Raw genomic sequence first — 56,514 nt, 5'->3', positions numbered from 1 at the left:
CGGGCCCGGCCGTGACCGCCACGGCGTCGACCTGTTGCAGCGTCACGCCCGCCTCGTCCAGGGCCTCTTCGACGCAGGTGTCCAGCCGTTCGGCATGGGCACGGGCGGCGATTTCCGGAACGACGCCGCCAAACTCCGCGTGCAACTCGTTCTGGCCCTTCACGACAGAGGCCAGCACCTCGCGCCCGCGCAGCAATGCGGCGGCGCTGTCGTCACAGCTGCTTTCCAGTCCAAGGATCAGGGGAGAGGTCATCCGGCGTTCCCGTTGCGCTTTACGGCGTCTGCAAGTACCACCCGGAAAGGCGCCCCACAATCCCGGAGGCCCATGTCCGAAGCTCTGCCCGTTCTCCTGTTGACCCGGCCACGGGCCGCGTCAGAGCGTTTTGCCGCGCGGCTGCGGCAGGACGGCCTGCAATTCCGGGCTGTCATCTCTCCGTTATTCACCGTCGAGGTCACCGGGCCGCTGCCCGACGTGACGCAGGCGCAGGGGCTGATCTTTACCTCTGCCAACGGCGTCATGGCCTGGGAGGCACTGGGCGGGCGCACCGATCTGCCGGCGCTTGCGGTGGGTCCGGCGACAGCCCGGGCCGCCCAAGCGGCGGGGATGCAGGCACAGGACGGCGGTGGTTCGGCAGAGGATCTGATCCGTTTCATCATCGCACAGCGGCCGCCGGGGCCCCTTGTGCACCTGCATGGGGCGCATGTGCGTGGAAACATCGCCAAGCGGTTGAGCGCGGCAGGCATTCCCTGCCGGGGTGCCGCAATCTATGATCAACCGCCTTGCCCCTTGAATGCAGAGGCCCGTGCCGCACTTGATGGGCAGGTTCCGGTGGTTGCCCCCGTGTTCTCGCCCCGGACGGGCGAATTGCTGGCCAAGGAATGCGCAAAGGCGCCGCTTCTTGTCGCGGCGATGAGTCAAGCTGTGGTCAACGCGCTCATGCCGCTGCATAAAAGGAACCTGAAAGTGGCTGAGCGGCCCGAGTCGGAGGCAATGAGGGAGGTTGTCTCGGACTTTCTGAACCGGGCGCTGGCCGGAGACTATTGACCCGGTCCATCTGCCTGGACCGACGTGTATTCGAGGGGAAACAATAAAGTGGCGAAGTCTAAGAAGGATACCCCGACCGACAAGGGTAGCGCCGATGACACCCTGCCCGAAGCGGACACCCTGACATCCGGCGCCGACGACGCGGCGGAGGACAGTCTTGCCGCCGATGCCGGCGAGGATCGCCTGGCCGGGACGGACCTGCCCGAAGACGCGGGAGACGACAGCCCGGCAGCGGAGGGTGACACGCTGTCCGCCGATGGATTGGAAACCGGCGACCCCGCTGACACCGACCCGGATGCCGAACCTGCCCCATCCGAAGAGACCGTCCCGCACGAGGGCGGCGACGTGGCTGCCGGCGCCTCGGACGATACACTTGCCGATACTGCCGCGCCGTTCGAGGACACGCTGGAGGCCGCCGCGCCAGTTGCAGACCCGCAGGTGGTCCGCGAAACCGTGGTCGAGCGCAAGGGCGGCTTTTTCCCCATGCTGCTGGGCGGCGTTGTCGCCGCCGGGCTGGGCTACGCCGCGGGCGCCTATCCCGACCTGCCCTTCATCGGGTCGCAATCCGCCGAGGAAGACCCCTTTGTCACCCAGACACTTGCGGCGCTGCGCGACCAGGATGAGCGGATCGAGGCGCTGAGCAAGCGTGCCGATGCCACGGATGACGCCGTTGCGGGCGTCGACCTTGGCCCGCTGGGCATCAGCGTGACTGCGCTGGAAACCGACCTGGGCGCGCTGAAGACCGAGCTGACAGAAACGCAGGACCAGTTGACCGGGCTGGGCACATTGATCACCGATCTGGATCGCCGCCTGACCACGTTGGAGAAACAGCCGCTCAAGGATGCCGTCTCGCCCGAGACGGTGGCCGCCTATGAGCGCGAACTCGAAGCGCTCAAGGCTCAGGTCACGGCACAACAGGCCGACCTGCTGGCCGCGCAGAAGGAACAGCAGGCGGCGATGGATGCCGCGCGCAAGGAGGTCGAGGCGATGGCCGCCCGTGCCCGTGCCTCGGAAGAAAGCGCCGAGGCCCGTGCGAGACTGGCCGCCAGCCGCGCCGCGCTGGCCGATCTGACGACCCGTGCCCGCGACGGCCAGCCCTATGCCGAACCGCTGGCGGTTCTGACGGGCAACGGCGTGGATGTGCCCGGCCCGCTGGTCGAAGGCGCCGAAGAGGGTCTGCCCACGGCCTCTGCCCTGATTTCGTCCTTCCCCGATGCTGCCCGCGATGCGCTGGCGGCGGCGCGGGCAAGCGGAGCGGATGGCGACGAGGCAGGCAGTGTCGCCGGGTTCTTCCGCTCGCAACTGGGTGCGCGCTCGGTCACGCCGCGTGAAGGGGATGACCCCGACGCGGTGCTGTCGCGGGCCGAAGCCGCGCTGCGCGGCGGCGATCTGGACACCACGCTTCGCGAAATCGATAGCCTGCCCGAGACGGCACGCGCTGAAATGTCAGACTGGGTGGCCCAGGCCACGCTGCGGCGCGATGCTCTCGCCGCCGCGGCCGATCTCTCCCAGCAACTGAACCAGGAATAAGGGTCGGCATCATGCTTTGGTCACTCATCAAGATCGTTGTCTTCGTCGCGCTGGTCGGCGCGCTGACCTATGGCGCGGGCTACTTGCTCGAAAGCCAGGGCGGGGTGCAGGTCACCGTTGCCGGGATGGAATACACGCTGGGCCCGCTGCAATCGGTCATAGCCGCCGTCGTCCTGGTCTTTGTCGTCTGGTTGTTCTTCAAGCTGGCAGGCCTGATCATCGCCACGCTGAAATTCATCAACGGCGATGACACGGCGCTCAGCCGCTATTTCGACCGCAATCGCGAGCGCAAGGGATACGAGGCGCTGTCCGAGGGGTTGATGGCGCTGTCCTCTGGCGAGGGGCGTCTTGCCATTGCCAAGGCGAACAAGGCCGAGAAATACCTGCACAAGCCGGAATTGACCGATCTCATCACCGCGCAGGCGGCAGAGATGGTGGGTGACAACCGCAAGGCCGAAGAAGTCTACAAGCGCCTGTTGAAAAACGACACCACGCGCTTTGTCGGCATCCGCGGAATCATGAAGCAGAAACTTGCCTCGGGTGACACCGATACGGCGCTGCAACTGGCCGAGCGCGCCTTCGCGATCAAGCCCAAGCACGTTGAGATCCAGGATACGCTGTTGCAGTTGCAGGCCGAGAAACACGACTGGTCCGGCGCCCGCAAGACCCTTCAGGCCAAGCTGAAACATGGCGCCCTGCCGCGCGACGTCTACAAGCGGCGCGATGCGGTGCTGGCGCTCTCTTCGGCGACCGAGATCGACGACTCCGAGGAGAGCGGCAAGGCTGCGGATAGCGCGATCGAGGCCAACCGCGCCTCGCCCGACCTGGTGCCCGCCGCCGCGATGGCCGCCCGCGCCTACATTGCGCAGGGCCGCAAACGCAACGCTTTGAAGGTGCTCAAGAAGGCCTGGGAGGCCCATCCGCACCCCGACCTCGCCGCGGCCTTTGCTGAGATCGAGCCGGAAGAAACCCCGGACCAGCGTATCCAGCGTTTCGTGCAGCTGACCCGCATCCAGCCCGACCACCGCGAGACCCGGCTGCTCAAGGCCGAGCTGAACCTCGCGGCAGAACATTTCCCCGAGGCGCGCCGTGCGCTGGGCGACCTGCTGGACAAGGACCCGGATGCCCGTGTGCTGGCCATCATGGCCGCCATCGAGAAAGGCGAAGGCGCCAAGGACGCGGTGGTGCGCGGCTATCTTGCCAAGGCCCTTACCGCGCCGCGCGGTCCGCAGTGGGTCTGCGACAAGTGCAACACGATCCACGCGGAATGGACGCCGATCTGTTCCAACTGCTCGGCCTTTGACACGCTCAGCTGGACGACACCGCCGCAATCCGAGGTCGTGCTGCCGGCGGGCGCCGACATGCTGCCGCTGATCATCGGTGGCGCGCTGGAGGACAAGGGCGACGACCCCGCCGCTCAGGCCGATTCCGACGTGATCGACCTCGGCCCCGAGGCGCCTGCCTCTGCCGCTCCGACCGACGCCAAGGCGCCCGATGCGGAACCCGAGGATGCCGAGGTGATCACGTCCGAAGAGCCAAAGAAGGAAGGCGCAAAATAGCCCTTCCCCTCGCGCGGCCCGTTTGCTAATAGGCCGCGCACCAAGATCGATCAGCCCCGCTTTGCGCAGGCCTGATCGGTTCAGGGAAGATGGCCGGTGTAGCTCAGCTGGTAGAGCACGTCATTCGTAATGATGGGGTCGGGGGTTCGAGTCCCTTCACCGGCACCACCTTCCCATCCGAAGCAATCCGAAGACATCTCTAAACGCTATGTTTATAAGGGGATTGCGGTCTCCTTTGGTCCGAAGTCGTGTTGCTTGGTACAGTAACATACGGCCCCAATGGGGGTAGATCAGGGGGTATCGCGGCAAGTGCGCGACCGAGGATACCCCCACCATGCCCCTGAACGATGCCCAGATTCGCGGCTTCAAACCCAAGGAAAAGCCCTACAAGGTCTCAGATTTTGAGGGCCTGTATTTAGACATCAGACCGGGTGGGTCAAAGCTCTGGCGCATGAAGTATCGCTTCGGAGGTAAAGAGAAGCTCCTCGCGCTCGGCGCTTACCCTGCTGTTAGCCTCTCAGCCGCTCGAAAAGAAAAGGACGCAGCGCGGGCGATGCTGGCGGAGGGCAAAGACCCAAACGCTGTCAAACAGGCGCAAAAGCGGGAGACGCAGAAGGTCAGTGAACATACCTTCGGCAAGCTTGCGGACCAGTTTATCGACAAGGCGCGCCGCGAAGGTCGTGCCCCTGCAACGATGGCCAAGACGGAGTGGCTTCTGGACATGGCGAAGGCTGCTTTCGGTTCCCGTCCGATTGCGGAAATCACAGCGCGGGACATTCTTGTTGTTCTTCGCAAAGTCGAAGCAAAGGGAAATTACGAAACGGCTAAGCGCTTGCGTTCCAAGATCGGTGGAGTTTTTCGCTATGCAGTGGCCAACGGCGCGGCGGAGAGTGACCCGACATATGCACTGCAAGATGCGCTGATCCGGCCTCAGGCGACCTCACGCGCGGCTATCACCGACCCCAAAGCCTTCGGTGGGCTTCTGAGGGCGATTGACGGGTTTCACGGCCAAGCGATAACCCGGATCGGACTTCAACTCCTTGCGTTGCTGGCCCAGCGACCAGGCGAAATCCGCCATGCGAAATGGCAGGATCTTGATACGGACAATGCTGTTTGGTCGATTCCAGCGGAGCAGATGAAGATGCGGCGCGCGCATGACGTTCCATTGCCGGGCCGAGCAATGGAACTGATCGAAGAACTACGAGAGATTACCGGAACGGGGGTTTATCTATTCCCAAGTCTTCGCTCTTACAAGCGTCCCATGAGTGAGAACACGTTGAACGCGGCGTTGCGTCGGATTGGTTACACTGGCGATGAAATGACTTCGCACGGTTTCCGCGCGACCTTCTCGACATTGGCCAATGAAAGCGGGCTCTGGCACCCGGACGCGATAGAAAGGCAGCTGGCCCATGTTGAAGGCAACTTGGTTCGGCGCGCTTATGCGCGAGGCCTGCACTGGGAAGAGCGGGTCCGCATGTCAGAGTGGTGGGCTGGATATCTGGAAGAACTCAGGGCAGGCTAGTAGGCGTTAGGAAAACTGATGAGGCTTATTTTTGGACAAATCGGTTCGCACGGAGATCATTGAGCGAGAGTACAAACGTCTCTTGGAGCATGTTGCGGGTTGGGAGCGACCGCAGTTGGTTGAAGCCATTGGTCCTAACGATCTGGACGCAGTGGAGTTATTTGAGGAGAGGCGTCTACTTGTTGAAGCAGACGTGCGGAAAGCCTTGGATGCCTTAACCGACGACTTTTTCGATACCTACATCAGGTTTCATTTAGGGTCAGGACCCATTGATTTCAGAGGGGTGTCGTGATTCACGGTTCGAAAAAGAGCGGTGAACATGTCTGATCTATTCTGGCTGACCGATGCTCAGGTGGCGCGTCTCGAGCCTTTCTTTCCGAAGTCCCACGGCAAACCCCGCGTCGATGATCGGCGTGTGCTGAGTGGGATTATCTTTATCAACCGCAATGGGTTACGATGGCGCGATGCGCCTGCAGCCTATGGTCCACACAAGACGCTCTACAACCGCTGGAAGCGATGGAGTGATAAAGGCGTTTTTGCCCGAATGATGGCTGGTTTGGCTGCTGAACACGGTGAGACGAAGACAGTCATGATCGACGCGACATACCTCAAGGCCCACCGGACAGCGACCAGCATGGGCGTCAAAAAGGGGGGCGTGGGCGCCTGATTGGTCGCACCAAGGGCGGCATGAACACCAAGCTGCATGCCATCTGCGACAGCCAAGGACGCCCGCTTGATCTGTTCGTGACCGCCGGACAGGTGAGCGACTACATCGGGGCGCGCGCCTTGCTCAGCAGCCTGCCGAACGTCGATTGGTTGCTTGGTGACCGCGGCTATGATGCCGACTGGTTCCGAGAAGCGTTGCAAGACAAAGGGATACGCGCATGTATCCCCGGTCGAAAGCAGCGCAAGAAACCTGTAAAGTACGACAAGCGTCGCTACAAACGGCGCAACCGGATCGAGATCATGTTCGGCAGGCTGAAGGACTGGCGGCGTGTTGCGACCCGGTACGACAGATGCCCGAAGGTCTTCCTATCAGCCATCGCTCTCGCCGCAGCCGTCATCTACTGGCTTTGAAACTCAATGAGTCCAGACCCTAGGTGCGGAACCGGTTCTAGCCCTCTGCGACAGAGACGAAGTCCAGCCCGATGTCCAGTGTCGGCGCGCTGTGCGTGATCCAGCCGAGCGAGATCAGGTCGACGCCGCTGGCTGCGACCGCGGCGGCGGTGTCGGGCGTGATGCCACCCGAGGCTTCGGTGATTGCACGGCCCGCGACCATGTTCACCGCCTTGTGCAGCGCGTCAGGGTCCATGTTGTCCAGCAGTACAGCGTCGGCGCCGATCTCCAGCACCTCGCGCAGTTGGTCCAGCGTGTCGACCTCGATCTCGACCTTGACCATGTGGCCGGTCGCGGCGCGCGCGGCCTCCAGCGCCGGGCGGATGCCGCCCGCGATGGCGATGTGGTTGTCCTTGATCAGCACCGCATCGGCCAGTGAATAGCGGTGGTTCATGCCGCCGCCTGCGCGGACGGCATATTTTTCCAGCGCGCGCAGGCCGGGTGTGGTCTTGCGGGTGCAGACGATATGCGCGCGCATCCCCGAGACGGCCTGCACCAGACCGGCGGTGACACTTGCGATCCCCGACAAATGCCCCAGGAAGTTGAGCGCCGTGCGTTCGGCGGTCAGAAGACTGCGGGACGGTCCCTCGAATGTCGCGATGCGTGTACCGGGGGTGACGGGTGCGCCGTCCTGAAGGTGGCGGGTGACCTTGATTGCCGGGTCGACCAGGGCACAGGCCAGTTCGGCGCAGTCCAACCCGGCGATCACGCCGGGTTTGCGGGCGACGGCGGTTACGATGGAACGATGTTCGGCCGGAATCACAACCGCGGAGGTGATGTCACCGGCAAGGCCAAGATCCTCTTCCAGCGCGGTACGCAGGGCGGGTTCGATCACCGGGCGGGGCAGGGGGACAAGTGTCATGTCAGGCACTCCGGGGCAGGGATAGGGCCGCCTGCTGTTCCGCGACGGCCAAAATGTCATCAAGCGTCATCCGGCGCGACGTGCTGCCGGACAGGGGCGTGGGAAAATCGGTGCGCGCATGGGCACCGCGCGATTCCTGGCGCAACAGCGCAAAGACCGCGATGGCCAAGCCGACGATGGCCGGGTCGGCGGTCGGCTGGGGTCCGCGTGCAAGCGGCAAGAGATCGGTCAGTGCATCCCGCAATCCGTTTTCGTCGCGGAGCAGGCCCAGCCTGTTCGAGACGATCCCGCGGACTGCGGTGGTTTCCGCCACGGGGGGCAGTGACATGGATGGCAAGGGCGCCACGCGCGCGCCTCGGGCGTGTCGGCCCGCAATGTCGCGGGCGGCGCGCCGCGCCATGACGACCGCCTCCAGCAGAGAGTTGCTGGCCAGTCGGTTCGCTCCGTGCAGGCCCGTGGCGGCGCATTCGCCGACAGCCCAGAGGCCCTCGACACTGGTCCGGGCATGATGATCCGTATGGATGCCGCCCATGTGGTAATGCGCGGCGGGGCGCACCGGGATGGGCTGTTGCGCAGGGTCGATTCCCGCCGCACGGCAAAGCCGGGCGATCCCGGGGAACCGCTTGGCAAATCCCGTGCCCAGTGCCGGCCGCGCATCCAGGTAGACTCGTCCGCCGCGCGCGATCTGTGCCGCGATGGCACGGGCCACCACGTCGCGCGGCGCAAGCTCAGCCCCCGGCGTGTCGGCCATGAAGCGCTTGCCGCCCTCGTTGATCAGCACAGCACCTTCGCCCCGGACGGCCTCGGAGATCAGGCCCAGCGGCGTGCCCCGTGCATCCAGTGCCGTGGGGTGGAACTGTACGAACTCCATGTCCGACAGTTTCGCGCCGGCGCGGGCGGCCAGCATCACGCCCTGGCCGTAATTGCCCACCGGGTTCGTGCTGGCATCGTAGAGTCCTCCCAACCCACCGGTTGCCATCACCACTTGCGAGGTCGACAGCAGGCGGCCGTCACTCAGCAGGACGCCACATATACACTGGTCGCGCTGGACCAGTCGCACCACCTCGGTGCCGGTCAGGACGGTGATCGAGGGGCGGCGCTGGACAGCGTCGGCCAGGGTGCTGGTGATCCCAGCGCCGGTGCCGTCGCCGTCGACGTGCAGGATCCGCTTGCGCGAATGCGCCGCCTCCAGCCCGCGGGCGAAATCGCCCTCCGGCGTGCGGTCGAAGCGGACTCCATGCGACTCCAGCATGGCGATCGCCTCGGGTCCGCCGCTCAGGATGGTCTCGGCCACTTGGGGATCACAAAGCCCCGCCCCGGCGGCCAGTGTATCGGCCAGGTGCAGCGCCACGCTGTCATCGGCGCCAAGGCAGGCCGCGATGCCGCCCTGCGCCCATTGGCTGGAGCTTTCCTGCCCCAGACCGGCGCGTGTGATCAGCACCACGGGACGCGGTGCGAGTTCGAGCGCGCAGATCATCCCGGCGATGCCGCCGCCGACGACCGTGACCCGGTCGCCGTCCTGGCCAGGCCGGATCATTTTACGGCAAGCATCCGTTCGACGGCGCGGCGTGCATCCGCGGCGATGGCAGCGTTCACCGTGACCTCGTGATGGTTCTGTTCCAGCGCCTCGCGGATGTTGCCCAGGCTGATCCGCTTCATGTGCGGGCACAGGTTGCAGGGGCGCACGAATTCCACATCCGGGTGATCGACCGCCACGTTGTCGCTCATCGAACATTCGGTCAGCAGAACAACGCGGCCCGGCTTGTTCTCACCGACGTAGCCGGACATGACGGCGGTCGAGCCGGAGAAATCGGCCTCTGCCACCACCTCGGGCGGGCATTCCGGGTGCGCCAGGATGGTCACGCCGGGATAGGCCTCACGCATGCCGCGCACGTCATCGGCGGTGAACAACTCGTGCACCTCGCAATGGCCGTTCCAGGCGATGATCTCGACATCCGTTTCGCGGGCCACGTTCTTGGCCAGGTATTCGTCCGGGATCATCAGGACCTTGGGCACGTCCAGCGATTCGACCACCTGCTTGGCATTGCCGGAGGTGCAGCAGATGTCCGAGGCGGCCTTTACCGCGGCGGAGGTATTCACATAGGTGATGACCGGCACGCCGGGATGCGCCTGCCGCAGCAGGGCGATGTCCTCTGGCGTGATCGAATCGGCCAGCGAACAGCCGGCGCCCATGTCCGGGATCAGCACGGTCTTTTCTGGATTCAAGAGCTTGGCCGTCTCGGCCATGAAATGCACGCCTGCCAGGACGATCACGTCGGCCTCGACCTCGATCGCCTTGCGCGCCAGTGCCAGGCTGTCGCCGACGATATCGGCAACGCCGTGAAAGATTTCCGGCGTCTGGTAGTTATGCGCCAGGATCACCGCGTTCTTTTCCCGCTTCAGGTCCAGAATGGCGGCAATATCGTCCTCGTAGCGGATCCAATCCGGTTCCGGAACGATCTTGCTGACCCGGTCATAAAGTTCGGGAAGGCGAAGGTAGGTCATGGCGGCTCCTTATACTCTGGATGAGTACATCTGGAGCCGCTTGATATTCTCAATCCGAGTTTATGTCAATGCCGTGACACGGGCAGTCTTGGACCGGCCAATGCCTGGGCCTGCAGGACCGTCGGCCGATACCGGTACAGCTTGGCCGGACGGCCCCCGGTCCCACTGGACATCTCGCCGGTTTCCTCGACCAGTTCCTGCTGGTCGATCTGGCGGCGAAAGTTCGGCTTGTGCAGGCGCAGGCCCGACAGCGCCTCGACCGTGCGTTGCAGGTGCAGCAGGGTGAAACTGTCCGGCATCAGCTCAAAGACCACCGGGTGATACTTGATCTTGGCCCTGAGCCGCGCGATCCCGGTCGCCAAGATGCGCCGGTGATCCCCGGTCATGGGCCGCCCGAACCCCTCGATCGCGGGGCGCGAGGGGCTTTCGGCCAGTCCGGCCTCGTACATCAGTTCATAGCGTTGCAGCGCCAAGTCCTCGTTCCAGGGCAAGCCATTCTGCCCGAACAGGAAATCGACACGCTCGCGGCGCAGGGCATCCGACCCCACCCAGTTGTCCAGGCGGTCCGCGATGTTGTTCAGAACAGCCGGTCGGCGGTCCCGGTGATCTTCCCAGGGGAAATATTCGTACCAGCCGTGCCACTGGGGCTGGCCGGTGCCGGGCGTGACCTGTTCCCGAACAAGGCCTAGGTATCCAATCGAGATCCGCCGCGCCGCGCCGGCCTCGGAAGGGGCCTCCCGGTCGCGATCGGCAAAGGTATAGAGCTGTTCGAGGTAGCCGACCGGGTGGCCCGTCTGGCTTTCGATCCAGTCGCGCAGCCCGCTTTGCAGGCTGCGGTGCTGGGACTCGAAGGGGCCAGAGGGCAGTGCCTCGCCCGCGCGCAGGGTCATCACGCGCGGTTCGTTGTCCGTCACCGCCACGAGGACGGCGATCAGGTCGGCATTTGCCAGCCCCGCGCGCAGTTGGACGCCTGTCATGCTCTTGTCTTCCTGCCAGAATGAATGCCCAAGTACCTGTCAGAAGTCCCGTCGCGAGACAAGCCGCGGGGCCGCCAATCCGGGCGTGGCGCCGTTCAACCCCGGCGCAGCTGGCGCAGCCGGGCGCGGTGCGCGGCGGCGATATGGGCCCGCATCGCCTGTTCCGCGGCATCCTGGTCCCGGGCCTGCAGACCTTCGAGGATTGCCGCGTGTTCACGCAGGGCGTCCTCGGCGCGTTCCTCTTCGCGCAGGGTCGTAGGGCCCAGGATCAGCAGCGTCGTGTGGATCGAGGCGACCGCTTTCTTCAGGAAACGGTTGCGCGCGGCGTCCAGAAGGGCGGCGTGGAATTGCCGGTTGAGCACATAGGGATCGCCCTCTCCGGCGGCCATCGTGGCGTGAATGTCGGCCAGCTCCGCCAGTTCCACCTCTGACGCGGCGCGGGCGGCAAAGCGCGCCGCGGTGCCTTCCAGCACCGTGCGCATGTCGTAAAGCTCCGAGATTTCCGCGTGATCCAGGCTGCGGATCGCGGCGCCGACGCGGGGCACATGGGTCACGACACCGTCGCTTTCCAGCTGGCGGATCGCTTCGCGCACGGGGGTCCGGGAAAAGCCGAGCCGCTTGGCAAGTTCGACCTCCATCAGCCGGTCGCCTGGCATCAGGTGGCCGGCGCGCACCTCGTCGAGGATCCGGCGATAGGCCTCTTGTCCCTGGGACAGCTTAAGCGGTTTCTCGTCGGTCATGCGGCGCTCCTTGCGGATATTGAGTACATCTGTATACACAAGGATGCAAGACAGGAGTGCATCATGCCCGACCGTCCCCGTACCGCCACCCTCCGCCGGATCGAGACCGCGCTGACCGCCGCCGCCGGTGTCGCGCTGTTCACGCTGCTGGGTTTGCCGCTCCCGTTTCTCTTTGGCCCGCTGGCGGCCTGCCTGTTTGCGGCACTGGCGCAGCGGCCATTGAAGGGGTTCGGGCAGGTCTCGACGGGATTTCGCACGATCCTTGGCGTTGCGGTCGGCGCCTCGTTGACGCCGGACGTGGTGGCGGCATTGCCCAGCATGGCGGCGTCGCTGGCATTCATCCCGCTCTACATCCTTGTCATCGGGCTGATCGGCGTTCCCTTTTTCCACCGGGTCCACGGGTTCGACCGTGTCACCGCATGGTATGCGGCCATGCCCGGGGGTCTGCAGGACATGATCATCTTTGGCACCGAGGCAGGCGGCGATCCCCGGGCGCTGTCTCTGATCCATGCCACGCGGGTGATGATCATCGTCACCGTGGCGCCGATGATCCTGACCTTCGGCTTCGGTTCTGCGCTGACCAATGACATCGGTGCGCCCGCCGCCGAGATCCCGCTGCACGAACTGGCCCTGATGGCCGGTGCCGCGCTGATCGGCTGGAAGGGGGGCGAGCGGATCGGCCTGTTCGGGGCCTCGATCCTGGGGCCGATGATCGTCACCGCCGTGCTCAGCCTCACGGGTTTCATCCACGCGCGCCCTCCGGCAGAGGCGATCCTGGCGGCGCAGTTCTTTATCGGGGTGGGGATCGGCGTGGGCTATGTCGGGATTACCCTTGGCGAATTGCGCCGGGTGGTCCTGGCGGGCGTGCTGTTCGTGCTGATCCTTGCCGTGTTGGCGGCGATCTTTTCGGAAGTGGTTGTCTTGCTGGGGCTTGCGCCGCCGGTCGAGGGCTTCCTTGCCTTCGCACCGGGCGGCCAGGCAGAGATGACGGTGCTGGCCATCGTGGCGGGGGCTGACCTCGGCTTTGTCATCGTGCATCATCTGACCCGCGTCTTCCTCGTGATCACAGGGGCGCCGCTGGCCGCCCGGTTCCTCATGAAACCCCGAAAGGATCGCCCGTGAGTTTCACAACCCGCCCGGAATTGCAGGGCACCTTCGGTGTCTGCGCGTCGACCCATTGGATCGCCACGGCGGTCGGGATGCGCACGCTCGAGGCGGGTGGAAACGCCTTTGACGCCGGGGTGGCGATGGGCTTTTCCCTCAACGTGGTCGAGCCGCACCTGAACGGTCCCTTGGGCGACATGCCCGCGCTGGTCTGGCCTGCGGGCGACGAGGCGCCGCAGGTGATCTGCGGGCAGGGCACGGCACCTGCCGGGGCGACGCTGGACCGTTACCGCGATCAGGGGCTGGATCTGATCCCCGGTTCGGGCCTTTTGGCGACGGTGATCCCGGGCGCTTTCGACGCGTGGATGGTCATGCTGCGCGACCACGGCACAATGACCCTGCGGAAGGTGCTGGAACCCGCGATCCACTACGCCGAAGAGGGGCATCCGGTGCTGGCCAGCGTGTCGGCCATGATTGCCCAGACCGCCGATCTGTTCCGAAACCACTGGCCAACCTCTGCCGCGACATGGCTGCCGGACGGAGAAGCGCCCGCGCCGGGCAGCCTGTTCCGCAACCCGGAGCTTGCCGCGTTCTGGCGGCGCCTGCTGGACGAAGCCGAGACCGCAGAGGGCCGCGAAGCCCAGATCGAGGCGGCGCGCAAAGCGTTTTACGAGGGGTTCGTCGCCGAGGCCATCGACGACTATCTGCGAGAGGCCTGCGTGATCGACGGCACCGGAACCGCGCGCAAGGGGGTGCTGACCGGGCAGGACATGGCGGGCTGGCGCGCCACGACGGAACCGGCCATTTCGGTCGATTATCACGGCTGGCAGGTCTGGAAGGCCGGGCCCTGGTCGCAAGGGCCGTCGCTGTTGCAATCCCTGCGCCTGCTCGACGCGCTGGGATTCGGCAAGGAGGACCCGTTTTCCGACGCCGCCGTGCACCGCATCACCGAGGTGCTGAAACTCTCGATGGCCGACCGCGAGGCCTATTACGGCGATCCCGACCATAGCGCAGTTCCGCTGGAAACGCTGCTCTCTGCCGACTATGCGCGCACCCGCGCCGGGCTCATCGGGAGCATGGCCAGCCACGACCAGCGTCCCGGGATGATCGATGGATTGGAGACACAGGCACAGGCCTTCATGGCCCGCGCGGCCCGGATGCGCGCGACCGATGCCGGGCCAGGGGGTGGAGAGCCCACCTTCTCACATCTCGCCCCGGAGACGCCCAAACACCCGGACGAGGGCGATACCGTGCACATCGACGTCATCGACCGCTGGGGCAACATGGTCTCGGCGACGCCATCGGGCGGCTGGCTGCAGTCGAACCCGGTCGTGCCGGGGCTGGGCGTGCCGCTGAACAGCCGGGCGCAGATGTTCTGGCTGGAAGAGGGACTGCCAACCTCGCTGGCGCCGGGGCGCCGTCCGCGCACCACGCTGACGCCCTCTATGGCGATGCGGCCCGACGGTACGAGGCTGGCCTTTGGCACGCCCGGAGGCGACCAGCAGGACCAGTGGCAGCTGGTCTTTCTGCTGCGCCTTGTGCATCAAGGGATGAACCTGCAGGAAGCGATCGACGGTCCGCTGTTTCACAGCCAGCACCCGCAGGCGAGCTTTTATCCGCGCGGTTGCACGCCCGGAGGCCTGATGATCGAACCGAATTTCCCTCGGGCCACACTGGACGCGCTGCGCGCGCGGGGGCATCTGGTGACAGAGGCCGCGCCATGGTCCATCGGGCGTCTGACCGCGACCAGCCGCAGCCCCGCAGGGCTGCTGAAGGCGGCGGCCACGCCACGGCTGATGCAGGCCTACGCGGCGGGCCGGTGATCCCGCCCGACCTCAGGCCAGCCGCGGCAGGGCGTGCGCTCGGGCGTCGACGGATGAGATCCGCTTCGCTAGGCTCAGGTCAGGTTCGGGGTTTCCGGATCGACTCGCGGGATTGGCAAGAGGACTAGGGCGATGAGAACAGCGGGACTGGCACTGGCGGGATTCCTGGCGGCGGCCCCGGCCTGGGCCGAGTTCACCACAGGCGATGCACTGGTGATCGGGAACGCGCGCTATGGCGAGACCGCGACTGCCTTTGGCCCTGACAGGGTGCAGGCGGTGGCCAGGGCCTTGCGCCTGCGCGGTCAGGAGGTCGAACACCTGGCCAATGGTGGGTCTGCCGCGATGCAACAGGCGCTGGCGGGTTTCATTGCCGCGATCGACGAGGGAGAGACGCCGCTGATCGTGGTGCTGTCAGGGCAGTTTGTCCCGGGCGACAGCGGCCCGGCCTTGCGTCCGGCTGGTCGCGAAGTGTCAGAGGCTCCGGGCCTGTCGCTTGCGGCCGTGTTGGAGGTGCTGGCCCAGAGCCCGCGCCGGGCCTTCCTTGTTTTGGGCGAGACCGGTGAGGGAACGGGCCTGGACGCGCTGGAGATCCCCGAGGGTGTGACCGTGATCCGTGGCCCCGCCGACAAGGTGGCAGAGTTCGCGGCGCGCGAGATGGCGCAACCGGCCCTGCCGTTGGAAAAATCCGCCGACTGGTATGGGTTGGCGCTGTCCGGATATGTGAGCGATGATCTGGCGATCCTCACCCATACCGAGGTGCGGCCCCCGTCCGAGGCGGAACAGGCTGCCGCCCGCGACCGTATCGCCCTGCTGGACGAGGCGGCGTGGCAGCGCGCTGTCAAGAGCGGGGCGTTCCAGGCCTACCTGGACAGCTATCCGCAAGGCATGCACGCCAAGGAGGCGATGCAGCGGCACGACGACGAACCTGCGGTCAGCCCGGCCGAGGCTGAGGTGGCATTGGCGCTGGACACGGGCGCCCGCCGCGAGATCCAGCGAAACCTGAACCGGCTGGGGTATCGCACACGCGGGGTCGACGGGGTTTTCGGCCCCGGCACACGCGGTGCGATCACCGCCTGGCAGAGAAAGATCGGCGCTGCTCCGACCGGCTACCTTGATGCGGCGCAGGTTGCGCGGTTGGCAAAGGATGCGGCGACAACAGGTCCGGTTGTTCCACGACCGCAGCGCCTGCGCGCTGCCGTCTCGGCGCAGGAAACTGCAACCTGGAACATGGCACGGGGTGAACAGGGGCTGCTTGCCTACCTTGGCCGGTATCCGAACGGTGCCTATTCGGCGCGAGCGCGGGTCAAGCTGAGCAACATGCAGCGCGGGTCGGGCCAGTAAGCGGTCAGCGCGTCCTGGACGCCTCGCGCGCACGCCTCGCGGCCAGCATCTCTTTCAGGACTTCCGGGCGCGGGCGCCAGTCATAGCGATCATCCGCACGGGTCTTTTGCCAATGCAGTGCGCCGCCATTGCGCCAGGGGTCCAGCACGACGCCATCATAGATCGTGCCGCCGCGCGGGCTGACAACCGCCGTGTGGTGAATGATCCGGAAAGGCGAGCGCGGAGAAATCGCACGCAGCACCGACAGCGTCCGGAAATTTTCCTGGCTGAGGCGGCGGTGCATGTCCTCGGCCCAGTGGTTGCACAGGCCGCGTTCGCGTTCGCCGTTGTGGACCTTGGCATTGTGGATCAGCGGCGGGTCGGTGATGCCGTAGTCCTGCCTCAGCTGACGGGAATAGGTATAGGCGATCCGCGCGGCGCGGTCGGCCTCACGCGCATCGACATCGGGACCAAGTGAACGGATTTCCGCTGCCAGCGCGTCGATGTCGTCCTGTCCGAACTCGGGACTGACCGTCGTGCACCCGCCGATGGCGAGCATGGCCAGAGCCATCAACATCATTGCAAAACGCTTTGTCATGGTCGCGCACCCAAAGTTCCCAGCAGTCCTGCCCGAGGCCATAGCCCCGGCGCACCGGATGTGCCAGACCCCGGGCGGCTTTTGCGCCCGGAGTGATGCGGCGCGGGCGCCGGCACTAGAGGGCAAAGGCCTTTTGCGCCGCGGGCCGCGCCAACAGCCGGTCGACGTAGGCCTTGAGGTTGGGCATCCCCGTGAAATCGACGCCGAATTTCTCGCACATGATGCAGGCATGGCCGGTGATCGTGTCGGCGGCGGTGAAATCCCCGGCCAGGTAATCGCGATCCGCCATGTGCGCATCCACGGTCTGCACCATGCGGGTCATCAGCTTCAGCGCGCGCTTGGCGTGTTCCTCGGACCGTCGCTCGGGCTTGAGGAGGATGGTTTCGACGACGTAGTTGTTCATCGGCCCCATGATCATGCCTTCGCCGTAGTGCAGCCATTGCAGGTACTGCGGAAAGGCCGGGGATTCGACCGCCGGAACCAGTTTGCCCTGCCCATAGCGCGCGACCAGGTACTCTGCGATGGCGGGCGATTCAAAGATCCGCACGTCGCCGTCCTGTAGCACGGGGATGCGGCCGTTCGGGCTGATTTCCAGGAACTCGGGCGCGCGCATGGCCGGATCGCCCAGCTTCTCGAACCGGTGCAGTTCGAAATCGAGGCCCAGTTCGTACATCAGCCAGGCGGTGCGCACGGCGCGGGTGTCGGGGGCGAAATAGAGTTTCATCAGGGTCTCCGGTTGGCGGGGCGCGTGCGTCCCCATTGGCGATTTCCGGGCCGGACGGTCGTCTTGCCGGGTTGCGCGTTATTGGGTAGCGGTTGGAACAGGACAGTCAACCGGCAGGACAGCCCATGATCGACGCCCATTTCTGGCCCACGCCCAACGGGTGGAAAATCTCCATCGCGCTCGAGGAGATGGGGCTCGATTATCGCGTGGTGCCGGTCAATATCCTGCGCGGCGAACAGTTCGACCCGGAATTCCTGAAGATAAGCCCGAACAACCGGATGCCCGCCATCGTGGACCATGCGCCCAAAGGCGGTGGCGCCCCGATCTCGGTCTTCGAGGGGGCCGCGATCCTGATCTACTTGGCAGAGAAAACCGGTCAGTTCCTGCCCCGCGATCTGCGTGGGCGGACCGAGGTGCTGGAATGGCTGATGTGGCAGGCCGCCGGGGTCGGGCCGATGTTCGGGCAGGCGGGCCATTTCAAGTTCTACACACCCGAGCCGAACCCCTATGGACTGGAACGCTATACGACCGAGGTGCTGCGCCTTTACGGCGTGCTCGACCGGCGGCTGGAGGGGCGCGAGTATATCTGCGGGGCTTGTTCGATCGCCGACTTCGCCACTTGGCCCTGGGTCGTCACCTACCGCAAGCAGGAGATCGACCTGGACCAGTTTCCCAATGTGCGCCGCTGGTACGAGTTGATGAAAACCCGCCCGGGCCTGCGCCGCGGCTATGACGTGGGCAAGGAACTGGGCAAGCCGCAGGGCAACTGGGACGAGGAGGCGCGCAGGCACCTGATGCCGCGCAGCACGCAGGACCGGGGCTAGCGTGTGGGCCCGGAGCGCAGATGTGCCAGCATGGTCTCGGCATTCGAAACCTTGACCGGGACACCGGGCGGGTTGTCTCTCAGCCCCGGTTCGGAAAACAGCGCGGTGATCTCACCGTCCTCGACAAGCATCGCGTAGCGCCAGCTGCGCAGGCCCATGCCTTGCGCCGACCTGTCGACCAGCATTCCCATCTGGCGGGTGAAATTGCCGTTGCCATCGGGCAGCATCATGACCTTTTCGACCCGCTGCGCCCGTGCCCATTGGTGCATGACAAAGGCATCGTTGACCGACAGGCAGATCACGCGGTCGATCCCTTCGGCTCGGATGTCGTCATGCAGCCGCTCGTAGCCGGGCAGGTGGGTTTCGGAACAGGCAGGCGTAAAGGCCCCGGGCACTGCGAACAGAACGACGCGCTGACGGTCGAACAGTTCAGCGCTGGTCACGTCCTTCCATTCGTAGGGGGTGTCGCCGTCCGGGGAGTCGTTGCGCTGGCGGGTGTGAAAGACGATTTCGGGGACGCGCTGCGGTGTCATGTCCGGGCTCCTGTTGCAGGTCGGTGCGGCCTGTCCCAGAGTATCCGCCCGGGGCGAACGGTAAAGCGCCCAAGTTGACGAGAGAGACGATGCCCGACCAGCCGCCCGATCTTCCCGGCTATGGCGCCTTGCGCCGCTACAAGCCCGCCGGTGTCGCGCGCGGCCCTCGCCTGACCAAGCTGCTGCCTGATCTGGACGCGGCGATATCCGCCTGTGAGCTGCGCGACGGGGCCACGGTGTCCTTCCACCACCACCTGCGCAATGGCGATCACGTTCTGAACATGGTGCTGGCGGCGCTGGCCCGGCGGGGATTGAAGGACCTGCATGTGGCGGCCAGTTCGATCTTTCCCGTCCATGCGCCTCTGGTCGATCACATCCGGAACGGCACCGTCTCGGGCATCTCCGCCGCCTTCATCTCGGGCCCTGTGGCTGAGGCGATCTCGACCGGCGTTCTGCCCCAACCGGCGGTCCTGATGACCCACGGTGGCCGGGCGCGGGCGCTGGATGCCGGGGAAATCGTGATCGACGCTGCCTTTGTCGCCGCACCATCGGCGGACGAGATGGGGAATGTCTCGGGCAGCACGGGGCCGACTGCCTGCGGGACACTGGGCTATCCGATGACGGATGTGGCCGTCGCCCGCCGGACCGTGGCGGTCACCGATACGCTGGTGCCCTACCCGGCGCCTGCCATCGACATTCCGCAGGGACAGGTGGATCACGTCGTGCAGGTGCCGCGCATCGGTGATCCGTCTGGCATCGCCTCTGGCACCACGCGCCCGGCAGAAGACGCGGTCAGCCTGGCGATTGCAGATAGCGCCGCGCGGACCATCGCCGCCAGCGGGTTGCTGAGCGACGGGTTTTCCTTCCAGACCGGGGCGGGCGGCGCGTCTCTGGCGACTGCTGCCGCCGTTGGGCGGCAGATGGCAGAAATGGGCGTCACGGGCAGTTTCTGTTCCGGCGGGATCACCGGTTTCCATGTCGAGATGCTGCGCGCGGGGCTTTTCCGCGGGTTGATGGACGTGCAGTGTTTCGACCTGGAGGCCGTGCGATCCTACAGGGACGATCCCCGGCACCAGTCCATGTCGGCGGCCACCTATGCGGCCCCGCATATCGGCGGCGCGGTGGTCGACCGGGTCGATGCGGTGGTGCTGGGCGCGGCCGAGATCGACCTGGAGTTCAACGTCAACGTGACCACGCGGGCGGGTGGAGTTCTGATCGGCGGGTCGGGCGGGCACGCGGACACGGCGGCAGGCGCGCGCTTGTCCATCGTGACCACGCGGCTGACCGCTGCCGGTTTTGCCAAGATTGTGCCGAAGGTGGGCACGCTGACCACGCCGGGCCAGACCATCGACGTTCTGGTGACGGAGGCGGGGCTGGCGGTGAACCCGGCGCGGCCAGAGTTGGCGGAGAGGCTGCACAAGGCTGGCTTGGCCGTGCGCCCGATTCAGGACCTCGCGCGCGAGGCCGCCGCCAAGGCGCGTCAGCCGGTGTCGCCCCGCGCGCAGGGACGTGTTGTCGCCGTCAGCGAATACCGCGATGGCAGCGTGACTGACCTGGTCCGCCAAATTGGCAGGGACTGACACTTTGCCGTGACAAGGCGCTGGTATTCCGTTCCAAAACCGCGACAATCGCCGCGGATGCGCTATGGTTTTCGCGGATCCGGGTCGCCGTTCTCAGGACAGGACGGACCGCGGCGTTCAACAGGGAAAGAGGTTTCAGGATGACAAAAGACATCCAGTTCAAGCGGTCCTGGCGTGCAATTGCCGGCGCCGGTGTGCTGGCGCTGATGCTGCCGGCCGGTGGGTTTGCCCAGGACGCCGCGCCGGTGCAGGTCGACACGATGCGGCTGGAGTCGGGCCAGCCTGTCACCACGGACACCTTTTTTGGCACCGTGCAGGCCAGCGACATGCTGGGCCTGTCCTACGAGGCAGGCGGTTGTGTGATTGAGGTTTCGGACAAGGCCAAGCGCGCACGCGTCGCCACTGCCGGGCAGGTGCTGGTGCGTCTGGATGACAAGCGGTCGCTGCTGGCACTGCGCACGGCCGAGTCGCGGGTTGCCGAACTGGCCGCCACCATCGAGGAGCGTGAACTGGACATCCAGTCCGCCATTGCCGACGACAAGCGCCGCCAGCAGGAACTGGACCTGACCACCGCCGAATATGAGCGCAACAGCACCATGCTGGGCCGGGGCCTGATCAACGAGACAACGATGGAAGGCGTCGAGCGCCGCTTCATGGAGGCGCAGTTTGCCGCCGACCGCGCGCAAGAGGCCATCGCCACCGCCCGCGCCGCCAAGCGCCGCGCCGAAATCGCGCATGAGATCGGGCAGCTGGACCTGCAGACCGCGCAGCTCAACCACGAACAGCTGGTGCTGACCGCGCCCATCGACGGCGTGCTCGTGGGGTTTGAAACCAACGTGGGCGACTGCGTCTCGGCCGGGGAGCGCGCCGCGCAGATCTATGCGCCCAGCGAGAAATCGGTGGATGTCTTCATCCTGATCAGCCGCCTGTCCGAAAGTGGCCCGACCGGGATTTCCGACGGCTCGGGCGTGCGCATCACCCGCGTGAACGGCCAGGTCTGCGCCGGGACGATCACCCGTTTCGACACCGAGGCGGACCTGGAAAATCAATTCGTGAAGGCCACCATCGAGGTCGACGAGACCTGCGCCCCCGACCTGTTCCTGAACGAGGCGGTGGAGGTCGAAGCGATGCTGGATGCCGGTGACGAAACCTTTGAGATCCCCACCAACGCGCTGACCAGTGGCGACACGGTCTTTCTGGTAGACGAAGAGGGCGCCACGCTGCAGGAGGTCGCGGTCGAGATCCTCAAGACCGGCCCGCGTGAGACCATCGCGCGTATTCCCGGCGCTGCGGGGCGGCTGATCGTCAGCGATGCCCTTGCCGGTCTGGGCGAAGGTCAGGCGGTGGCGCTGCGCTGATCGCCTTGCGGTGATCCTGCCCGGTCAGGGCGGGGTCAGCGTGCCCCGCATGGTTGCGGAGTAAAGGAAATCCTCGAGATCCTCGGTGTCGATCGGCTTGGTCATCAGCACGGTCTGCGCCGCGTCGCACATCTGGCGCAGTTCGGTCGAGCGGTTGGCCGACATGAGGCGCGCGGGCAGGCCCGGATCGCGCGCCCGCAACTGCCGGACCAGCGCCAGCCCGTCCTGCCCCTCGCCAAGGTGGTAATCCGCCAACAGGGCGTCCGGCAGGATGCCGATGTCATGCAGCAGTGCGCGCGCCTCCTCGACGCTGCCCGCATCCAGCACGCTGCCGCCCCAGCGTTCGATCAACAGGCCCAGCGCGTGGCGCAGTTCCTCGTCGTTTTCCACCAGCAGCACGATCAATCCGCTGTCGCGCAGGCGTTGCCGAGCTGCCGGGCTCTTGCGGGGTACGGGCATCTCGTTCGGGCCGTTCACCCTTTGCGCGCTGAAGAAGAACCGCGTGCCGCGCCCAAGTTCAGAGGTCACACCAAGCGGATGGCGCAACTGCGCGCAGGCGCGTTCCACGATCGCCAGGCCAAGGCCCAGCCCCTCGTTCACGCTGCTCTTGCTGTCCAGACGCTCGAACTCGCGAAAGATCCGTTCCTGGTCGTCCTCGGCGATGCCGGGTCCGGTGTCCCAGACCTCGAAGCGGACCGTGTTGCCCTGCCGCCGCGCACCAACAAGCACACGGCCCTTTTCGGTATAGCGCACCGCGTTCGCGATCAGGTTTTGCAGGATGCGGCGCAGAAAGCCGGGATCGCTGGCCACGCTGCCAGAGGCGGGCACCACGCGCAGATCCAGCCCCTTGAGCGCGGCAAGGGGGGCGAACTCATCATGCAGTCGCTGCAAGAGTTGGTTCACCGAGACGGCGGTGATGTCCAGGCTGGCGGCGCCGGAATCGAGCTTCGAGATGTCCAGCAGGGCGTCGATGATCTTTTCGACGCTGTCCATCGCGCTCAGTGCCTTCGTCGCGTGTTCCTGCGCGGTGTCATCGCCACCACGCTCCGCGATCCCCGAGATGTAAAGCTTTGCCGCCGACAGAGGTTGCAGCAGGTCATGGCTGGCCGCCGCGACAAAGCGGGACTTGGACGCATTGGCCCGTTCCGCCGTGACCAGCGCGTCCTCCAGTTCCAGCGTGCGTTCCATCACCCGCCGTTCCAGCAGTTCGTTGGCCTCTTCCAGCGCCCGTGCCGCCTGGCGTTCGACCGAGACGTCGGTGAATGAGATCACGAAACCGCGGTCGGGCATTTCCTGCGCGAAGACGTCCAGCGTGATCCTGCTCTCGGCGCGGATCTCGAACCGCAAGGGTTGGCGGCCGCGGTCCTGGTGCGCCCATGCGCGCAGTTCCTCGGCGGTCATCACGTCGGCGTCAAAGCGGGTTTCAAGCTGTTCGATCAGCCGGTCGAAATCCACGCCAAGCCGCAGCGTGGCGATGGGCAGGGACAGCATCTCGCCGATCTTGTCGTTCCAGCCCACCAGCCGTGCGTCGCGGTCAAAGATACAGACCCCCTGGTTGAGGTGGTCCAGCGTCGCCCGCAGCATGCGCGCCTGGCTGTCCAGCAGCTTGCCGCGTTCCTGCCGTTCCAGCCGCATGATGTCTGTCACGTCGGTCTGCAGAACCACGGTGCCGCCGTCCGGTGTGCGGTGTTCGCTGACCTGCAGCCAGCGATCCCAGATCAGGCGCACGTTGAAGATCGCGTGCCGGTCCTTGTGACGTTTCAGCCGCTGTTCGGCCCATTGCGCGGGGCTGACGATGTCGGGCAGTTGCAGGAACCGGCTTTCGCTGACCGCTTCGACGTAGTCGGCAAAGGGCAGGCCTTCGGCCAGGCGCGGTTGCACGTCGTGCAGCGGCAGGCTGAACCGGCTGTTCCACATCACCAGCTTGTCGGCGCTGTCGAACAGGGCAAAACCCTCCTGCACCGCCTCGATCGCGTTGGCGAGATTCTTGCGGGCGTGTTCGGCCTCGTGCTTGGCGCGGGCCAGCGCGGCGTTGGACTGGTTCAGCAGGTCCAGCGTGTATTCCAGGTCGCGGGTGCGCTGGCGCACCTGGTCCTCCAGCATGGCGGCGCGTTCGAACTGGGCATAGGCGGCGCCGGATTGATCGGTGTCCTGTTCGACCCGGCGCATCAGCGCCTCGCTGATCTTGAGCAGCTTTTCGTTCTGGCGTTCCAGCGGGTCGTCGGGATTGATCAGGAAATGCGTCACGTCTCCCTGCATGGACCCTCCGGTGCATAGATCGCGACTCCGGTCATGGTCTGGTTGACATGCATCCCGTTGACCTGCTCGCCGTAGGTGGAAAACCCGGTGACCCTGTGCCGCGACAGCACATCGTCAAGGGGCCGTTTCAACTGGCGTTTCTCTGCCTCTATCCGGCGCAGAACGCAATCGCAGGCCAGGATTGCCTCGGGCTTTTGGGTCCGTGACAGTTCGCTCAGCTGCTGGTCGAGGTGGTCGACGATATGGGCCGCATCGGCCAGGGTCAGCACCAGCCCCTCGTCGATGGCGGAAAAGAATTCCAGCGCGCCGCTCTCGGTCACGCGCTTGATGGCGCGGACATGGTGACTGCCGCCCAGGCGCACGACCATCGGGCTGTCGGCAAAGGTGAAGGTGTCGATCTGGTGCGGGTCCTTGCCCAGCAGTCGCCCAAGCTCCAGTGCTGCCGGTTCGGCATTGATTTCATGCACAAGCCGGCGTGACGGATCCGCGCGGGTTACCACCATGCGCAGGTCTGTGGGGGTGAAATGGTTGACGCTGAACACGCGCAAACGACAGGTGCTGCGCACCAGGGCCATGACAGCCGCCTTTTCGTGGCAGACGCCGTTCAGGGCGACGAAGGTATGTTCGAACCGCACGCCGTCCCCGGCAGATCCGCCGAAAAGCTGCGTCGGCCCCAGCCCGGCGGTCAGGGACGAGGCCAGCCGGTCTTCCTGCATCGACAGCCCGTCGACCATGAGAAAAGCGAATTCCTCGGTCATCTCGGGGGCGCGGGCACCCAGGTCGGCGCGGGCGCGGATGGTGCGCTGGGTCATCTCGTGGCTGGGCAGGTTTTCCAGGTCCTCGTACAGCAGGACCTCGGCCTCGAAACAGCGCTGGGGCAGGGCCATTGCCACCACCTGGTCCTCGACATAGCCAGCGCCCATCGCGATCTCTCCGGCTGTGGTGCAGGCCATGACCGGGGCATCGCCCAGTCGGGACTGCAGGCCCGTTACCAGCGTCTGGAATGGTGTCGCGGGGCTGCAAAAGATCATCACGACGGCAAAGGGGCCGTTGCCCAGCCCGTCGGCAAGCTGGTCGATCAGGTCGGGTGCGTCGCAATCGGCGCGGGCTGTCCGCAGAACGGCGTCTTTGTCGACACCCCCCTCGGACGGAGAGGCTGCTCCGTCCATCGGTTCTCCTCCCCAAATGTTCTGTCTTTATTCCGGACAGATTACGGAGTGTCCGGCTGTCTTGGCAAGAGGTTCGAAAAGCTGGCCTCGCCCGCGATCAGCACGGCTTGGGTGCGGCTCTGAACGCCCAGTTTGCGCATGATGGCGGTGACATGCGCCTTGACGGTGGTTTCCGCGATCGACAGGTCATAGGCGATCTGCTTGTTCAACTTGCCTTCGCAGATCAGTTGCAGGATGCGCGCCTGCTGGTTGGTCAGCGTCGACAGGCGCGACACCGCGTCGTCCCCGGACTCTGCCGGCTGCCCGGCATCGCCCACGTCGACGAACCCCTCGGGGACAAAAACCTCGTCCCGGGCCAGCGCGTCGAAGGCCTGGCGAAAGACTCCGCGCTGGCTGTGCTTGGGGACGAACCCCTTGGCGCCCGCGCGCATCACCGATGTCACCATCCGGTTGTCCGCCATCGACGAGACGACGACCACGGGGATCCCCCCGGCAGCGGTCTTGAGGCGGATCAGTCCGTCCAGCCCGTTCACGTCCGGCAGGTTGAGGTCCAACACGATGACATCCGGTTCCGCGCCTTCGCCCAGGGCGTCCAGCGCATCCTCAAGCAGGCTGGCGGTTTCGATCTCCTCGATCCCGGCCACGGTCTTGAGCGTCATGGCCAGCGCGTCGCAGAACAGCGGATGATCGTCCACGATCAGCGCAGAGGCGAAATGCCGTTGATGATCCGTATCGGGCAACGTTCTCCTCCCCATTGAACGCCGATCTCTTGGTATACCTTACGATCCTAGCAAAGCGCCAGAGCCTCGGCACCTGTGCTAAGGTCTTAGGAGGATGTGCAGACGGCGTGACCAGGGTCACGCCGTCAGTCGGTCCGGCGTGCCGGTTCAACCGGTCCAGTTGGTCGCCTGGGCAAAGATCAGGAAGGCGATCGCAATGCCGATCCAGGTCACGAAGAGCGGCAGGAAGAATCGGATCCAGCGATCCCAGCCCACACCGGCCAGCGCGAGTGTCGCCATGAAGTAGCCGGAAGTCGGGTAGAAGATGTTCGATAGTCCGTCACCCAGCTGATAGGCCAGCACCGCGTTCTGCCGTGTCACCCCGATCAGGTCCGAAAGCGGCGCCATGATCGGCATGGTCACAAGCGCCTGGCCGCTGCCCGACGGAATGACAAAGTTGAATCCAAGCTGCGACAGGAACATGCCCACCGCCGAAAGCGTGTCGGGAAAGCTGCCGACAAGGCCGCCAAGCCCGTGCACCAGCGTGTCCATCACCTGCCCCTGCTCGAACATCACGGCGACCGCCCGCGCCAGCCCGACGATGATCGCGCCCATCAGCACGTCGCGAAAGCCCTCGTTGAAGGCATCGCAGATGCGCGAGGTGTTCAGCCCGGCGACAAGGCCGACGGCAATGCCCATCAGGACAAACAGGCCCGCCATTTCCAGCATGAACCAGCCACGGGTCAGCACGCCCCAGACGAGGATCGCGAAAAAGCCCAGCGTGACCAGCCCGGCCAAGGACTGGCGCGGGGTAAAGCGCATCGGCTCGGACGAGAAATCGTGCTGGTAGGCGCCGCGCTTCGTCTCTTCGCGGGAATCCCCGGCCATCAGGCTGTCGTCGGGGGTGGCGCGGACACGGCGGGCGTAGCGGATCGTGTGCAGCATGGCCACGACCAGAAGAACGACAAAGAGCGTCGCGCGCAGGCCGGCACCGGAATACAGCGGGAGTTCGGCAATGGTCTGGCCTAGTCCGGTATTGATCGGGTTCAGGACACCGGCGGTGAACCCGGTTGTCGTTGCCAATAGTGCGGTGGCCGCAGCGGTGATCGAGTCGTACCCCAGTGCGATCATCAGCGGCAGGATCACCGGCACATAGACCAGGGCCAGTTCCTGTGTCCCGATCAACGAGGCCACGACGGCAAAGACCGTCATCAGCACGGGGAACATCAGCAGGCTGCGCGAGGAAAATCGCCGTGCGAGCTTGTCCACCGCCACGTCGATCAGGCCGGTCCGGCGCACCACCATGAACGTGCCGCCGATGATGAAGGTAAAGAAGACGACCGTGGCGGCATCCACCAGCCCGTTCGGGACGGCCAGCATGAACTGTTCCAGTCCCACGGGCGTGGCCGGAACCTCGCGGTAGCTGGTCGGGTCGATGGCGCTGCGACCATTGGCAAGCGTCACCCGGTCATACAGACCAGCCGGAATGACATGGGTCAGCGCGGCGGCAATGGCCGTGAAGACGAAAAGGATGACGTAGATGTGCGGCATCCGGATACCGGGCGCCTCTGTCTCGTCCACTTCGGTGTTCTCGGCGGTCATTGTCTGGTCCTCCCTCGATCCTGCGGCGCGCCGTGGCGCAAGGATCGTCTGATGTTGCAATAACTGACATGTTAGTTAAAATATTTTGTGTAATGCCATAAACGCTTTCAGAAGGGTCTGTTTGCAAATTTTTGAAAGCGGCGCCAAATATAAGGGAAAGCGGAGGAAAACATGACGGAGGCAGGCGGTGAAGCGCAGAGCAGACGTGCCTTTGGCGCCCTCATCGATGCGCTGAGACGTGGAGAGCTGCCGTCGAGCAGCTTTCATTCGATGCAGCAACTGGTGAGCGTTCTGGGGTTTCCGATCTCGTCGATTCGCGAGGCGGTCAAGCGGGCAGAGGCACAGGGTCTGGTCGAGATCCTGCCCAAACGCGGCATCCAGGTGATGTCGGCGGACCTCAACTCCACGCGCAACTGCATGGACATGCGCGCGACGCTGGACAAGGAAGGCGCGCGCCGCCTGCTGGCGCGCGAAAAGGGGCGTGACTGGTCCGGACTGCGCGCGGCGCATGAGGCGCTTCTTGCACGGGCGCGGGCCGGGATCGGCGCCGCAGAGGCGGTAGACGCCATCGACGTCGACCTCAGCCTGCACGACGCGCTTGCCGAGGAACTCGACAATCCTCTGCTGCGGCAGTGCTACGCAGAGAACCGCACGCGCATCGCTATCATCCAGAACACGCGCCCCTTTCTCGCCGACCGCGTCGCCTCGGCGATGGAAGAGCACCTGGCAATCATTTCAGCGATCGAGGCCGGGGACGAAGCGGCGGCGATGAAGGCCATCGACCTCCATTTCGTGCAGACCCTGCGCTGGTGGGGCATCTACGGCTGAGCTGTCCCGCTTTATGCGGCGGCGGTGCCGTAGGTGCGGATCACCTGTCGCCGAACATGTCGCCCAGCCCGCCCAGAACAGAGCCTTCGCCCTTGTTGCCGCCGGGACCCGCGGCGCGCAGAACGCGGTCCGCCAGTCGCGAGAAGGGCAGGCTTTGCAGGAACACGGTTCCCGGGCCGCGCAGGGTGGCCAGAAAGATCCCCTCGCCGCCGAAGACCATGCTCTTCAGGTTCCCGGCCCGTTCGATGTCATAGTGGACGCCGCTGGTCATCGCCGCCAGACAGCCGGTATCGACGCGCAGAACCTCGCCGGCCTGCAATTCGCGCCGGATGACGGTGCCGCCCACATGGATAAAGGCCATGCCGTCGCCGTTCAGACGCTGCAGGATGAAACCTTCACCGCCGAAGAACCCGGCACCCAGCCGACGCTGAAAGGCGATGTCGGTCGTCGTTCCGAAGGCCGCGCAGAGAAAGGCGTCCTTCTGGCAGATCAGCTCTCCGCCCATTTCGGCCATGTTCACCGGGATGATTTTGCCCGGGTAGGGCGCGGCAAAGGCGACGCGTTTCTTGCCCTGACCGGTGTTGGTGAAATGGGTCATGAAGATGGATTCGCCGGTCAGGACGCGCTTGCCGACGTTCAGAAGCGAATCCATGAACCCGGCGGACGGGCGGGCGCCATCGCCAAGACGGGTTTCAAAACCGATCCCGTCATCCATGTAGTTCATGGCCCCGGCCTCGGCGATCACGACCTCCGCAGGATCCAGCTCGACCTCGACGATCTGCATGTCATCGCCGAAAATCTCGTAGTCAACTTCATGGCACCGCATTTCAAACTGCCTTTCGAATATGGCCAAAGGGAATGGGCCGAAGGCTAGACCGGTCAGGCTGGCGAAGTCCAGAAGCCGCGCGACGGTTGCATCCGTTCGACCCGGTCAGGCGGAACGCTCGGCCGCTATGCCGTCTTCGGTCAGGATCAGGTTCAGCGGAATGTCGTGGGCTTGCGGATAGATCGTCCGCAGCTTGGCTCCCTGGAACCCGATGCCGACGGTAAAGGGGCAGGGTGTCAGCGCGGCCAGTGTCCGGTCAAAGTAGCCGCCGCCATAGCCCAGTCGGAAACACCCCGCATCCCAGCCCATGACGGGGGCCAGCGCGATTTCCGGTGTCAGCCGGTCCGCGTCCGGCGAGGGAACCGGGATGTTCCAATCCCCGCGCACCATGTCACAGCCCGGTGTCCAGCGGCGAAAGGCCAGAGGCGCGGCTTTTTCTTCGACGACCGGCAGTGCGACAATGCAACCGGCGTCATGCAGTTCCGCCATCACTGGGCGCAGGTCGGGTTCCCCCTTGATCGGCCAATAAGCGGAAACGACCCGCCCACGGGCGCCGCCGAAACGGTCTGAAAGCAGTTTTTGCAGGTGCTGGCACAGCGCCTGGCCGACCTGCTGCCGTTCATCGACCGAGAGCGCTTGCCGCGCGGCGCGCAAACGCCCGCGCTCGGCCCGGCGCCACCGGGCGACGTCGCTGCTCTGCACGGGGTCCGTTGCCAGCGGGTCGAAATAATCCGGCGCTATCTCCTGCGCCATACAGGGTGATGAGGCGTACGGGCTGGAGCTTTCCACGGTATCGTTGCTCATGTAAGACCTCCTTCCCACGCAACAATAGCGGATCGTGCGGCCTGACGCATGGTTCTTTGCGACAAGTCGCGCGCAGGGTTTCGAACAAAAAAGGGGCGCCCCGCAGGACGCCCCCTGTCAAACCCCAAGGGGTCGATTACTGCAGGCTGGCCAGTTCCTTGGGCAGCTTGAAGGTCCAGACGGTGCCACCCTGGTTGAGGTAGTTCACCTTCTTGGCAACCTCGCCACCCCAGAGCGGAACAGCCCCGCCCCAGCCGGAGACGATCGAGACATATTGCTCGCCGTCCATCTCCCAGGTCACGGGTTGGCCCACGATGCCCGAGCCGGTCTGGAACTCCCAGAGAACTTCGCCGGTCTCGTCATCCAGTGCGATGAACAGGCCCTCGGGCGTGCCGGTGAAGACAAGGCCGCCGCCGGTGGTCATCACGCCACCCCAAAGCGGTGCGTCGTTCTTGTATTCCCAGACCAGGTCGCCGGTATCCGGATCGATCGCCTTGAGCGAGCCGATGTGATCCTCGTAGTTCGGCTTGATGGTGAATCCTGCACCCAGGTAGGCCGCGCCCTTCTTGTAGGTGATCGGCTCATTCCAGATATCCATGCCCCATTCGTTGGAGGGCACGTAGAAGTTGCCGGTCTTCTGGCTGAAGGCCATCGGCATCCAGTTCTTGCCACCAAGGAACGACGGCGAGGCAAAGATCACTTCACCCTTCTTGCCGTCTGCGGCCGCGCTGGGATCGCCGGGACGGTTGGCCTCGTTGAAGATCGGGCGGCCGTTCTCGTCGATGCCGTTGGCCCAGGTGATGTCCTTGACGAAGGGCGTGGCCGAGATGAATCCGCCGTCTTCGGCGTCCAGAACATAGAAATAGCCGTTCCGGTCGGCTGTGGCGAGGCGCATGTTGCCGTCGCGGTCGTTGTAGGCGACCACTTCGTTCACGCCGTCATAATCCCAGCCTTCGCGCGGGGTGGTCTGGAAGTGCCACTTGATCTCGCCGGTCTTGGGGTCGATGCCGATGCGGCTTGCGGCATAGAGGTTGTCGCCCGAACCGTCGTTCTTTTGCCCGGCGTCGCGCAGCCAGCTGTTCCACGGTGCCGGGTTGCCCGCGCCAAAGATCAGCGTATCGGTGCGGGCGTCATAAGAGCCGCCCAGCCAGGTGGCGCCGCCGCCGGTTTTCCACATGTCGCCCGGCCAGGTCGCGTTCAGCTCTCCGGTCATGGTCGAGGGTTCGCCGTTCAGCATGCCCATGTGGCCTTCGATCACGGGACGTTCCCAGACCAGGTCGCCGTTCTCGACGTTGCGGGCCTGCACGGTGCCGACGATACCGAATTCACCGCCCGAGTTGCCGGTGATGACCAGCCCGTCGACGATCAGCGGCGCGGCAGTGTAGGAATAGCCGGCCTTGTAATCGGCGATCTTGTCGCGCCAGACGACATCGCCGGTGTCCTTGTTCAGCGCCACGATGCGCGCGTCCAGCGTGCCGAAGATGATCATGTCGCCATAGATCGCGGCCCCCCGGTTGACCACGTCACAGCAGGGCAGGATCCCCTCGGGCAGGCGGGCGTCGTACTGCCACAGTTCGCGACCGGTCTTCAGGTCGATGGCATAAAGCCGCGAATAGGAGCCGGTGACATACATCACGCCGTCGTAGATGATCGGCTGGGCTTCCTGACCGCGCTGCTTTTCACCGCCAAAGCTGAAGGCCCAGGCGGCCTGCAGGAACTTGACGTTGTCCTTGTTCAGCGTGTCCAGCGGGCTGTACCGCTGCAGGTGGCGGCCCATGCCGTTGGTCACGACCTGCGTCGTGATGGTCTGGTCGTCGGCCAGGTCGGCCTCTGTCACTTCTGCCGTGGCGGCTGTGCCGGTCAGCAGGATGCTGGCAGCGGCTGCCAGAATGAATCGGTTCATGAGATTTCCTCCCTTCATCGCCCAGGCGACGTGGATACACGCGCCCCTCTCCCGGACGCCGCCAACAGTATTCAGGGAAGCCGCGTGGCGAGGTATTGCACAATGGTCGTACGACCGTGGCGCGGTTGACAGGATCCCGGAAACATGACCCGCACAGGGTCGGCCAAGGTCCCGCAGATCCCGCTGACACCAAGACCAAGGGCGGCGCCGCGGGCCGCGCTTTCGGTCCGCGATGGGGCAGGGATCAATCCGAAGTCGCGCCGCCGTCCCGGGTGGTGATGCTTCCGATCACGGCAAATACTATCCGCTGCATTGATCGTATTCCTGCGCCTGCGTGGGCTTGTCATGGTCAGGAGCAGGGCATCGGGCCGTCTTCGAGCGTGCCGTGGGGCAGTTGCCACGGAACATCTCGGCTCGCCCGGCCCCCCGAAGGGAGGAGACCCGAGGCCGCAAGGGGTCTTCCTCGATCCGGCGCTTTGCGGGATGACCGGCGCAGGTTCAGAAGAGCGGCGCGTATTTCCAGTTGTCCGCGTCGGGTGTGACCTGGTCGAGGTCATAGTCCGCACCCTGAAGCCGCCGGGCCACGGGCAGTCCCGCCTTTGCGGCGCGATCCACCATCGCCCGGCCCGCGGCCTCGTCCCGGGCGACGCCGTGCCCGCGGATCAGCGCCAGACCGTAGTTGAACTGGCCCACCGGATCGCCGGCCTCGGCGGCCCGTCGGTCCCATTCGGCGGCGGCATCGGGGTCATAGTCGCCGCCGAGGCCGTTATTCTGCAACTGTCCCATCCAGGTCATCGCGGCCGTGTAGCCGCCCTTTTCGGCACAGAGCCGAAAGATCTCGCGTGCGTCGGCGTGATCGCCCTTCTTGGTGAAGTGATAGCCAGAGGCGCAGGTGGTCATGTCGGCCTGTCCGCGACGGATGTTGTCGATCACCCGGTCCATGCCCATCTCGGGCGGGTTTAGGGTGCCCAGGTCTTCCTCGGCCAGGGCGGGCGTGGCAATCGCGGTGCAGATCGCCAGGACGGTCATGCGCATGGCATCCTCCGTTCGCGGCATCGCGACGGGATCCACCGCGATGCGACTAATCTAGCGTGTCGGGCCGGAGCGACCAACCGCAAGCTGCGGGTCACGGGCGCAGCGCGGCCCCCCAGGGGAAGCGGCCCACCTTGATGGTCTTGATCGCCTCTCGCTTGGCCACGTCGATCACCGTCACGTCGCCGGACACACCGTTCGTGGTGAACAGCAGCGACTTGTCGCTGTTGAAGGCCATGTGCCAGACGCGGCGCCCGACCAGGATGTATTTCTCGACCTCGAATGTCTCGGCGTTGACGACGGCGACATGGTTGGACGGCCCAAGGGCGACAAAGGCGGTCTTTTCCTCGCCGTCGAATTCGAACCCGACGGGCTGGACCCGGTCCGGGTGCACGCCCTTGACGGCAAAGTCGATCTTGGCCAGTTCGGCCTTCGACTCAACGTCAAAGATGCTGACCGTGCCGCCGATTTCCGCAGAGACCCAGAGCTGGGTCCCTCCGGCGGCGAATTCCGCGTGGCGGGGCCGCGAATCGACCAGCGTGTTGGCGACCAGCTCGCGGGTTTCCGTGTCGATCCAATGCGCCATGTTGGTGGTTTCCGAGGTGGTGATGGCATAGCGCCCGTCGGGCGAAACGGCCATGCCCTCGGGTTCGATGCCCACGTCGATCTGGGCCACCACGGTGCGGCTCACCACGTCGACGACGGTGGTGATCGCGTCATCCTCGTTGGCAATGTAGAGATGCCGGTTGTCCGGGTGCAGGACGAATTGTTCCGGATCTTCGCCCGAGGGCAGGTCGAACAGGATCTCGCCGGTGGCCGGGTCCATGACCTGCACCGTGTCGCTGTCCGAGGCGCAGATGTAGACCACCTTGTGGTCGTGGCTGAAGGTGATTCCGCGCGGGCGTTCGCCGGTCGGGATGGTGCGCACCACCTCGAGCGTGGCGACGTCGATCACGCTGATCGTGTCGTCCTTTTCGTTGGTGATCCAGATTTCCTCGGCGGCGACGGGGGCGCCCAGCAGACATGCGGCGAGGCCCGCGGTGAGGGTCTTGCGAGTATTTTCAGAGGGAAGAAACATCATGTCGGTCCTCAGTTTCCGAACGCCATGCAATCGGATTCGGGGGCGTCGCGGCCCAGTGTGTCGAGTTCGTTGACCTGGTGGAGAAAGCCTTCGAGCGGGGCCTGCGCCACCAAGGCGCGTTGCGTGACCAGAGGGATCGGCTGGCGCAGCTGGCCGTTCCAGCCGCGGAAGGACAGCGGGCGGCCCTTGAAGCCAGCCAGTTCGAAGTCGGGGCCCAGCAGGTAGGCGCGCAGGGTTGCGGTGTCGGCGGCGCCGGTGCGGGTGACGGCCTCGCCAATGGCACGCACGGCGGCCCAGGCGGCGTAGTCGCGCGATTGCATCGGGCGCGTGGCCAGGTCCGTGAATCGCGATTGCAGCTGTGCCGCGCCCCATTGCTCCACCACCGGCGCCCAGGCAACGGGCACCAGCCCCTCGGAGCCGGCGACAGGGCGGGGCGTCCAGGTATTGTAGGCGATGTAGCGTCCGAAATCCTGGATCTCGTCCGCGATCAGCAGGACGTCATGCGCCTTGAGGTCCTGAGTGAAGAGCGGCACCTCCTGGCTGGCGTTGCGGCGCATGTCGGCGTCGAAGGCCCAGGTCTTTTCCGAGCTCAGGCGCATTCCGAACTTGGCCAGGCTGGCGCGCATCGCGTCGCCGAAGGCGATGTCATCCGGGTGGGTGCCGGTGATCATCGCCAGGTCGTCCCAGCGGCGGCTCAGCAGGAACTGTGCGAGGGCATCGGTGCGCATGGCATTGCTGGGCAGGGTGTGCAGCAGGTTTGCCCGGCAGTCGGCACCGCGCAGGCGGTCGTCGGGTGCGGTGCTGTTGAAGATCAGCGCGCCCGCGGCCTCGGGGAGGTCTGCCAGCGCGAGCGCCGCATCGGCGGGGGCGTCCAGCACGATCAGGTCGGTGGTCGCCAGCGCGGCGCGCGCCGCCTCTGCAAGGTCGCCGCCGATGGGCACCTCCGTCACCTCCAGCGCCCAGGTCTGACCCATGAACCGGCCGGTCGTGGCATTGTCGGCGAGGCCCAGCTCGGCGCCCTTCAGGCCAAGGTCTTGGGGAATCGGATCGAGGTTGGACAGGACGGGGGGCTGTTCGACCTCTTGCCGGAGGTAGTGAATCGTAACGGACACATCGGCAACAGCAGCCGACGTGCCAAGGCACAAGGCCAGAGCCAGGCGCAGCAACATCGTGAAATCCTCCCTTTGCCAAGAGAGTAGGCACCGTATCTGGCAGCGGAATAGGACCTTGGTCGCGGTTCCGCGTGGCTTGGGACTTAGGTCCAATAGCTTCGGTGCGAGACGGCCCCCTAAGAAAAGGGCAATCGCACCGAGGAGGAAACACGCACATGACCCGCAAGACCACTGCACTGAGCCTGGCCTTGATGTTCGGCGCCACGATGGCGCTGTCGCATGGGGACGTTGCCCCGCAGCCCGTCAATACCGACGCCCTGCCCGATGTGGGCGAGGAATGGCTGATCGAGAACCCCTACCGCGACCAGGGAGACGAGGTCTACTGGACCGCTGTCGAGATCGGCGCATCCGGTTACAACCAGAACTGCGCACGCTGCCACGGGCTTGAGGTGATCTCGGGCGGGCTGGCACCCGATCTGCGCTTTCTCGAGGCCGAGGAATACGGCGACGAATGGTACATGGAACGGTTCATCCACGGTTACACCCAGAACGGCACCACCAAGATGCCGGCCTTTGGCGAGCTCCTGGGCCAGAAGGCGGCCTGGGCGATCCGCACCTATATCGAGGCGCGCCCCGACGATGAGCAGATGGCGGAACTGACGCCCGAGCTGAAGGTCCTGCGCGATCAGCTGGCCGCCTGGTCCGAGGATGCCTCGGGCGCCGATCCGGATGCCATGAAGGCCAAGCTGGACGAGATCGCGGCCGGCATCGAGACGCTCAGCGGCGCGCCCGTTGCCGACAGCGCGGCCTACCGGGCGTCGGCGCTGATCGACGGCACCGCCGAGGGCTATCGCAAGGCGGCCGAGGCGTTGACCATCGGCCTGTCGGCGGCGCACTGACATGATTGCAGCGCGCCCTTTGCTGAAACTGTGCCTGGTGGCCGGCCTTTGGGCCGGTATCGCGGGCGCCGTCGAGGCGCGCTGCGAGGACTGGGTGCCGCAACCGAAACCCCAGAACGCCAGTCGCGACATTGTTGGTCAGGACATCGACCAGATCATGGAGCGCGGCTGGATCGAATTTGCCGTCTACGAGGATTACCCGCCCTATTCCTTCGAAGAAAACGGCAAGCCGCGCGGTGTCGACATCGAGATCGGGCGCCTGATTGCCGAGGATCTCGGTGTCGCGCCGCGCTTCAAGTTCGTGTCAGCGGGTGAGAACCTGGACGCCGACCTGCGCAACTACCTGTGGAAGGGGCCGGTGGTAGGCGGTGCCGTGTCCAACGTGATGCTGCGCGTGCCTTATGACAGTGCCTTTACCTGCCGCGTGGAGCAGGTGGCCTTTACCGGCCAGTACCAGACCGAGGGGATCGCCATAGCCTATGACAAGGCGGCCTACCCCGAGGAAAAACCCGTTCCGGCCTATTTCCGCTTTGATACGGTGGCGGTGGAAAACGACTCGATTGCCGATTTCTACCTGACCTCGCTGGCGGGCGGTCAACTGAATGCCAATATCCGGCGATTCCCGACCACCGCGGAGGCAATGGCGGCGCTGGCGGCGGGCGAGGTGCAGGCGGCGATGGGTCCGATGGCCCAGCTGGAATACGGCCTGAGAGAGGACCTGGCCGTGCACCAGCCGCCCTTGCCGGGCTTCTCTGTGGGCAAGTGGACCATCGGATTGGGTGTAAATTTCCGTTATCGTCCGCTAGGTTACGCGGTGGACGATGCGATCTATGCGGCGCTCGACGATGGGCGCATCGCGGCGATTTTCGAAAGCTACGGGTTGAGTTTCACGCCACCTGAGCGTTGAGTGACCCGTAGGGAGCACGGGAACGGGGCAGCCCACGGGCGTCCGTCAGAAGGAAGAGGGTTGAGAGATGCAGATGAGTGACAGCCGCGAGATCGCGGCCCCCCGCGACGTGGTATGGCAGGCGATCCTCGATCCCGAGGTTCTGAAGGCCTGCGTGCCCGGTTGCACCGAGATGACGGGATCGGCGGAGGAAGGCTTTGAGGCGACCGTGGTGCAGAAGGTCGGCCCGGTGAAGGCGACCTTCAAGGGCCAGGTCACGCTGGCCGACATGGACAAGCCGAACTCGGTCACGCTGAACGGCGAAGGCAAGGGCGGCGCCGCCGGGTTCGCCAAGGGCGGCGCCAAGGTGGACCTGGCCGACACCGCCGACGGCGGCACCCTGCTCAGCTACGAGGTCGAGGCCAAGGTCGGCGGCAAGCTGGCGCAGCTGGGCAGCCGGATCATCGACGGTTTCGCCAAGAAGATGGCCGACCAGTTTTTCCAGAACTTCCAGGACGCGGTCGAGGGCCCGTCCGATCCGGACGACGCGGAACCCGGCGCGGATGGCGAAGAGAACCACAAGAAAGGCTGGTTCAAGCGGCTCGTGAAGGGCTGAACCGGCGACATCGAGATACCCAGACACGACATTTTATCCAGGGAGGATAGCGATGGCAGAAGTAACGATGACGGTGAACGGGAAATCCGTCACCAAGTCGGTCAAGGGCAACACGCTGATGACCGAATTCCTGCGCGACGAACTGCGGCTGACCGGCACGCATGTCGGCTGTGACACCTCGCAGTGCGGCGCATGCAACATCCACGTCAACGGCAACCTCGTGAAGGCCTGCACCATGTTCGCGGGCGAAGCGGATGGCGCCGAGGTCTCGACCATCGAGGGCCAGGCCAACGCGGACGGTTCGCTGAACGTGATCCAGCAGGCCTTCCAGGACCATCACGGCCTGCAATGCGGGTTCTGCACCCCGGGCATGGTCATGGCGGCGGCTTCGCTGCTCAAAGAGAACCCCAAACCGACCGAGGCCGAGGTGCGTGACTACCTCGAAGGCAACATCTGCCGCTGCACCGGCTACCACAACATCGTCAAGGCGATCCTGGCCGCATCCGGACAGGATGTTTCGGGCATCGCCGCCGAGTGAATTGACCCCGTGGCAGGATGACCTGCCGCGCAACCGATTTCCGCAAGGTGGGTCATCGGCCCATCGACTTTAGGGAGGAATCCACATGCCCAAGGATCATGGCATTGGAGCAAGCCAGAAACGGCGCGAAGACGTCCGCTTTCTGACCGGCGCCGGCAATTACACCGACGATATCAATCTGCACGGACAGGCCTATGTCTATTTCCTGCGTTCCGACATGGCGCATGGCAAGATCAACAAGGTCGACACCGAAGAGGCATCCAGGATGCCGGGCGTCGTGCGCATCTTCACCGGCGCCGATTTCGAGGGGATCGGCGGTCTGCCCTGCGGTTGGCAGGTGACTGACAAGAACGGCGACCCGATGAAGGAACCGGCCCACCCGGTTCTGGCCCAGGGCAAGGTCCGTCACGTCGGTGACCCGGTCGCCGCCGTCGTGGCCGACAGTCTCGAAGAGGCGCGCACCGCCGCCGAGGCCATCGAGCTGGACATCGAGGAACTGCCGGCCGTCGTCGACATGAAGGCCGCGCTGGCCGATGGCGCCACCAAGGTGCATGACGATCTGTCGGACAACCTCTGCTATGACTGGCAGTTCGGCACCGACACGGAAGCCACCGACAAGGCCTTTGCCGAGGCGGCGCATGTGACCACGCTGGAGCTGGTCAACAACCGCCTGGTGGCCAACCCGATGGAGCCGCGCGTGGCCGTGGGCGACTATTCCCGCGCCAATGACGAATCGACGCTCTACACCACCTCGCAGAACCCGCATGTTATCCGTCTGCTGATGGGCGCCTTCGTCCTGGGCATCCCGGAACACAAGCTGCGCGTCGTGGCGCCCGACGTGGGTGGCGGTTTCGGCACCAAGATCTTCCACTACGCCGAAGAGGCTTTCTGCACCTTCGCGGCCCGGCAGATCAATCGCCCGGTGAAATGGACCTCGTCGCGCTCCGAGGCGTTCATGTCGGACGCGCATGGCCGTGACCACGTCACCAAGATCGAACTGGCGCTGGACGCGGACAACAACTTTACCGCCGTGCGCACCGACACCTATGCCAACATGGGCGCCTACCTGTCGACCTTCTCGTCCTCGGTGCCGACCTGGCTGCACGGGACGCTGATGGCCGGCAACTACAAGACGCCCGCCGTGCAGGTGAACGTCAAGGCGGTCTTTACCAACACGGTTCCGGTGGACGCCTACCGCGGCGCCGGCCGCCCCGAGGCGACCTTTCAGCTGGAGCGCGTGATCGACAAGGCCGCGCGTGAGCTGGGCGTCGATCCGATCGCGCTGCGTCGTCAGAACTTCATCACCCAGTTCCCTTACGAGACACCCGTCGCGGTGGCCTATGACACCGGGGACTACGAGGCCACGATGGCCAAGATGGAAGAGCTGATGGACATCCCCGGCTTCCCCGAGCGCCGCAAGGCATCGGAGGCCAAGGGCAAGCTGCGCGGCCTGGGCGTCAACTGCTTCATCGAGGCCTGCGGTATCGCGCCCTCGAACCTTGTGGGGCAGCTTGGCGCGCGTGCGGGTCTGTATGACGCGGCGACCGTGCGGGTGAATGCCACCGGCTCGATCAGTGTCATGGTCGGCGCACACAGCCACGGCCAGGGCCACGAAACCGCCTTCCCGCAGGTGGTCGCGGAAATGCTGGGCATCGACGAATCGATGGTCGACATCGTGCATGGCGACACCAGCAAGATCCCCTTCGGCATGGGTACCTACGGCTCGCGCTCGATCGCGGTCTGCGGCTCTGCCATGGTCCGCGCGACGGAAAAGATCATCAACAAGGCCAAGAAGATCGCCGCCCACCTGCTCGAAGCCGCGGAAACGGACATAGAGCTGAAGGACGGCCAGTTCTCGGTTGCGGGCACGGATAAATCCGTGGCCTGGGGGGATGTGACGCTGGCCGCCTATGTGCCGCACAACTACCCGCTCGAGGATATCGAGCCGGGGCTGGAGGAAACCGCCTTCTACGATCCCTCGAACTTCACCTACCCGGCGGGCGCCTATGCCTGCGAGGTCGAGCTTGACCCCGAGACCGGCGAAGTGACCATCGAGAAGTTCGTTTCGGCGGATGATTTCGGCAACGTCATCAACCCGATGATCGTCGAGGGACAGGTGCATGGCGGCATCGCCCAGGGCATCGGCCAGGCGCTGTTGGAAAACTGCGCCTACGACGAGAACGGCCAGCTGCTGAGCGCGTCCTACATGGATTACGCGATGCCGCGCGCCGACGACCTGCCGCACATGGCGAACTATACCGTGGACCACTCCTGCCAGACGCCCTGCACGCACAACCCGCTGGGTGTGAAGGGCTGCGGCGAGGCCGGGGCCATCGGCTCGCCGCCGACGGTCGTCAATGCGGTCATCGACGCGCTGCAGTCCGGCGGTCACAAGGTCGAGCACATCGACATGCCCGTGTCGCCCTCGCGCGTCTGGGCGGCGATGAACGGATAATCCCTGCCCCCGGCCCTGCATCCAGGGCCGGGGGAGATCAACAGGAGGATATGAGATGTATTCATTCGACATGGTACGGCCCACCAGCGTGGCCGATGCGGTTGCGGCCCTGGGCCAGGACGAGGCGCAGGCTCTTGGCGGCGGCCAGACCCTGATCCCGACCCTGAAACAGCGCCTGGCGATGCCGTCCGTGCTGGTCAGCCTGTCCGGCATCGACGAGTTGAAGGGCGTCTGCCGCGAGGACAACGGCGACCTGGCCATCGGCGGTGGCACCACCCATGCCACCGTCGCGGCCGAAGCGGCGGCGCACTACCCCGGTCTGGCCAGCCTCGCCGGCGGCATCGGGGATCCGGCGGTCCGCAACCGCGGCACCATCGGCGGGTCGCTGGCCAACAACGACCCTTCCGCCTGCTACCCGGCGGCGGCGCTGGGTTCGGGGGCGACCATCGTGACCAACACCCGCGAGATCGCGGCGGACGACTATTTCCAGGGCATGTTCACCACCGCCCTCGAAGAGGGTGAGATCATCACCTCGGTCCGTTTCCCGGTGCCGGAGGCGGCCGGCTACGCCAAGTTCGAACAGCCTGCATCGCGCTTTGCGCTGACGGCTGTCTACGTGGCCAAATACGCCGACGGCGTGCGCGTGGCGGTCACGGGCGCGTCGGAAAACGGCGTCTTCCGCTGGACCGAGGCGGAACAGGCGCTGTCGTCCAACTTCTCGCCTGACGCGGTGGCCGGCCTGTCGGTGCCCGCCGATGGCATGATCTCGGATCTGCACGGCACGGCGGCCTATCGCGCCCACCTGGTTGGCGTGATGACCAAGCGTGCGGTTGCCGCGGCCAGCTGAGCCAGCTGCAACACTTTCGAACCCCCGGTCCTTGGCCGGGGGTTTTTTGATGCCAGGTGTTTCTTTGGGCCAAAAAAAACCTCCGGGGGAGCCGACCGAAGGGAGACGGGGGCAGCGCCCCCGCTACACCGTCCGCAGGTTGCCCTCGGCATCGACCAGCAGCACCCGGATCTCCCCGGGCGCCTCTGCCTTGACCCGCTGCACCTCTGCTGGGTCGGCAAAGACCAGCGCCGTGGACAAACCATCGGCCAACGCGGCAGAGCCTGCCTCGACGCTCACCGTCGACCAGCGCGGTGCGGCCTCTTCCAGCGGGTCAAGGATATGGCCCATGTCGCCCAGCATCAGGGCCGAGGGGCTGGAGGTCGCAATGGCCCGGTTCGTCAGATCCCGCGTCGTGACAAGGCCCGCGTCGGGATCCAGGATCCCGACCGTCCACGGACCGCCCAGCCCGCGCATCTCACCGATCTGCACCAGCGCGTTTCCAAAGCGGTGTTCCTCCAGCACCCCGGTCACCAGGTCGGTGGCAAAGCCCTGTGCGATGCCGTTCAGGGTCAGGGCCTGACTCGGCGCCAGTGCGATCCGGTCGGTAGAGGCGCGGACGCGCTGCCAGCCGATGGCCCGCCGTGCCGCCGTGACGTCGCCGCCACGGGCCAGCGCCTGCCAGAGCGGCTGCACCGTCGGGTCGAACCGGCCCCGCGTCATCCGGTGCAGCTCGCCCACCAGCCCCATGAGAAAATGCATGTTCGGCGAGGGCCGGACCAGAACACCCTCTCGATTCAGCCGCGACAGGGCCGACGCGGGATCGTACAGGCTGAATTCCGCCTCGATCTCTTGCAGCAGGGTGGTGCAGGCGGTCAATGCGGCTTCGGTCCGCCCGGCCGGGCCGTCCAGAGTGATCGACACCTCGGCGCCCAGCGCCTGCCCGGTCCAGCGCCGTTCTTCGGCGGCCAGCCTCCGGGGGGCAAGCGTCATCGCCGCGCTGATGCTCAGGAAACGCCGTCGGGATATCATGCCGCTCTCTTCCTTTCGCGCGCCTTCAGCACCAATGGCACGCATTGCGCGGCATCGTCATGGATCTTCACGCAATCGAGGCAACCAAAGCACTCGGTATAGTCGATCTGGCCCGATCTGGGGATCGCCTGGTACTTGCACCGGACGGAACAAAGCTGACAGGGGCTGCCGCATTCCGCCCGCCGCGCGATCCAGTCGCGCCCCCGCAGCAAACCGCCCAGTGCCATCAGTGCGCCCAGCGGACAGAGATAGCGGCAGAACCCCTTGAAGATGAGCGCAGACAGCACCAGCAAGCCCACTGCATAGGCCACATAGTACCATTCGCGGATGAAATAGGTGGTCACGGCGGTCTTGAATGGCTCCACCTCTGCCGCCGTGTCCAGCGCACCGGGGGCCACGAAAACCAGCGCCACCAGCCCGGCCAGTACAAGGTATTTCACCCGTTTCAGCCGGCTGTCCCAGCGTGCGGGCACCGTCACCTCGGGCAGGCGCAGCAATCGGCCAAGGTGATGGGCAAACTCCTGCATGGCCCCAAACGGGCACAGCCAGCCACAAAACAGCGCCCGCCCCCAGAGGACAAACCCGATGATCGCCGCCGCCCAGACAAGCAGCGAAAACGGATCGTAGAGGAGAAAGGCGTAACTTCCGCCCTCCCAGGCGGTTCGGATCACGCCGATCACCGTCACGATGGACAGCTGTCCATGTCCCCACCAGCCAACAAAGCCGGTCATGACCGCAAGGATGCCCAGCCGAACCGGCGTGAACACGGTCAGCCCGGCCAGCGCGGACTGCCGCCAGAACAGCACCGGCAAAAGCACCGCCAGCCCTAGCGCCAGGACGATCAGGTCCGCCTGCCGCTCGCGCAGCGCCGCCCGCCAGGGAGGCAGCGAGCGGGGCGCCTCGGCGCGGGCAAAGAACCGGGCGTCCGTCGACTGGGTTGAGGAGAGCGTCACACTTCCCACCTGTGGCATGAAGGAACCGTGTTCGCGTACCGCCTCGACATGCAGGGTCCAGGGTTCTGTCGGGTCAAAGCCCAGCCGCCGGTCGGTGCGCAGGATCATTGCCGTGCCCTCTTGCAGGGCGTCAGGCAAGTCGTCGCGCAGGGAAAACAGCAGGTCGCTGTCGCGCAGGGCCACCGGCAGGCCGAATTGCTCCGCGCTGACAAGGTCGGGCGCGGTGTTGCGCACGAACTCCTCCGTGATCAGCCCATGCCGCCCGGTCTCGACCAACAGGATCGGTTCGGCATGGTCCGAGATCGTCAGGAAGGCCTGCAATTCGGCCAGTGAGTCCGCGTCCAGCACCGCCCGAGCGATCGAGGGCGGGCCGATATCCACGATCCAGAGATCCAGGTAGGCGCCGTCGGGATCGTCCTGTGCCACCGGATCGTCATCTTCCCAGAGCGTTCCGGCAAAGGCGGCGTTCACCTCGGCATTGCTCACGCGGTGACGCGTCGCCAGGCCCTGCTCCACAAGGTCGTCCCAGGTCAGGGCCTCATCCACCGTGGGATCGGGGTAGGCGGGCGGGCCGTTGGACACGCCCTGCATCTTATCCCGCGCCACCTGCAAGGTCGCGGCAAGGATGGATTCATGCGCGATCCGCACGCTGGCCGTCGCCTTTGTCACCCCGTCCAGGTAGACCAGCGCGCTGCTGCCCTGGGTTTCGCCATAGGGGGTTCCGACGACCATAGGCGCAGAGATCGAATGCCCCCGGTATTGGGTAAAGAACTGTTCAAAGGCGGCCTGCCCCAGACCAGAGACGAAAATCGGCTCGTTATGGTCAAGCAGCTGGACATCGACGAACCGGCCTTCGAGGTCCAGCATCACCAGGACGTTGATCGCGGCCCCGGAAAAGCCGGGCAGGGGGGCAAGCGGTTCGGTCTCGAAAACGTAGCCGGCGGTCTGTCCGCCCGCGTTTTCCAGCGTCCAGACACCCTTGTCGTTGACCGGATCGCCCAGAAGAAAGGGGGGGATGACCCGTTCTGCCAGCGCCTCGCGGCTCAGCATCTCGGCCCGGGCGGTGCCGGTCAGCAGGCAGAAACAGGCCAGGATGCAGAGGATCGCGCGCATGGACGAGACCCTAGGCCCGGCCCGGGCGCGTCCCTATGCGACCTTGGTCCCATGAGGCGGGCCTGACGCAATGGTGATGCATCTACGACCATAGGCGAAGTGATCCGCCCGCACCCGCCATGCTAGCCTTGCCGCTATGGTACGACAGGGAGGGTCCGCCATGTTCATCCGCACCGCATTTGCCGCGCTGATCGCCGTTGCAGGCAGCGCCGCCGCCGCTCTCGACGATCCGCAGACCGTGCTGCAGGATCCGATGGGATCGGGCATGTGGAACTACCACCAGAAGGGGCTGCTGGGCGATCCCGCCGACATCCGTTTCGACGACCGGGTCGTGGTGCGCGCGCCGGACTCGGCCGAGGACAGCCTGAACGTCCCGCTGCTGGTGGATGCGACCGCGATCTCCGACGTGAAACGTATCGTCGTCAGCGCCGATTACGGCCCCATCCCCCATATCCTGACCTACTATCCTGAACAGGCCGAGCCCAAGCTGGCTCTGCGGTTCAAGATCGACCAGGCGACCGCCATTCGTGCCAGCGTCGAGACGCATTCCGGCAGCTGGCACATCGGGTCGACCTATATCGACGCGGCGGGCGGCGGCTGTACCGCACCCGCCCATGCCTATGCCAGCGACGACTGGGAGGAAAAGCTGGGTGAGGTGCGCGGGCGGCTGTGGTCGGCTTCGGGCCGCGCGCGGCTGGTGGTGGATCACCCGATGGACACCGGGCTGGCCGATGGCATCCCCGTCTTCATCATCGAGGACCTGTCCCTGCAGGACGAGGACGGCACGCCGCTGGCGCGACTGGAACTGCATGAGCCTGTGAACGAGGACCCTGCCTTTACCTTCTATTTCGATGCGGGCGCATTGCCCGCCTCGGTAAAGGTCATGGGCCGCGACAACAACGGCAACCGCATCCGCGGTGTCCTGACCGAGGGCGAGCTGAACTGATGCTGACCCGCCGGACGACCCTCGGCCTGCTGTCTAGCCTGCCGCTGGCCCCCAGCTCCTTCGCGCAGCCACGCCTCGCCTATGACCTGGCGGCCAAGCCGCTGGCCGACGGTATCTGGATGATCGAAGGGGCGGCCGATTATTTCTCGATGGAGAACGGCGGGGCTATCGTCAATGTCACCCTGATGAAGGGCGACAGCGGTTTGATCCTTTTCGACACCGGGTCCTCCCGCCGCTACGGTGAGGCGCTGAACACGCTGGCGCGCGGCCTGGATATTCGCGGTATTTCCACCGTGGTGAACACGCATCATCACCCGGACCACTTCTTTGGCAACCAGGTCTTTGCCGACAGGCCGATTCATGCGCTGGGTGGCACCCGGCAGGCGGCGCTGGACGAAGGCGAGGCCTTTGCCGACAACATGTATCGCCTGCTTGGCGACTGGATGCGTGGAACGGAGGTCGTGCCGCCAAGTGACGTGATCGCGGGCGGCGACTTGACGCTGGACGGGCGCGATTTCCTCGCCTTGCCGTTGGACGGGCACACGACGGCGGACCTTGCCTTGATGGACCGGCGCACCGGCACGCTGGTGGCCGGGGACCTCGTTTTCTACAACCGCGCGCCCACGACCCCCAGCGCGGACCTGCCGCGCTGGCAGCAGGCGCTGGACGCCCTGCAGGCAGAGAGACCGGCGCTGGTCATTCCGGGCCACGGTCCGGCGGACCCGACCGGAGAGTCCATCACCCAGACACGGGACTATCTTGCCTGGCTTGATTCCGCGCTGCGCGGCGGCGCGCGGTCCGGCCAGGACATGGTGGAACTGATGGAGATGCCCCTGCCGGACCGCTTTGCCGGAATGGGTGCCCAGCCGCAGGAATACCAGCGGTCTGTCGCGCATCTGTTTCCGCGGATCGAACGCGAGGAACTGCCGCGCGGCAACTGAGCGTGAGACGTGGAACGGGAAACCCGACCCGCCCAGCCGTCAATCCACGTCCACCGGCACCGGGTCTACCGGGGCCAAGGTCTCTCCGATATCCAGCCAGCCATCGGTTCCCAGCCGGAACCAGTAGACACGGGAATACCCCAGACCCGCGATCCGCTGTGCCGCGTTCCAGCTCATCCAGCAATCCGCCACGCAGTAGATGACCAAGGCCCGATCCCTGTCGCCCGCCGTGATCCGCACCAGGTTGTCCGTCAGGTAGCGCTGCATGATCTCCGACAGTCGCCCGCGACCCACCTCTGGCAGCCAGACGGCCCCGGGCAGGGATAGCCGCTGCTCTGACACCAGCCAAGTTCCCTCCAACTCGTCAAATCTCGATTGCTGGGCGGCAAAGACATCCAGCGCCACGGCACCATGCGCCAGCAACTTGCGTGCCTGATCGGGCGTGATCAGAACTGCGGGCGCGGGAATGTCATCGGGCGTCGGCGCCCGCTGGCGACCGATGCGATAGCCCGTTTCCGGATCAAACAGCTCGGGCCTGCGGGCCTGATGCTCGGCATAGGGCGAGGCGGCCAGCGAAGATGCGCACATCAGGCCCAGCAGGAAAAACAGGCGTTTCATGAATGCAGGATAGGCTGGCTGCCGCTGCTGGGAAACCCGCCCTTGCCATCCGCGCCGCGAGGCGGGAAAACAGCCGCGCGCCCTAGTGCGCAGCGGCATTTGACAAGGCAAGGATGGTAAAGATGGCCCCCAAATTCGGCACAAGCGGCCTGCGCGGCCTGGTGGTGGAGCTGACAGAGGACCTGGTGCGCGACTACGTCACTGCCTTTCTCTCTGCCTGTCCGCATGGGAACGCCGTGCATGTGGGCCGTGATTTGCGCCCCTCCTCTCCTCAGATCGCGGAATGGGTCATCGCCGCCGTGCGTGACGCGGGTGTCGATGCGGTCGACTGCGGCGTGGTGCCGACGCCGGCGCTGGCCTTGTCGTCGCTTCAGGCGGGGGCCGGGGCCGTCATGGTCACCGGCAGCCATATCCCGGCCGACCGCAACGGGTTGAAATTCTACGTCCCCACCGGTGAAATCTCGAAAGAGGACGAGGTCCGCATCAACGGTGCATTGGGTCAGTCCATTGCGGGCGCGCCCGGCGCCAAGGCCACCGCCGACGCCCGCGCAGCCTATGTCGCCCGCTACACGCGCGCCTTTGGCCAAGAGGCGCTGCAGGGCCTGCGCGTCGGTGTCTACCAGCACAGCTCTGTCGCCCGCGACATCATGGTCGAAGTGGTCGAGGCGTTGGGCGCCACCGCGCTCCCCATCGCGCGCTCGGACGTGTTCATCCCTGTCGATACCGAGGCGCTGGATCCGGACACCAGACAACTCTTCGCTGGCTGGTTCGCGGATCATCAACTGGATGTCCTGATCTCGACCGACGGTGATGCCGACCGGCCGATGCTGGTGGATGATGCGCAAAGGGTGGTGCCGGGAGACGTTCTGGGCGCTGTAACCGCGCGGGCGCTGGGCGCGCGGGTGGTCTGCACGCCGGTTTCCTCGAACACGATGATCGAGGCCGAGGGCGGCTTTGACTTCGACGCCATCCACCGCACGAAAATCGGCTCGCCCTTCGTCATCGCCGCGATGGAGGAAGTGTTGCAGGCCGACTCTGCGGCCCGCGTGGTCGGCTACGAGGCCAACGGCGGCTTTCTGCTGGGGTTCGAGGCCGACGCCCCTGCGGGCAGGCTGGCGCCGCTGATGACCCGCGATTGCTTGCTGCCGGTCCTTGCCCCCCTCAACGCCGCCCGGGCCGAGGGGCAACCGCTGTCGCGGTTGCTCGACGCGCTGCCGCCGCGCTTTACTGCTGCCGACCGTATCCAGGGGATCGAGAGCGCGACCTCCAAGGCCTTTATCGCGGAACTTTCCGGCGATGCCGGGGCCCGGACCAGCTTCTTTGCGGAGAGTGGTGCCATCGCGGAACTGGACGAAACCGACGGCCTGCGTGTCACCTTTGCCACTGGCGACGTTGTGCACCTGCGCCCCTCGGGCAATGCGCCGGAATTCCGCTGCTATGCCGAGGCGGGCACGCGCGAGACCGCCGCCGCGCTGGTGGAGAGCTACCTTGCGAAATTGGGCGAGACCCTGTCCGCCTGAGCGGGTCTTCCGGACGGACTGTCACAGGTGTTTGAAACAGTGACGGACCAGGTGCCAATGCGGGGCCGGTCAGGCTTCCTTGGTCAATGCATCCACCGCCAACAGCCCCTTGAGCAGCCGTTCGAGATCATCGACCGGGACCATGTTCGGGCCGTCGCTGGGGGCGTTGTCGGGGTCTTCATGCGTTTCGATGAAGACCGCGGCACAACCTACGGCGACGGCGGCGCGGGCCAAGGGCTCGACGAACTGGCGTTGCCCGCCCGAGGAGGTGCCCTGTCCACCCGGCAACTGCACGGAATGGGTGGCGTCGAAGACCACCGGGTAGCCGGTTTCCGCCATGATCGGCAACGACCGCATGTCCGAGACCAGCATGTTGTAGCCGAAGCTGGCGCCGCGTTCGCAGAGCAGGATTTTCTCGTTCCCGGTCGAGGCGATCTTGGCCGCAACATTGGCCATGTCCCAAGGAGCCAGGAACTGGCCTTTCTTGACGTTGATCGCGGCGCCGGTTTCGCCGGCGGCCAATAGCAGGTCGGTCTGGCGCGACAGGAAGGCGGGGATCTGCAGCACGTCCACCGCCGAGGCCACCACCGAGCATTGGTCCGGCCCGTGCACGTCGGTGAGCACGGGCACGCCGAACTCCTTGCGGATCGTCGACAGCACGCGCAGCCCGTCCTCCATGCCGATCCCGCGCTTGCCGGACAGGGACGAACGGTTGGCCTTGTCGTAGCTGGCCTTGAAGATCCAGTTCACGCCCGCCGCCTCTGCCGCATGCGCGATCCGTTCTGCCAGCATCCGGGCGTGATCCAGGCTCTCGATCTGGCAGGGGCCCGCGATCAGGGTGAAGGGCGCGGCGTTGGACACCGTGTAGCTGCCGATGGACACATCCGTCATGCGATGCCTTCCTTTGCAAGGACGCCCTCGATCCGGGTCACGTCCACGGGGTTGTTGAGTTCCCAGAACACCCGGCCTCGCGCATCGACCGGGACGCAGGTGACGTCCATGCCGTTTTCGAGAAAGCGCAGCTGTTCCAGGCCTTCGGCGCGTTCGATCGGGCCTTCGGGCCAGCCCATGTAGGCAGTCAATGCCGACGGCCGGTAAGCGTAGACACCCACATGATGCCAGACCTCCGGCGGCGTTTCGAGGTTGCCGACATAGGGCAGCACTTCCTTGGAAAAATAGAGCGCGGTGCCATCTGCTCGCATCACCGTGGTGGTGCCTCCGACACGACCGGCATGACGGTCCGAAACGAAGTTCGACAAGGTCTCGTGGTCGCATTTCAGCACCGGCGTCGCCATGTTCACCTCCGGCGACTGCATCGCGCCGATCAGCGCCTCGACGAACCAGGGCGGGGTCAGCGGTGCGTCGCCCTGCAGGTTGACGACGCAATCGGGCACCCGGTCCAACTGTGCCACTCCTTCGGCGCAGCGTTCGGTCCCGTTGCGCGCCTTGTCCGAGGTCATCAGCACATCTGCGCCAAAGCCGCGCGCTGCCTCGGCGATCCGGTTGTCGTCGGTCAGGATATAGACCGCGTCGGCGCCCTTGACCTGGCACGCCGCTTCCCAGCTGCGCTGGATCAGCGGTTTGGAATCGCCGGTCGCCCCCTTGAGGGCGACCAGCGGCTTGCCGGGGTAGCGGCTGGAGGCATAGCGGGCGGGGATGAAGATCACCGCGCTCATGCCACACCTGCCCGCAGCGCGTCGTGGATGTGCAGCAGACCCACGAGGGTCTCGCCCTCTGTGACCAGCAGGACAGTGCGTTTCGTCGTGTTCATGATGCCCAAAGCCTCCAGCAGCAACGTATCGGGGGCGGTGACCAGCGGGCCGCGAGTGGCGACCTCTCCGGCGGTGCGCTCCATCAGCCCCGCCATGTTGCGGCGCAAATCGCCGTCGGTGATGATGCCGGCCAGGCGCCCGTCTTCGACCAGGGCGGCGACGCCGAACCCCTTCTGGCTCATGACCAGCAGCGTCTCGGACATCGGGGTATCGGCAGAGACCACGGGCAGTTCCTCGCCCCGGTGCATCACGGCGGAGACGCGCAGCAGTTGCGCCCCCAACGTGCCGCCGGGATGAAAGGCGGCAAAGCTGGCCCGGTCGAAGCCCCGGTGCTGCATCATCGCCACCGCCAGTGCGTCGCCCAGGGCCATCGCCATCGTGGTCGACGTGGTGGGCGCCATGCCGATGGCGCAGGCCTCGGGCGCGTCGGGCATCAGCAGCACATGATCGGCGGCGCGGGCAAGGGTGCTGTCGGCCCGCTTGGTCATGGCCACCAGCGGCACCGAGAACCGCGCGCAATGGGCGATCATGTCGGCCAGTTCCCTGGTCTCGCCGGAATTGGAAATCAGGATCACCGCGTCGGCCGGCGTGATCATGCCCAGGTCGCCGTGGCTGGCTTCGCCGGGATGGACGCCCTGCGCCGGTGTGCCGGTCGAGGCGAAGGTGGCGGCGATCTTGTTGGCGACGTGCCCCGACTTGCCCATGCCGGAGACGATCACCCGTCCCTGTACCTGCAAGAGACGCGTCACGACGGCATCGAAACTTTCTGGCAGTTCTTCGCCCAGGCGCGCCAGGGCCGCGCTTTCGGTGGCAAGGACGGTGCGGGCGACCGCGGAGGGGCTGTCTGTCATGCGGCTCTGCTCGGGTAACATTCTGTCGCCTGCATTAGCCGCTCTGCCAAAGCTTGTCCAATCGCGCAACAGATTGCCGCTCTGCGAGGGGTCCGCGTTGACATTTCCCCGGACTCGCCCGCATGACGATTGTATTGGATACCAGGCTGGGGAATGCCAAAATGAAGATTGCGATGATCGGAACGGGCTACGTCGGTCTTGTTTCCGGGGTTTGTTTTTCGGATTTCGGTCACGAAGTTGTCTGCGTGGACAAGGATCCGCGCAAGATCGAGATGCTGGAGCGCGGCGAGGTGCCGATCTACGAACCGGGCCTCGACCTGCTGATGCACAAGAACGTCGAGGCCGGGCGGCTCAGCTTCACGCTGGACCTGGCCAGCGCCATCGACGGGGCCGACGCGGTCTTCATCGCGGTGGGCACGCCGACGCGCCGGGGCGATGGCCATGCCGACCTGAGCTACGTCATGGCCGCGGCCGGGGAAATCGCGAAGGCGGCGAAGGAATACGTGGTGGTCGTGACCAAATCGACCGTGCCGGTGGGCACCAACCGCAAGGTCAAGGAGACGGTCGCCGCCGCCAACCCGTCGCTCGATTTCGACGTGGCCTCGAACCCCGAGTTCCTGCGCGAAGGCGCCGCGATCGACGATTTCATGAAACCCGACCGGGTGGTGGTGGGCGTGGAAACCGACCGCGCCGCCGCCGTGATGGCCGAGATCTACCGCCCGCTCTACCTGCGCGATTTCCCCATAGTCACCACCGACCTGGAGTCGGCGGAGATGATCAAATACGCGGCCAACGCCTTTCTCGCGACCAAGATCACCTTCATCAACGAGATCGCGGCGCTGTGCGAAAAGGTGGGGGCCGACGTGAAATCGGTGTCCAAGGGCATGGGTATGGACGGCCGCATCGGCAACAAGTTCCTGCACGCCGGTCCCGGCTATGGCGGCAGCTGTTTTCCCAAGGATACCAAGGCGCTGGCCCGCATCGGGCAAGAGCACGCGGCGCCCATCTCGATCGTCGAGACGGTCATCAAGGTCAACGAGGACGTCAAGCGGCGCATGCTCGACAAGCTGGTCGACCTGTGCGACGGCGGTTTCAACGGCAAGACGGTGGCGGTGCTGGGCGTGACCTTCAAGCCCAACACCGACGACATGCGCGACGCGCCCTCGCTGACCATCGTGCCCGCGCTGGTGGGGGGCGGAGCCAAGGTCCGGGTGGTCGATCCGCAGGGCAGCCGGGAGGGCGAACACCTGCTGCCCGGGGTGACCTGGATGGATGATCCCTATGCCGCGGCCGAGGGCGCCGATCTCCTGGTGATCCTGACCGAGTGGAACGAGTTCCGCGCGCTGGATCTCTCGCGCCTGGCCGGCAGCATGGCACAAGCGAAACTGGCCGACCTGCGCAACATCTATGCCCCCGCCGACGCCGAGGCCGCCGGCTTCACCGGCTACGAGAGCATCGGGCGCGCCGGTTACGGCGGCTGAGCCACCGGATTGATCCTGAATCGCCGTCTCACCTATTGGGGCGGCGGCTTCATGCACGTCTTGGTTGTCTTGTGGCCGGGACTTGTTGCCTGTTGACCACAGGCGCGGGGCCAAGGCGCTTGGCATGGCCGCGCTGACGTTGCGCATGTCTTTGCCTAACCCGGTACGTCGCCTACTCTTTTCAAAAATTACAAGAGGCAGAGCAGGCATGGGAACGGGCTATCGTGGCACGTTCGTCATCTCTTGGGCGCAAACGGAAATCGACGGGGTGCAGGACGCGCCCGAACCGGCATTGCAGGTCGGGGCCGCCTGGTCCTGGTCCGGAGAGCCGGTCCGGGTGGACGGTCCGGCCTCGGTTCTTCCGCTGGGCAAGAGGGCGGACCAAGGCGAAGACATCAGACCCCGCGCGGCGCGCATGGTGCGCAGGCTGGTGGGTGCAGCCCTGGCAGAGGACGCCCCCCGCGGGGATGACCCGCGCGGGTCGGGGCAAAACCTGCCCGGCGACGACTCGACTTTTGTCGTCACCGATGGTCGCAAGGGCTATCCCGTGACGCTGATCCCGGTGGGGCCCCATGTGCCGCCTTTGCTGATGTGCCTCGATGAGCTGCCGCCCGCCGGTGTCGATCTGTGGGTGGTGCATCATGTCCGGTCGGCGCAGAGGCTGGCCGCCCCGGCAGATCCGGGTGGCGTGATCTGTTTCACGCCCAGGACACGCATCCTGACACCGCGCGGGCCGGTTCCGGTCGGCCTTCTGCGCGAAGGCGACCTGGTGCAGACCAAGGACAGCGGCGCCCAGCCGATCTGCTGGATCGGCAGCCGCCGGATGACGGGTGCCCGTCTTTTTGCCATGCCTGCCTTGCGCCCGATCCGGCTGCGCGCCGGCGCGCTGGGATTGGATCAGCCCAACAGCGATGTGCTCGTGTCACCGGATCACCGCATGGTGGTGCGCGGTGCGCCCGCGCAGGCGTTGTTTAACACGCCCGAGGTGCTGGTGACGGCGCGCGACCTCGTCGATGGCAAGGGCGTGGTGCAGGACAGCACCGTCAAGGAAGTGACCTATGTGCACCTGCTTCTGCCCCGACACGAGGTGCTGTTTGCCGATGGGGTCGAAACAGAGAGCTTCCATCCGGCGAACACCACGCTCAGTTCTCTGGATGACGAGGATCGCAAGCGATTGCTGCGGACCCTGCCGGGCGTGGCCGCGAACCCGCTGGGCTATGGCGCCTATGCGCGGCGCAACCTGTCGGCGTCCGAGGCGGCGATCCTGTTGCACGAGGCGGCCTGAGACGGCCCGCGCGTCCCATTCCCGGGCTTGGCCCGGGACCTCGTGCCAGTCGCGTGCGTGCAGGCCGGCGTTGCGCGGTCACTCGCGGATTTCGTCCAGTCCCACACCCCAGAGCGCGGTCTTGTCGACCCAACCGCGATAGCCGTCAGCGGTCAGGCGGCACCACGCCGGTCCGCAATCGCCCAGTCGTGCGATCACCCCCAGTTCCAGCCGCGCCACCACCACGCTGTCCGGGTCGGGCCGCCGATACAGGCTCAGCATGTCCTCTTCCACGATCACCGTGCGCGCGCCGGACAGCAGTGAATAATGCACCCAGCCGCCGGCCCCGTCCCGGTCGCGGACCCGGCGCCAGTGGCCGTGTTCGGCGGTGATCTCCAGTGGCATGCCGCGTCGCTTGTAGACCCAGTCGATCCGATGCGTCAGCGAGGGCCCCCGGCGAACGTTGCCCTCCGAGGCCTTGAGCGAGACGAAACGTGGCAGCGGCAGGTTCGTCACCGGCCCACGGTCCTGCCCGGCCGGTCCGGGACCAGCCAGCAACAGCAGCGCCACCGCCGCGGCGATCGCTTGTTTGAACATGGTTTTCAAGTCCTGCTCAGTTTTTCCGGCGGGGTTCTTGTGCCCCGTCCTTTCCTGTCGCAGTCTACCGCCCGTGGGACCCGCAGGGGAAGTTTGGGGAGAGGCTGCATGCCATCAAAACGTCTGAGTGTTGTCGTGACGCGACGCTTGCCCGAAGTGGTCGAGACGCGGCTCACCGAGCTGTTCGACGCGAAACTGCGTGCCGATGACACGCCGATGACCCGTGGAGAGCTGATCGACGCGGTGCAGGAGGCCGATGTTCTGGTGCCCACGCTGACCGACCGCATCGACGCCGGGCTGATTGGCCAGGCGGGCGAACGGCTAAAGCTGATCGCCAATTTCGGTGCGGGATTCGATCATATCGACGTTTCAACCGCGCGCTCGCGCGGGATCCTCGTGTCGAACACGCCGGGCGTGGTGACCGAGGACACCGCCGACATGGTCATGGCGCTGATGCTGGGCGTGACCCGGCGCATCCAGGAAGGCCTGGCCGTCATGCAGGGCGGTGAATGGGCCGGCTGGGCGCCCACAGCGCTGCTGGGCCAGCGCTTGGGCGGGCGCCGGCTGGGCATCCTCGGCATGGGCCGGATCGGGCAGGCGGTCGCGCGCCGCGCGGCGGCCTTTGGGATGCAGGTGCATTACCATAACCGCCACCGCCTGCGCCCCGAGATCGAAGAGTCGCTGGAGGCCACCTATTGGGAAAGCCTCGACCAGATGGTCGCGCGCATGGACATGATCAGCGTCAACTGTCCCTCGACCCCCAGCACCTATCACCTGCTGAACGCGCGACGCCTGCAGTTGATGAAACCCAGTGCGGTGATCGTGAACACTTCGCGCGGGGAGGTGATCGACGAAAACGCGCTGACCCGGATGCTCAAGGCCGGGCAACTGGCCGGTGCGGGGCTGGACGTCTACGAACACGGAATCCAGGGCAACCCCGAACTGCGCAACATGCCCAACGTGATGATGCTGCCGCACATGGGGTCGGCCACCGAAGAGGGTCGGATCGAGATGGGCGAAAAGGTCATCATCAACATCAAGACCTTCGACGATGGCCACCGTCCGCCGGACCAGGTCGTGCCCGCGATGCTGTGAGCGGGTCGCCGGCCCAATCTTTCGCGCATTCCGCATCGGCGTTGCCGAGACAGGGCGCAAGATGCGGGCCTACCCGGCCGAGGCCGAAGATCACCGCCAAGCAGGGGGCAGCGAAATGCAAGGTCTCGCTGGAGCCGGACGACGCAGAGCATATCTGGGATCGTGCCCCTAACGACGTCCGTCAAGAAGGACCAGGACCGCCTACGCGCACATCGGGTCTATCCCCGACTCGCTTCTGCTGATTGACTGTCAGTCAGCAGACGCAACCAGGGAGTGTGTAAGATGAGGATTGCGCAGATAGCCACGCTGTTGATGCTGGCGGCAGGCGCGGGGCTGGCACAGCAAAGCACGGATACCATCGCCCCCGAGGCGGCCACGGTGGATGGCGGTGGCTTTGCCGCGCTATCGCCCGAGGTCGCCGCGGCGCTGGAGGCCAAGGCGGCCGGTCAACCGGTCAAGGCACAGACGTGGATGGTGGCGGCGGCCAATCCGCACGCGGTGCAGGCCGGGGCCGAGGTGCTCCGCGCCGGTGGCACGGCGGCGGATGCCATGATCGCCGTGCAAACCGTGTTGGGCCTGGTCGAACCGCAAAGTTCAGGCATCGGCGGTGGGGCCTTTCTGGTCTGGCACGATGGCGAAACGGGCGAGATCACCACGCTGGACGGGCGCGAAACCGCGCCCTTCGCCGCCACGCCGACCCTGTTCCAGACCGACGACGGCGAGCCGATGGGGTTCTGGGACGCGGTGATCGGGGGGCGCTCTGTCGGTGTGCCGGGCACCCCCGCGCTGATGCAGGCGGCGCATGAGAAATGGGGCAAATCCGACTGGGCCGGCCTGTTCGATGCAGCCACGCGGCTGGCGGACGAGGGGTTTGAGGTCTCTCCTCGTCTCAGCCAGTTGGTGCTGGCCAACGTCCCCGCACTGACCCGGTATGAACCTTCGGCCAACTACTTTCTGCCGGACGGGATGCCGCCCGTGGCCGGGACCGTGCTGAAGAACCCGGAGTATGCCAATGTCATGCGCCGGATGGCCAGCGAAGGCGCGCAGGTGATCTAC

The 56,514-nt window shown here is 65.6% G+C and carries 51 protein-coding genes and 1 tRNA gene (2 of these 52 only partly in view); 26 read left to right on the top strand and 26 right to left on the bottom strand.

All coding sequences use genetic code 11. The annotated features are described in order from the left end of the window. A protein-coding gene (tsaD, locus tag ACQY5B_RS23055) for a tRNA (adenosine(37)-N6)-threonylcarbamoyltransferase complex transferase subunit TsaD (protein ID WP_305972570.1) crosses the window boundary here: on the bottom strand, positions 1–253 show its beginning. Its footprint begins 827 nt before the window's first position; the window shows 253 of its 1,080 coding nt (coding positions 1–253); the start codon lies at positions 251–253; its stop codon lies off the left edge, out of view. Positions 254–325: 72 nt separating this feature from the next. Between tsaD and ACQY5B_RS23050 the strand changes: the two genes are divergently transcribed. The 6 genes from ACQY5B_RS23050 to ACQY5B_RS23025 all read left to right on the top strand — a co-directional run bounded on the left by ACQY5B_RS23050 (position 326) and on the right by ACQY5B_RS23025 (position 6,733). Next, a complete protein-coding gene (locus ACQY5B_RS23050) occupies positions 326–1,045 on the top strand; it encodes a uroporphyrinogen-III synthase (protein WP_420327159.1) in 720 nt (239 codons plus the stop codon). A gap of 48 nt (positions 1,046–1,093) precedes the next feature. Continuing rightward, positions 1,094–2,575: a COG4223 family protein gene (locus ACQY5B_RS23045; RefSeq protein ID WP_420327160.1), complete on the top strand. Its 1,482-nt coding sequence runs from the start codon at positions 1,094–1,096 to the stop codon at positions 2,573–2,575. A gap of 11 nt (positions 2,576–2,586) precedes the next feature. Next, the gene (locus ACQY5B_RS23040) at positions 2,587–4,134 is read left to right on the top strand and encodes a heme biosynthesis protein HemY (RefSeq protein ID WP_420327162.1); all 1,548 of its coding nucleotides are present in this window, start codon (positions 2,587–2,589) and stop codon (positions 4,132–4,134) included. 92 nt (positions 4,135–4,226) lie between these two features. Beyond that, positions 4,227–4,302: transfer RNA gene (locus ACQY5B_RS23035), tRNA-Thr, on the top strand. 166 nt (positions 4,303–4,468) lie between these two features. Continuing rightward, on the top strand, positions 4,469–5,656 hold the full coding sequence (locus ACQY5B_RS23030; protein ID WP_420327163.1) for a tyrosine-type recombinase/integrase: 1,188 nt from the start codon (positions 4,469–4,471) through the stop codon (positions 5,654–5,656). Between the two features lie 319 nt (positions 5,657–5,975). Beyond that, a protein-coding gene (locus ACQY5B_RS23025; protein WP_420328558.1) for an IS5 family transposase occupies positions 5,976–6,733 on the top strand; the annotation gives its coding sequence in 2 pieces (ribosomal slippage) (positions 5,976–6,297 and positions 6,297–6,733; 759 coding nt in all). 37 nt (positions 6,734–6,770) lie between these two features. On the opposite strand, the gene nadC is transcribed toward ACQY5B_RS23025, so the two are convergent. The 5 genes from nadC to ACQY5B_RS23000 all read right to left on the bottom strand — a co-directional run bounded on the left by nadC (position 6,771) and on the right by ACQY5B_RS23000 (position 11,856). Then, positions 6,771–7,634, bottom strand: coding sequence for a carboxylating nicotinate-nucleotide diphosphorylase (gene nadC / locus ACQY5B_RS23020; protein WP_420327165.1), 864 nt, complete (start codon positions 7,632–7,634; stop codon positions 6,771–6,773). Between the two features lies 1 nt (position 7,635). Next, entirely contained in the window at positions 7,636–9,171 is a 1,536-nt protein-coding gene (locus ACQY5B_RS23015; protein ID WP_420327166.1) for an L-aspartate oxidase, read from the bottom strand. Next, on the bottom strand, positions 9,168–10,139 hold the full coding sequence (gene nadA / locus ACQY5B_RS23010; RefSeq protein WP_420327167.1) for a quinolinate synthase NadA: 972 nt from the start codon (positions 10,137–10,139) through the stop codon (positions 9,168–9,170). Before nadA ends, ACQY5B_RS23015 begins: the two co-directional genes overlap by 4 nt. Positions 10,140–10,204: 65 nt before the next feature. Further along, a complete protein-coding gene (locus tag ACQY5B_RS23005) occupies positions 10,205–11,116 on the bottom strand; it encodes an NUDIX hydrolase (RefSeq protein ID WP_305970084.1) in 912 nt (303 codons plus the stop codon). Between the two features lie 95 nt (positions 11,117–11,211). Further along, on the bottom strand, positions 11,212–11,856 hold the full coding sequence (locus tag ACQY5B_RS23000) for a GntR family transcriptional regulator (protein WP_420327168.1): 645 nt from the start codon (positions 11,854–11,856) through the stop codon (positions 11,212–11,214). A 63-nt stretch (positions 11,857–11,919) separates the two neighbouring features. Here ACQY5B_RS23000 and ACQY5B_RS22995 point away from each other — a divergent pair, with 63 nt between their 5' ends. From ACQY5B_RS22995 to ACQY5B_RS22985, 3 genes are all read left to right on the top strand, one after another. After that, entirely contained in the window at positions 11,920–12,978 is a 1,059-nt protein-coding gene (locus ACQY5B_RS22995; protein ID WP_420327170.1) for an AbrB family transcriptional regulator, read from the top strand. Then, complete coding sequence (locus ACQY5B_RS22990; protein ID WP_420327171.1) at positions 12,975–14,783, top strand: gamma-glutamyltransferase family protein; 1,809 nt, start codon at positions 12,975–12,977, stop codon at positions 14,781–14,783. Before ACQY5B_RS22995 ends, ACQY5B_RS22990 begins: the two co-directional genes overlap by 4 nt. 132 nt (positions 14,784–14,915) lie before the next feature. After that, positions 14,916–16,124 carry a peptidoglycan-binding protein gene (locus ACQY5B_RS22985; RefSeq protein WP_420327172.1) on the top strand — a complete coding sequence of 403 codons (1,209 nt, stop codon included), beginning with the start codon at positions 14,916–14,918 and terminating at the stop codon, positions 16,122–16,124. Positions 16,125–16,128: 4 nt separating this feature from the next. On the opposite strand, the gene ACQY5B_RS22980 is transcribed toward ACQY5B_RS22985, so the two are convergent. Both ACQY5B_RS22980 and ACQY5B_RS22975 read right to left on the bottom strand, forming a co-directional pair. Next, on the bottom strand, positions 16,129–16,701 hold the full coding sequence (locus ACQY5B_RS22980) for a hypothetical protein (protein WP_305970089.1): 573 nt from the start codon (positions 16,699–16,701) through the stop codon (positions 16,129–16,131). Positions 16,702–16,816: 115 nt separating this feature from the next. Next, positions 16,817–17,425 carry a glutathione S-transferase family protein gene (locus ACQY5B_RS22975; RefSeq protein WP_420327174.1) on the bottom strand — a complete coding sequence of 203 codons (609 nt, stop codon included), beginning with the start codon at positions 17,423–17,425 and terminating at the stop codon, positions 16,817–16,819. Between the two features lie 125 nt (positions 17,426–17,550). Between ACQY5B_RS22975 and ACQY5B_RS22970 the strand changes: the two genes are divergently transcribed. Then, on the top strand, positions 17,551–18,249 hold the full coding sequence (locus tag ACQY5B_RS22970; RefSeq protein WP_305970091.1) for a glutathione S-transferase N-terminal domain-containing protein: 699 nt from the start codon (positions 17,551–17,553) through the stop codon (positions 18,247–18,249). Here ACQY5B_RS22970 and ACQY5B_RS22965 read toward each other — a convergent pair. After that, positions 18,246–18,782, bottom strand: a complete 537-nt coding sequence (locus ACQY5B_RS22965; RefSeq protein WP_305970092.1) for a peroxiredoxin — start codon at positions 18,780–18,782, stop codon at positions 18,246–18,248. The two genes, ACQY5B_RS22970 and ACQY5B_RS22965, sit on opposite strands and share 4 nt — an antisense overlap. Positions 18,783–18,871: 89 nt before the next feature. Between ACQY5B_RS22965 and citF the strand changes: the two genes are divergently transcribed. Beyond that, the gene (gene citF / locus ACQY5B_RS22960) at positions 18,872–20,362 is read left to right on the top strand and encodes a citrate lyase subunit alpha (protein ID WP_305970093.1); all 1,491 of its coding nucleotides are present in this window, start codon (positions 18,872–18,874) and stop codon (positions 20,360–20,362) included. A gap of 140 nt (positions 20,363–20,502) precedes the next feature. Next, positions 20,503–21,720, top strand: coding sequence for an efflux RND transporter periplasmic adaptor subunit (locus ACQY5B_RS22955; protein ID WP_305970094.1), 1,218 nt, complete (start codon positions 20,503–20,505; stop codon positions 21,718–21,720). Positions 21,721–21,744: 24 nt separating this feature from the next. Here the strand turns inward: ACQY5B_RS22955 and ACQY5B_RS22950 are convergent, their stop codons facing one another. From ACQY5B_RS22950 to ACQY5B_RS22935, 4 genes are all read right to left on the bottom strand, one after another. Then, complete coding sequence (locus ACQY5B_RS22950) at positions 21,745–23,979, bottom strand: hybrid sensor histidine kinase/response regulator (protein WP_305970095.1); 2,235 nt, start codon at positions 23,977–23,979, stop codon at positions 21,745–21,747. Next, a complete protein-coding gene (locus ACQY5B_RS22945) occupies positions 23,964–25,148 on the bottom strand; it encodes an FIST N-terminal domain-containing protein (RefSeq protein ID WP_420327176.1) in 1,185 nt (394 codons plus the stop codon). The genes ACQY5B_RS22950 and ACQY5B_RS22945 overlap by 16 nt, the downstream gene beginning before the upstream one ends. A gap of 41 nt (positions 25,149–25,189) precedes the next feature. Then, complete coding sequence (locus ACQY5B_RS22940) at positions 25,190–25,903, bottom strand: response regulator (RefSeq protein ID WP_371931717.1); 714 nt, start codon at positions 25,901–25,903, stop codon at positions 25,190–25,192. 132 nt (positions 25,904–26,035) lie between these two features. Continuing rightward, entirely contained in the window at positions 26,036–27,469 is a 1,434-nt protein-coding gene (locus tag ACQY5B_RS22935; protein ID WP_420327177.1) for a YfcC family protein, read from the bottom strand. 171 nt (positions 27,470–27,640) lie between these two features. On the opposite strand from ACQY5B_RS22935, the gene ACQY5B_RS22930 reads away from it, so the two are divergent. Continuing rightward, entirely contained in the window at positions 27,641–28,297 is a 657-nt protein-coding gene (locus ACQY5B_RS22930) for a GntR family transcriptional regulator (RefSeq protein ID WP_305970099.1), read from the top strand. Between the two features lie 40 nt (positions 28,298–28,337). Here the strand turns inward: ACQY5B_RS22930 and ACQY5B_RS22925 are convergent, their stop codons facing one another. The 6 genes from ACQY5B_RS22925 to ACQY5B_RS22900 all read right to left on the bottom strand — a co-directional run bounded on the left by ACQY5B_RS22925 (position 28,338) and on the right by ACQY5B_RS22900 (position 35,112). After that, positions 28,338–29,123: a TIGR00266 family protein gene (locus tag ACQY5B_RS22925; protein ID WP_305970100.1), complete on the bottom strand. Its 786-nt coding sequence runs from the start codon at positions 29,121–29,123 to the stop codon at positions 28,338–28,340. Positions 29,124–29,228: 105 nt separating this feature from the next. Further along, complete coding sequence (locus ACQY5B_RS22920) at positions 29,229–29,927, bottom strand: 5-formyltetrahydrofolate cyclo-ligase (RefSeq protein ID WP_420327179.1); 699 nt, start codon at positions 29,925–29,927, stop codon at positions 29,229–29,231. A gap of 136 nt (positions 29,928–30,063) precedes the next feature. Further along, entirely contained in the window at positions 30,064–31,830 is a 1,767-nt protein-coding gene (locus tag ACQY5B_RS22915; protein ID WP_305970102.1) for a PQQ-dependent methanol/ethanol family dehydrogenase, read from the bottom strand. A gap of 498 nt (positions 31,831–32,328) precedes the next feature. Then, entirely contained in the window at positions 32,329–32,865 is a 537-nt protein-coding gene (locus ACQY5B_RS22910; RefSeq protein WP_420327180.1) for a tetratricopeptide repeat protein, read from the bottom strand. Positions 32,866–32,956: 91 nt separating this feature from the next. Next, positions 32,957–33,943 (bottom strand): YVTN family beta-propeller repeat protein, encoded by a 987-nt coding sequence (locus tag ACQY5B_RS22905; RefSeq protein ID WP_420327181.1) that lies wholly within the window; start codon positions 33,941–33,943, stop codon positions 32,957–32,959. 8 nt (positions 33,944–33,951) lie between these two features. Further along, on the bottom strand, positions 33,952–35,112 hold the full coding sequence (locus ACQY5B_RS22900) for an ABC transporter substrate-binding protein (protein WP_420327182.1): 1,161 nt from the start codon (positions 35,110–35,112) through the stop codon (positions 33,952–33,954). Positions 35,113–35,270: 158 nt separating this feature from the next. On the opposite strand from ACQY5B_RS22900, the gene pedF reads away from it, so the two are divergent. From pedF to ACQY5B_RS22870, 6 genes are all read left to right on the top strand, one after another. Continuing rightward, positions 35,271–35,954, top strand: coding sequence for a cytochrome c-550 PedF (pedF, locus tag ACQY5B_RS22895; protein WP_420327184.1), 684 nt, complete (start codon positions 35,271–35,273; stop codon positions 35,952–35,954). 1 nt (position 35,955) lies between these two features. Next, on the top strand, positions 35,956–36,861 hold the full coding sequence (locus ACQY5B_RS22890) for a substrate-binding periplasmic protein (protein ID WP_420327186.1): 906 nt from the start codon (positions 35,956–35,958) through the stop codon (positions 36,859–36,861). A gap of 67 nt (positions 36,862–36,928) precedes the next feature. After that, positions 36,929–37,456 (top strand): SRPBCC family protein, encoded by a 528-nt coding sequence (locus ACQY5B_RS22885; RefSeq protein ID WP_420327188.1) that lies wholly within the window; start codon positions 36,929–36,931, stop codon positions 37,454–37,456. A 52-nt stretch (positions 37,457–37,508) separates the two neighbouring features. After that, the gene (locus ACQY5B_RS22880; RefSeq protein ID WP_420327189.1) at positions 37,509–37,994 is read left to right on the top strand and encodes a (2Fe-2S)-binding protein; all 486 of its coding nucleotides are present in this window, start codon (positions 37,509–37,511) and stop codon (positions 37,992–37,994) included. An 85-nt stretch (positions 37,995–38,079) separates the two neighbouring features. Then, a complete protein-coding gene (locus ACQY5B_RS22875) occupies positions 38,080–40,449 on the top strand; it encodes a xanthine dehydrogenase family protein molybdopterin-binding subunit (protein WP_420327190.1) in 2,370 nt (789 codons plus the stop codon). 55 nt (positions 40,450–40,504) lie between these two features. Beyond that, a complete protein-coding gene (locus ACQY5B_RS22870; protein WP_420327191.1) occupies positions 40,505–41,296 on the top strand; it encodes an FAD binding domain-containing protein in 792 nt (263 codons plus the stop codon). Between the two features lie 123 nt (positions 41,297–41,419). Here the strand turns inward: ACQY5B_RS22870 and ACQY5B_RS22865 are convergent, their stop codons facing one another. Further along, positions 41,420–42,307 carry an FAD:protein FMN transferase gene (locus ACQY5B_RS22865; RefSeq protein ID WP_420327192.1) on the bottom strand — a complete coding sequence of 296 codons (888 nt, stop codon included), beginning with the start codon at positions 42,305–42,307 and terminating at the stop codon, positions 41,420–41,422. Then, the gene (locus ACQY5B_RS22860) at positions 42,304–44,373 is read right to left on the bottom strand and encodes a 4Fe-4S binding protein (protein WP_420327193.1); all 2,070 of its coding nucleotides are present in this window, start codon (positions 44,371–44,373) and stop codon (positions 42,304–42,306) included. The genes ACQY5B_RS22865 and ACQY5B_RS22860 overlap by 4 nt, the downstream gene beginning before the upstream one ends. A 160-nt stretch (positions 44,374–44,533) precedes the next feature. On the opposite strand from ACQY5B_RS22860, the gene ACQY5B_RS22855 reads away from it, so the two are divergent. Together ACQY5B_RS22855 and ACQY5B_RS22850 are read left to right on the top strand one after the other, a co-directional pair. Next, positions 44,534–45,319 carry a quinoprotein dehydrogenase-associated SoxYZ-like carrier gene (locus tag ACQY5B_RS22855; RefSeq protein ID WP_420327194.1) on the top strand — a complete coding sequence of 262 codons (786 nt, stop codon included), beginning with the start codon at positions 44,534–44,536 and terminating at the stop codon, positions 45,317–45,319. Beyond that, on the top strand, positions 45,319–46,260 hold the full coding sequence (locus ACQY5B_RS22850) for a quinoprotein relay system zinc metallohydrolase 1 (protein WP_420327195.1): 942 nt from the start codon (positions 45,319–45,321) through the stop codon (positions 46,258–46,260). The genes ACQY5B_RS22855 and ACQY5B_RS22850 overlap by 1 nt, the downstream gene beginning before the upstream one ends. Before the next feature lie 39 nt (positions 46,261–46,299). Here ACQY5B_RS22850 and ACQY5B_RS22845 read toward each other — a convergent pair whose 3' ends face one another. After that, complete coding sequence (locus tag ACQY5B_RS22845) at positions 46,300–46,878, bottom strand: rhodanese-like domain-containing protein (protein WP_420327197.1); 579 nt, start codon at positions 46,876–46,878, stop codon at positions 46,300–46,302. Between the two features lie 122 nt (positions 46,879–47,000). Between ACQY5B_RS22845 and ACQY5B_RS22840 the strand changes: the two genes are divergently transcribed. Continuing rightward, positions 47,001–48,398, top strand: coding sequence for a phosphomannomutase (locus ACQY5B_RS22840; RefSeq protein WP_420327198.1), 1,398 nt, complete (start codon positions 47,001–47,003; stop codon positions 48,396–48,398). Positions 48,399–48,467: 69 nt separating this feature from the next. Here ACQY5B_RS22840 and kdsA read toward each other — a convergent pair whose 3' ends face one another. From kdsA to ACQY5B_RS22825, 3 genes are read right to left on the bottom strand one after another with little or no spacing between them, the layout of a single operon-like run. After that, complete coding sequence (kdsA, locus tag ACQY5B_RS22835; RefSeq protein ID WP_420327199.1) at positions 48,468–49,289, bottom strand: 3-deoxy-8-phosphooctulonate synthase; 822 nt, start codon at positions 49,287–49,289, stop codon at positions 48,468–48,470. Continuing rightward, positions 49,286–50,074 (bottom strand): 3-deoxy-manno-octulosonate cytidylyltransferase, encoded by a 789-nt coding sequence (locus tag ACQY5B_RS22830; protein ID WP_420327200.1) that lies wholly within the window; start codon positions 50,072–50,074, stop codon positions 49,286–49,288. The genes kdsA and ACQY5B_RS22830 overlap by 4 nt, the downstream gene beginning before the upstream one ends. Beyond that, complete coding sequence (locus tag ACQY5B_RS22825; RefSeq protein WP_420327201.1) at positions 50,071–51,021, bottom strand: KpsF/GutQ family sugar-phosphate isomerase; 951 nt, start codon at positions 51,019–51,021, stop codon at positions 50,071–50,073. Before ACQY5B_RS22825 ends, ACQY5B_RS22830 begins: the two co-directional genes overlap by 4 nt. Positions 51,022–51,182: 161 nt before the next feature. On the opposite strand from ACQY5B_RS22825, the gene ACQY5B_RS22820 reads away from it, so the two are divergent. Together ACQY5B_RS22820 and ACQY5B_RS22815 are read left to right on the top strand one after the other, a co-directional pair. Continuing rightward, a complete protein-coding gene (locus tag ACQY5B_RS22820) occupies positions 51,183–52,502 on the top strand; it encodes a UDP-glucose dehydrogenase family protein (protein ID WP_420327202.1) in 1,320 nt (439 codons plus the stop codon). Positions 52,503–52,710: 208 nt separating this feature from the next. Next, entirely contained in the window at positions 52,711–53,787 is a 1,077-nt protein-coding gene (locus ACQY5B_RS22815; protein WP_420327203.1) for a Hint domain-containing protein, read from the top strand. 78 nt (positions 53,788–53,865) lie between these two features. Here ACQY5B_RS22815 and ACQY5B_RS22810 read toward each other — a convergent pair whose 3' ends face one another. Next, entirely contained in the window at positions 53,866–54,363 is a 498-nt protein-coding gene (locus tag ACQY5B_RS22810; RefSeq protein ID WP_420327204.1) for an SH3 domain-containing protein, read from the bottom strand. 108 nt (positions 54,364–54,471) lie between these two features. On the opposite strand from ACQY5B_RS22810, the gene ACQY5B_RS22805 reads away from it, so the two are divergent. Next, positions 54,472–55,458: a 2-hydroxyacid dehydrogenase gene (locus tag ACQY5B_RS22805; RefSeq protein ID WP_305970123.1), complete on the top strand. Its 987-nt coding sequence runs from the start codon at positions 54,472–54,474 to the stop codon at positions 55,456–55,458. A 282-nt stretch (positions 55,459–55,740) separates the two neighbouring features. Beyond that, a protein-coding gene (gene ggt, locus ACQY5B_RS22800; RefSeq protein WP_420327205.1) for a gamma-glutamyltransferase crosses the window boundary here: on the top strand, positions 55,741–56,514 show its beginning. 1,014 nt of this gene lie beyond the right edge of the window; 774 of the gene's 1,788 nt are visible here — the first part of the coding sequence; its start codon is at positions 55,741–55,743; its stop codon lies off the right edge, out of view.

The organism is Antarctobacter sp. (assembly GCF_965277915.1).
Lineage (GTDB): Bacteria > Pseudomonadota > Alphaproteobacteria > Rhodobacterales > Rhodobacteraceae > Antarctobacter.
This window is presented reverse-complemented; position numbering and strand designations above follow the sequence as displayed.

Coding starts and splice junctions, on each gene's coding strand:
- ACQY5B_RS23050 (WP_420327159.1), top strand. CDS start 326: ATGTCCGAAGCTCTGCCCGTTCTCCTGTTGACCCGGCCACGGGCCGCG.
- ACQY5B_RS23040 (WP_420327162.1), top strand. CDS start 2,587: ATGCTTTGGTCACTCATCAAGATCGTTGTCTTCGTCGCGCTGGTCGGC.
- ACQY5B_RS23030 (WP_420327163.1), top strand. CDS start 4,469: ATGCCCCTGAACGATGCCCAGATTCGCGGCTTCAAACCCAAGGAAAAG.
- nadC (WP_420327165.1), bottom strand. CDS start 7,634: ATGACACTTGTCCCCCTGCCCCGCCCGGTGATCGAACCCGCCCTGCGT.
- ACQY5B_RS23015 (WP_420327166.1), bottom strand. CDS start 9,171: ATGATCCGGCCTGGCCAGGACGGCGACCGGGTCACGGTCGTCGGCGGC.
- nadA (WP_420327167.1), bottom strand. CDS start 10,139: ATGACCTACCTTCGCCTTCCCGAACTTTATGACCGGGTCAGCAAGATC.
- ACQY5B_RS23005 (WP_305970084.1), bottom strand. CDS start 11,116: ATGACAGGCGTCCAACTGCGCGCGGGGCTGGCAAATGCCGACCTGATC.
- ACQY5B_RS23000 (WP_420327168.1), bottom strand. CDS start 11,856: ATGACCGACGAGAAACCGCTTAAGCTGTCCCAGGGACAAGAGGCCTAT.
- ACQY5B_RS22995 (WP_420327170.1), top strand. CDS start 11,920: ATGCCCGACCGTCCCCGTACCGCCACCCTCCGCCGGATCGAGACCGCG.
- ACQY5B_RS22985 (WP_420327172.1), top strand. CDS start 14,916: ATGAGAACAGCGGGACTGGCACTGGCGGGATTCCTGGCGGCGGCCCCG.
- ACQY5B_RS22980 (WP_305970089.1), bottom strand. CDS start 16,701: ATGACAAAGCGTTTTGCAATGATGTTGATGGCTCTGGCCATGCTCGCC.
- ACQY5B_RS22975 (WP_420327174.1), bottom strand. CDS start 17,425: ATGAAACTCTATTTCGCCCCCGACACCCGCGCCGTGCGCACCGCCTGG.
- ACQY5B_RS22970 (WP_305970091.1), top strand. CDS start 17,551: ATGATCGACGCCCATTTCTGGCCCACGCCCAACGGGTGGAAAATCTCC.
- ACQY5B_RS22965 (WP_305970092.1), bottom strand. CDS start 18,782: ATGACACCGCAGCGCGTCCCCGAAATCGTCTTTCACACCCGCCAGCGC.
- citF (WP_305970093.1), top strand. CDS start 18,872: ATGCCCGACCAGCCGCCCGATCTTCCCGGCTATGGCGCCTTGCGCCGC.
- ACQY5B_RS22955 (WP_305970094.1), top strand. CDS start 20,503: ATGACAAAAGACATCCAGTTCAAGCGGTCCTGGCGTGCAATTGCCGGC.
- ACQY5B_RS22950 (WP_305970095.1), bottom strand. CDS start 23,979: ATGCAGGGAGACGTGACGCATTTCCTGATCAATCCCGACGACCCGCTG.
- ACQY5B_RS22945 (WP_420327176.1), bottom strand. CDS start 25,148: ATGGACGGAGCAGCCTCTCCGTCCGAGGGGGGTGTCGACAAAGACGCC.
- ACQY5B_RS22940 (WP_371931717.1), bottom strand. CDS start 25,903: ATGGGGAGGAGAACGTTGCCCGATACGGATCATCAACGGCATTTCGCC.
- ACQY5B_RS22935 (WP_420327177.1), bottom strand. CDS start 27,469: ATGACCGCCGAGAACACCGAAGTGGACGAGACAGAGGCGCCCGGTATC.
- ACQY5B_RS22930 (WP_305970099.1), top strand. CDS start 27,641: ATGACGGAGGCAGGCGGTGAAGCGCAGAGCAGACGTGCCTTTGGCGCC.
- ACQY5B_RS22925 (WP_305970100.1), bottom strand. CDS start 29,123: ATGCGGTGCCATGAAGTTGACTACGAGATTTTCGGCGATGACATGCAG.
- ACQY5B_RS22920 (WP_420327179.1), bottom strand. CDS start 29,927: ATGAGCAACGATACCGTGGAAAGCTCCAGCCCGTACGCCTCATCACCC.
- ACQY5B_RS22915 (WP_305970102.1), bottom strand. CDS start 31,830: ATGAACCGATTCATTCTGGCAGCCGCTGCCAGCATCCTGCTGACCGGC.
- ACQY5B_RS22910 (WP_420327180.1), bottom strand. CDS start 32,865: ATGCGCATGACCGTCCTGGCGATCTGCACCGCGATTGCCACGCCCGCC.
- ACQY5B_RS22905 (WP_420327181.1), bottom strand. CDS start 33,943: ATGATGTTTCTTCCCTCTGAAAATACTCGCAAGACCCTCACCGCGGGC.
- ACQY5B_RS22900 (WP_420327182.1), bottom strand. CDS start 35,112: ATGTTGCTGCGCCTGGCTCTGGCCTTGTGCCTTGGCACGTCGGCTGCT.
- pedF (WP_420327184.1), top strand. CDS start 35,271: ATGACCCGCAAGACCACTGCACTGAGCCTGGCCTTGATGTTCGGCGCC.
- ACQY5B_RS22890 (WP_420327186.1), top strand. CDS start 35,956: ATGATTGCAGCGCGCCCTTTGCTGAAACTGTGCCTGGTGGCCGGCCTT.
- ACQY5B_RS22885 (WP_420327188.1), top strand. CDS start 36,929: ATGCAGATGAGTGACAGCCGCGAGATCGCGGCCCCCCGCGACGTGGTA.
- ACQY5B_RS22880 (WP_420327189.1), top strand. CDS start 37,509: ATGGCAGAAGTAACGATGACGGTGAACGGGAAATCCGTCACCAAGTCG.
- ACQY5B_RS22875 (WP_420327190.1), top strand. CDS start 38,080: ATGCCCAAGGATCATGGCATTGGAGCAAGCCAGAAACGGCGCGAAGAC.
- ACQY5B_RS22870 (WP_420327191.1), top strand. CDS start 40,505: ATGTATTCATTCGACATGGTACGGCCCACCAGCGTGGCCGATGCGGTT.
- ACQY5B_RS22865 (WP_420327192.1), bottom strand. CDS start 42,307: ATGATATCCCGACGGCGTTTCCTGAGCATCAGCGCGGCGATGACGCTT.
- ACQY5B_RS22860 (WP_420327193.1), bottom strand. CDS start 44,373: ATGCGCGCGATCCTCTGCATCCTGGCCTGTTTCTGCCTGCTGACCGGC.
- ACQY5B_RS22855 (WP_420327194.1), top strand. CDS start 44,534: ATGTTCATCCGCACCGCATTTGCCGCGCTGATCGCCGTTGCAGGCAGC.
- ACQY5B_RS22850 (WP_420327195.1), top strand. CDS start 45,319: ATGCTGACCCGCCGGACGACCCTCGGCCTGCTGTCTAGCCTGCCGCTG.
- ACQY5B_RS22845 (WP_420327197.1), bottom strand. CDS start 46,878: ATGAAACGCCTGTTTTTCCTGCTGGGCCTGATGTGCGCATCTTCGCTG.
- ACQY5B_RS22840 (WP_420327198.1), top strand. CDS start 47,001: ATGGCCCCCAAATTCGGCACAAGCGGCCTGCGCGGCCTGGTGGTGGAG.
- kdsA (WP_420327199.1), bottom strand. CDS start 49,289: ATGACGGATGTGTCCATCGGCAGCTACACGGTGTCCAACGCCGCGCCC.
- ACQY5B_RS22830 (WP_420327200.1), bottom strand. CDS start 50,074: ATGAGCGCGGTGATCTTCATCCCCGCCCGCTATGCCTCCAGCCGCTAC.
- ACQY5B_RS22825 (WP_420327201.1), bottom strand. CDS start 51,021: ATGACAGACAGCCCCTCCGCGGTCGCCCGCACCGTCCTTGCCACCGAA.
- ACQY5B_RS22820 (WP_420327202.1), top strand. CDS start 51,183: ATGAAGATTGCGATGATCGGAACGGGCTACGTCGGTCTTGTTTCCGGG.
- ACQY5B_RS22815 (WP_420327203.1), top strand. CDS start 52,711: ATGGGAACGGGCTATCGTGGCACGTTCGTCATCTCTTGGGCGCAAACG.
- ACQY5B_RS22810 (WP_420327204.1), bottom strand. CDS start 54,363: ATGTTCAAACAAGCGATCGCCGCGGCGGTGGCGCTGCTGTTGCTGGCT.
- ACQY5B_RS22805 (WP_305970123.1), top strand. CDS start 54,472: ATGCCATCAAAACGTCTGAGTGTTGTCGTGACGCGACGCTTGCCCGAA.